At 49.2% G+C, this 56,252-nt stretch carries 56 protein-coding genes; 27 read left to right on the top strand and 29 right to left on the bottom strand.

The features are described 5' to 3' along the window. Nucleotides 1-163 (top strand): nicotinate-nucleotide--dimethylbenzimidazole phosphoribosyltransferase (locus PsW74_RS29880; RefSeq protein ID WP_244277880.1); only part of this gene is annotated, 163 nt, incomplete at its 5' end. A 167-nt stretch (nt 164-330) separates the two neighbouring features. Here PsW74_RS29880 and PsW74_RS29420 read toward each other — a convergent pair. The 3 genes from PsW74_RS29420 to PsW74_RS19285 all read right to left on the bottom strand — a co-directional run bounded on the left by PsW74_RS29420 (nt 331) and on the right by PsW74_RS19285 (nt 2,741). Continuing rightward, complete coding sequence (locus PsW74_RS29420; protein ID WP_208988071.1) at nt 331-687, bottom strand: GFA family protein; 357 nt, start codon at nt 685-687, stop codon at nt 331-333. A gap of 99 nt (nt 688-786) precedes the next feature. Further along, complete coding sequence (locus PsW74_RS29415) at nt 787-1,143, bottom strand: GFA family protein (RefSeq protein ID WP_208986612.1); 357 nt, start codon at nt 1,141-1,143, stop codon at nt 787-789. Nucleotides 1,144-1,190: 47 nt separating this feature from the next. Next, nucleotides 1,191-2,741 carry a HAMP domain-containing sensor histidine kinase gene (locus PsW74_RS19285; protein WP_275078087.1) on the bottom strand — a complete coding sequence of 517 codons (1,551 nt, stop codon included), beginning with the start codon at nt 2,739-2,741 and terminating at the stop codon, nt 1,191-1,193. A gap of 204 nt (nt 2,742-2,945) precedes the next feature. Here PsW74_RS19285 and PsW74_RS19280 point away from each other — a divergent pair, with 204 nt between their 5' ends. The 3 genes from PsW74_RS19280 to PsW74_RS19270 all read left to right on the top strand — a co-directional run bounded on the left by PsW74_RS19280 (nt 2,946) and on the right by PsW74_RS19270 (nt 4,930). Then, the gene (locus PsW74_RS19280) at nt 2,946-3,590 is read left to right on the top strand and encodes a glutathione S-transferase (RefSeq protein WP_082597167.1); all 645 of its coding nucleotides are present in this window, start codon (nt 2,946-2,948) and stop codon (nt 3,588-3,590) included. An 80-nt stretch (nt 3,591-3,670) separates the two neighbouring features. Next, nucleotides 3,671-4,204, top strand: coding sequence for a uracil-DNA glycosylase family protein (locus tag PsW74_RS19275; protein ID WP_082597181.1), 534 nt, complete (start codon nt 3,671-3,673; stop codon nt 4,202-4,204). Nucleotides 4,205-4,438: 234 nt separating this feature from the next. After that, on the top strand, nt 4,439-4,930 hold the full coding sequence (locus PsW74_RS19270) for an Lrp/AsnC family transcriptional regulator (protein WP_057465982.1): 492 nt from the start codon (nt 4,439-4,441) through the stop codon (nt 4,928-4,930). Between the two features lie 63 nt (nt 4,931-4,993). Here the strand turns inward: PsW74_RS19270 and PsW74_RS19265 are convergent, their stop codons facing one another. The 10 genes from PsW74_RS19265 to PsW74_RS19220 form a co-directional block, all read right to left on the bottom strand. After that, nucleotides 4,994-5,875, bottom strand: coding sequence for an NAD(P)-dependent oxidoreductase (locus tag PsW74_RS19265; protein ID WP_063305858.1), 882 nt, complete (start codon nt 5,873-5,875; stop codon nt 4,994-4,996). A gap of 247 nt (nt 5,876-6,122) precedes the next feature. Further along, on the bottom strand, nt 6,123-7,040 hold the full coding sequence (locus tag PsW74_RS19260) for an ABC transporter permease (protein ID WP_063288311.1): 918 nt from the start codon (nt 7,038-7,040) through the stop codon (nt 6,123-6,125). Continuing rightward, complete coding sequence (locus tag PsW74_RS19255; RefSeq protein ID WP_057465985.1) at nt 7,037-7,747, bottom strand: ABC transporter permease; 711 nt, start codon at nt 7,745-7,747, stop codon at nt 7,037-7,039. The genes PsW74_RS19260 and PsW74_RS19255 overlap by 4 nt, the downstream gene beginning before the upstream one ends. Nucleotides 7,748-7,824: 77 nt before the next feature. Beyond that, the gene (locus PsW74_RS19250; RefSeq protein ID WP_057465986.1) at nt 7,825-8,601 is read right to left on the bottom strand and encodes a transporter substrate-binding domain-containing protein; all 777 of its coding nucleotides are present in this window, start codon (nt 8,599-8,601) and stop codon (nt 7,825-7,827) included. 255 nt (nt 8,602-8,856) lie between these two features. Then, nucleotides 8,857-9,633 carry a transporter substrate-binding domain-containing protein gene (locus PsW74_RS19245; protein WP_063288399.1) on the bottom strand — a complete coding sequence of 259 codons (777 nt, stop codon included), beginning with the start codon at nt 9,631-9,633 and terminating at the stop codon, nt 8,857-8,859. Nucleotides 9,634-10,049: 416 nt separating this feature from the next. After that, nucleotides 10,050-10,826, bottom strand: coding sequence for a transporter substrate-binding domain-containing protein (locus PsW74_RS19240; RefSeq protein ID WP_057465987.1), 777 nt, complete (start codon nt 10,824-10,826; stop codon nt 10,050-10,052). Nucleotides 10,827-11,088: 262 nt separating this feature from the next. After that, complete coding sequence (glp, locus tag PsW74_RS19235; protein ID WP_063288312.1) at nt 11,089-12,327, bottom strand: gephyrin-like molybdotransferase Glp; 1,239 nt, start codon at nt 12,325-12,327, stop codon at nt 11,089-11,091. 105 nt (nt 12,328-12,432) lie between these two features. Further along, nucleotides 12,433-13,074 (bottom strand): molybdenum cofactor guanylyltransferase MobA, encoded by a 642-nt coding sequence (mobA, locus tag PsW74_RS19230; RefSeq protein ID WP_082830628.1) that lies wholly within the window; start codon nt 13,072-13,074, stop codon nt 12,433-12,435. A gap of 188 nt (nt 13,075-13,262) precedes the next feature. Next, nucleotides 13,263-13,721 carry a BLUF domain-containing protein gene (locus tag PsW74_RS19225; RefSeq protein WP_063288313.1) on the bottom strand — a complete coding sequence of 153 codons (459 nt, stop codon included), beginning with the start codon at nt 13,719-13,721 and terminating at the stop codon, nt 13,263-13,265. Nucleotides 13,722-13,935: 214 nt separating this feature from the next. Beyond that, entirely contained in the window at nt 13,936-15,870 is a 1,935-nt protein-coding gene (locus PsW74_RS19220; RefSeq protein ID WP_082830627.1) for a bifunctional 2',3'-cyclic-nucleotide 2'-phosphodiesterase/3'-nucleotidase, read from the bottom strand. Between the two features lie 652 nt (nt 15,871-16,522). Here PsW74_RS19220 and apbC point away from each other — a divergent pair. After that, nucleotides 16,523-17,656: an iron-sulfur cluster carrier protein ApbC gene (gene apbC, locus PsW74_RS19215; protein ID WP_063288401.1), complete on the top strand. Its 1,134-nt coding sequence runs from the start codon at nt 16,523-16,525 to the stop codon at nt 17,654-17,656. 105 nt (nt 17,657-17,761) lie between these two features. On the opposite strand, the gene gcvA is transcribed toward apbC, so the two are convergent. Then, nucleotides 17,762-18,670: a transcriptional regulator GcvA gene (gcvA, locus tag PsW74_RS19210; protein WP_063288315.1), complete on the bottom strand. Its 909-nt coding sequence runs from the start codon at nt 18,668-18,670 to the stop codon at nt 17,762-17,764. Between the two features lie 574 nt (nt 18,671-19,244). Here gcvA and PsW74_RS28450 point away from each other — a divergent pair. Further along, on the top strand, nt 19,245-19,412 hold the full coding sequence (locus tag PsW74_RS28450; RefSeq protein ID WP_082830625.1) for a Flp family type IVb pilin: 168 nt from the start codon (nt 19,245-19,247) through the stop codon (nt 19,410-19,412). Nucleotides 19,413-19,481: 69 nt separating this feature from the next. On the opposite strand, the gene moaA is transcribed toward PsW74_RS28450, so the two are convergent. Beyond that, the gene (moaA, locus tag PsW74_RS19205) at nt 19,482-20,516 is read right to left on the bottom strand and encodes a GTP 3',8-cyclase MoaA (protein ID WP_063288316.1); all 1,035 of its coding nucleotides are present in this window, start codon (nt 20,514-20,516) and stop codon (nt 19,482-19,484) included. Nucleotides 20,517-20,705: 189 nt separating this feature from the next. Between moaA and PsW74_RS19200 the strand changes: the two genes are divergently transcribed. Next, nucleotides 20,706-21,074, top strand: a complete 369-nt coding sequence (locus PsW74_RS19200) for a DUF971 domain-containing protein (protein WP_063288317.1) — start codon at nt 20,706-20,708, stop codon at nt 21,072-21,074. 28 nt (nt 21,075-21,102) lie between these two features. Here PsW74_RS19200 and PsW74_RS19195 read toward each other — a convergent pair whose 3' ends face one another. From PsW74_RS19195 to PsW74_RS19155, 8 genes are all read right to left on the bottom strand, one after another. Continuing rightward, nucleotides 21,103-21,699 (bottom strand): L,D-transpeptidase, encoded by a 597-nt coding sequence (locus PsW74_RS19195; RefSeq protein WP_057465994.1) that lies wholly within the window; start codon nt 21,697-21,699, stop codon nt 21,103-21,105. Between the two features lie 360 nt (nt 21,700-22,059). Then, on the bottom strand, nt 22,060-23,694 hold the full coding sequence (locus PsW74_RS19185; RefSeq protein WP_063288319.1) for a fumarate hydratase: 1,635 nt from the start codon (nt 23,692-23,694) through the stop codon (nt 22,060-22,062). Between the two features lie 183 nt (nt 23,695-23,877). Continuing rightward, the gene (locus PsW74_RS19180; protein WP_057465996.1) at nt 23,878-24,447 is read right to left on the bottom strand and encodes a YceI family protein; all 570 of its coding nucleotides are present in this window, start codon (nt 24,445-24,447) and stop codon (nt 23,878-23,880) included. A 21-nt stretch (nt 24,448-24,468) separates the two neighbouring features. Then, entirely contained in the window at nt 24,469-25,038 is a 570-nt protein-coding gene (locus PsW74_RS19175) for a cytochrome b (protein WP_057465997.1), read from the bottom strand. Between the two features lie 99 nt (nt 25,039-25,137). After that, nucleotides 25,138-25,716, bottom strand: a complete 579-nt coding sequence (locus PsW74_RS19170; RefSeq protein WP_057465998.1) for a YceI family protein — start codon at nt 25,714-25,716, stop codon at nt 25,138-25,140. A 318-nt stretch (nt 25,717-26,034) separates the two neighbouring features. Then, on the bottom strand, nt 26,035-26,538 hold the full coding sequence (locus tag PsW74_RS19165) for a class I SAM-dependent methyltransferase (RefSeq protein ID WP_057465999.1): 504 nt from the start codon (nt 26,536-26,538) through the stop codon (nt 26,035-26,037). A gap of 93 nt (nt 26,539-26,631) precedes the next feature. Then, the gene (locus PsW74_RS19160) at nt 26,632-27,180 is read right to left on the bottom strand and encodes a GNAT family N-acetyltransferase (RefSeq protein WP_063288320.1); all 549 of its coding nucleotides are present in this window, start codon (nt 27,178-27,180) and stop codon (nt 26,632-26,634) included. 70 nt (nt 27,181-27,250) lie between these two features. Next, the gene (locus tag PsW74_RS19155; protein WP_063288321.1) at nt 27,251-28,726 is read right to left on the bottom strand and encodes an NAD-dependent succinate-semialdehyde dehydrogenase; all 1,476 of its coding nucleotides are present in this window, start codon (nt 28,724-28,726) and stop codon (nt 27,251-27,253) included. A gap of 454 nt (nt 28,727-29,180) precedes the next feature. Here PsW74_RS19155 and PsW74_RS19150 point away from each other — a divergent pair, with 454 nt between their 5' ends. After that, nucleotides 29,181-30,197: an Ldh family oxidoreductase gene (locus tag PsW74_RS19150; protein WP_063288322.1), complete on the top strand. Its 1,017-nt coding sequence runs from the start codon at nt 29,181-29,183 to the stop codon at nt 30,195-30,197. Here the strand turns inward: PsW74_RS19150 and PsW74_RS19145 are convergent. From PsW74_RS19145 to PsW74_RS19135, 3 genes are all read right to left on the bottom strand, one after another. Beyond that, on the bottom strand, nt 30,194-34,600 hold the full coding sequence (locus PsW74_RS19145; RefSeq protein WP_063288323.1) for a translocation/assembly module TamB domain-containing protein: 4,407 nt from the start codon (nt 34,598-34,600) through the stop codon (nt 30,194-30,196). The genes PsW74_RS19150 and PsW74_RS19145 overlap by 4 nt on opposite strands. 52 nt (nt 34,601-34,652) lie before the next feature. Further along, nucleotides 34,653-36,635, bottom strand: coding sequence for an autotransporter assembly complex family protein (locus tag PsW74_RS19140; RefSeq protein ID WP_208988069.1), 1,983 nt, complete (start codon nt 36,633-36,635; stop codon nt 34,653-34,655). A gap of 232 nt (nt 36,636-36,867) precedes the next feature. Beyond that, nucleotides 36,868-38,184, bottom strand: coding sequence for a UDP-glucose/GDP-mannose dehydrogenase family protein (locus tag PsW74_RS19135; RefSeq protein WP_063288324.1), 1,317 nt, complete (start codon nt 38,182-38,184; stop codon nt 36,868-36,870). A gap of 755 nt (nt 38,185-38,939) precedes the next feature. On the opposite strand from PsW74_RS19135, the gene PsW74_RS19130 reads away from it, so the two are divergent. Beyond that, on the top strand, nt 38,940-39,614 hold the full coding sequence (locus PsW74_RS19130) for a response regulator transcription factor (protein WP_057466177.1): 675 nt from the start codon (nt 38,940-38,942) through the stop codon (nt 39,612-39,614). Between the two features lie 59 nt (nt 39,615-39,673). On the opposite strand, the gene fliI is transcribed toward PsW74_RS19130, so the two are convergent. The 3 genes from fliI to flgF are packed head-to-tail and all read right to left on the bottom strand — an operon-like array spanning nt 39,674 to nt 42,423. Continuing rightward, nucleotides 39,674-40,990, bottom strand: coding sequence for a flagellar protein export ATPase FliI (fliI, locus tag PsW74_RS19125; RefSeq protein WP_063288325.1), 1,317 nt, complete (start codon nt 40,988-40,990; stop codon nt 39,674-39,676). An 18-nt stretch (nt 40,991-41,008) separates the two neighbouring features. After that, nucleotides 41,009-41,698 carry a hypothetical protein gene (locus PsW74_RS19120; protein WP_063288326.1) on the bottom strand — a complete coding sequence of 230 codons (690 nt, stop codon included), beginning with the start codon at nt 41,696-41,698 and terminating at the stop codon, nt 41,009-41,011. Then, nucleotides 41,698-42,423, bottom strand: coding sequence for a flagellar basal-body rod protein FlgF (gene flgF / locus PsW74_RS19115; RefSeq protein ID WP_063288327.1), 726 nt, complete (start codon nt 42,421-42,423; stop codon nt 41,698-41,700). Before flgF ends, PsW74_RS19120 begins: the two co-directional genes overlap by 1 nt. A gap of 323 nt (nt 42,424-42,746) precedes the next feature. Here flgF and motA point away from each other — a divergent pair, with 323 nt between their 5' ends. The 18 genes from motA to PsW74_RS19025 all read left to right on the top strand — a co-directional run bounded on the left by motA (nt 42,747) and on the right by PsW74_RS19025 (nt 56,063). Beyond that, complete coding sequence (motA, locus tag PsW74_RS19110) at nt 42,747-43,634, top strand: flagellar motor stator protein MotA (RefSeq protein ID WP_057466178.1); 888 nt, start codon at nt 42,747-42,749, stop codon at nt 43,632-43,634. Next, nucleotides 43,634-44,599, top strand: coding sequence for a FliM/FliN family flagellar motor switch protein (locus PsW74_RS19105; protein ID WP_057466008.1), 966 nt, complete (start codon nt 43,634-43,636; stop codon nt 44,597-44,599). Before motA ends, PsW74_RS19105 begins: the two co-directional genes overlap by 1 nt. After that, entirely contained in the window at nt 44,580-45,230 is a 651-nt protein-coding gene (locus PsW74_RS19100; protein ID WP_057466009.1) for a hypothetical protein, read from the top strand. Before PsW74_RS19105 ends, PsW74_RS19100 begins: the two co-directional genes overlap by 20 nt. A gap of 134 nt (nt 45,231-45,364) precedes the next feature. After that, complete coding sequence (gene fliN, locus PsW74_RS19095; protein ID WP_244271751.1) at nt 45,365-45,643, top strand: flagellar motor switch protein FliN; 279 nt, start codon at nt 45,365-45,367, stop codon at nt 45,641-45,643. Nucleotides 45,644-45,694: 51 nt separating this feature from the next. Next, entirely contained in the window at nt 45,695-46,726 is a 1,032-nt protein-coding gene (locus tag PsW74_RS19090) for a flagellar motor switch protein FliG (protein WP_063288329.1), read from the top strand. Nucleotides 46,727-46,781: 55 nt separating this feature from the next. Continuing rightward, nucleotides 46,782-47,843, top strand: a complete 1,062-nt coding sequence (flhB, locus tag PsW74_RS19085) for a flagellar biosynthesis protein FlhB (protein ID WP_063288330.1) — start codon at nt 46,782-46,784, stop codon at nt 47,841-47,843. A 39-nt stretch (nt 47,844-47,882) separates the two neighbouring features. Then, nucleotides 47,883-48,332: a hypothetical protein gene (locus PsW74_RS19080; protein WP_208988068.1), complete on the top strand. Its 450-nt coding sequence runs from the start codon at nt 47,883-47,885 to the stop codon at nt 48,330-48,332. A gap of 74 nt (nt 48,333-48,406) precedes the next feature. After that, nucleotides 48,407-48,877: a flagellar basal body rod protein FlgB gene (gene flgB / locus PsW74_RS28445; protein WP_244271750.1), complete on the top strand. Its 471-nt coding sequence runs from the start codon at nt 48,407-48,409 to the stop codon at nt 48,875-48,877. Nucleotides 48,878-48,885: 8 nt separating this feature from the next. After that, nucleotides 48,886-49,302 carry a flagellar basal body rod protein FlgC gene (flgC, locus tag PsW74_RS19070; RefSeq protein WP_193757797.1) on the top strand — a complete coding sequence of 139 codons (417 nt, stop codon included), beginning with the start codon at nt 48,886-48,888 and terminating at the stop codon, nt 49,300-49,302. After that, on the top strand, nt 49,302-49,658 hold the full coding sequence (locus tag PsW74_RS19065) for a flagellar hook-basal body complex protein FliE (protein WP_057466014.1): 357 nt from the start codon (nt 49,302-49,304) through the stop codon (nt 49,656-49,658). Before flgC ends, PsW74_RS19065 begins: the two co-directional genes overlap by 1 nt. Before the next feature lie 23 nt (nt 49,659-49,681). Next, on the top strand, nt 49,682-50,470 hold the full coding sequence (gene flgG / locus PsW74_RS19060) for a flagellar basal-body rod protein FlgG (protein WP_057466015.1): 789 nt from the start codon (nt 49,682-49,684) through the stop codon (nt 50,468-50,470). A 9-nt stretch (nt 50,471-50,479) separates the two neighbouring features. After that, nucleotides 50,480-50,962, top strand: a complete 483-nt coding sequence (gene flgA, locus PsW74_RS19055) for a flagellar basal body P-ring formation chaperone FlgA (protein ID WP_208988067.1) — start codon at nt 50,480-50,482, stop codon at nt 50,960-50,962. A gap of 4 nt (nt 50,963-50,966) precedes the next feature. Next, nucleotides 50,967-52,091, top strand: coding sequence for a flagellar basal body P-ring protein FlgI (gene flgI / locus PsW74_RS19050; protein ID WP_063288331.1), 1,125 nt, complete (start codon nt 50,967-50,969; stop codon nt 52,089-52,091). Nucleotides 52,092-52,241: 150 nt separating this feature from the next. Continuing rightward, on the top strand, nt 52,242-52,721 hold the full coding sequence (locus PsW74_RS19045; protein WP_208980743.1) for an MgtE protein: 480 nt from the start codon (nt 52,242-52,244) through the stop codon (nt 52,719-52,721). Further along, a complete protein-coding gene (gene flgH / locus PsW74_RS19040; RefSeq protein WP_063288332.1) occupies nt 52,718-53,428 on the top strand; it encodes a flagellar basal body L-ring protein FlgH in 711 nt (236 codons plus the stop codon). The genes PsW74_RS19045 and flgH overlap by 4 nt, the downstream gene beginning before the upstream one ends. Before the next feature lie 11 nt (nt 53,429-53,439). Beyond that, nucleotides 53,440-53,949 (top strand): flagellar basal body-associated FliL family protein, encoded by a 510-nt coding sequence (locus PsW74_RS19035; RefSeq protein ID WP_057466019.1) that lies wholly within the window; start codon nt 53,440-53,442, stop codon nt 53,947-53,949. After that, a complete protein-coding gene (gene fliP / locus PsW74_RS19030) occupies nt 53,949-54,704 on the top strand; it encodes a flagellar type III secretion system pore protein FliP (protein WP_063288333.1) in 756 nt (251 codons plus the stop codon). The genes PsW74_RS19035 and fliP overlap by 1 nt, the downstream gene beginning before the upstream one ends. A 189-nt stretch (nt 54,705-54,893) precedes the next feature. After that, on the top strand, nt 54,894-56,063 hold the full coding sequence (locus tag PsW74_RS19025) for a flagellin (protein WP_063288334.1): 1,170 nt from the start codon (nt 54,894-54,896) through the stop codon (nt 56,061-56,063). The last annotated feature ends 189 nt before the right edge of the window (nt 56,064-56,252 follow it).

The following is a 56,252-nucleotide window of genomic DNA, read 5'->3' as shown; positions in this document are numbered from 1 at the left end:
CCGCGCCCTGACGCAGATGGGCGGCAAGCCTCTTCTGGATCTGGGCATGCGTTTGGGTGAAGGCTCCGGTGCAGCCATCGCAGCTGGCATCATCAAAGCAGCAGCAGCAACGCATGCAGGCATGGCGACCTTCGCTGATGCAGGCGTTGCAGCTCAGGACTAATTTGAGAATAGCCCCTCCGCCGAGGAGGGGAATAAATTGAAAAAAAAGGCCGCCTCACTCAGACGAGTTGAGGCGGCCTTTTTCAATTTCAGCAAATAACGCAGGAAAAACGCTTTCCTTTCAAACCAACGCACATAGCAACGCAAACGTGGGTTTGATGAGCTGCGCTAATCGACAAAGCGCCACGTATCCGCGCCATCAAAGTGGCGCACACGGATGTCTTTCACATCCTCAGCAGGCACCAGCCGTGTGTTCACCGCCATTTTATCCCCGTCAGGATCAACCGGCGCCCAGTGCGTGGTGTTCCCGCACGTTTTGCAGGTATGGAACTCAAGGCCCTTGTCGCCCCACAAATACGTAAAGGTCGCGTACGGCTCTTTCTCAATACTCACGTTCTTGGGTGAACCATGCGCCCAGATGGTGCCGTAGCGACGACAGGCAGAGCAATTACACTCCGTCAGCCACTCTGGTTTTTCACGAAATTCAAACTTAACTGCACCGCAATGGCATGAGCCACGTAACATGTGTTTCTCCCCGTAAATGAATAAGTAAATGAATAGAAGCGTCGATCCTTAAACCCAAAGCAAAGCAGGGTGCAGGATCACGATGAAAAGGGAATGGGTTTAATCCAGAAACTGCCCCGTATCAGCACTGTCAAAATGTCGGATAGGGATGTCTTTCACATCCTCAGCAGGCACCAGCCGTGTGTTGACTGCCATACGGTCATAATCCTCGTCCAGATCGGACCAGTGAGTGGTGTTTCCGCAGGTTTTACAGGTATGGAACGCGATCATCTTATCACCCCAAATATAGGTGAATGTCGCATCAGGAGCTTTTTCAATGCTCACATTCCTGGGTGATCCGTGCGCCCAAACAGTGCCGTAACGACGACAGGCAGAGCAATTGCACTCTGTCAGCCATTCTGGATTTTCACGAAATTCAAATTGAACTGCACCGCAATGGCATGAACCACGAAGCATACATCCCCCCAATATGCGCACCTAGAACAAATTAGGAACGTATACCCTTAGCCTGCACGAAGCAAGGGCTCTCTATCCTTGCGTGTACTCGGGTCTGGAGTGGGGATCGGGTCGATATGGCTCAGCACGCGCTTGGCTGGCAGCGAGATTGTCGCCTGCGTTCCTTCACGCAATTTGGAGGCCAGCTTGAACTCGCCCTCATGCATATGCGCCAGCGCTTGCACAATGGAAAGGCCAAGGCCGGTGCCTTGCTCCGCATCCTGAATGGCCTGCGTGCCCTGACCAAAAGCCTGCAGCACCACAGGGATCTCTTCCTCAGGAATACCAGTACCTGTATCGCTTACACTGATGTACTGACCGCCTGAATTGTCGATGCCCACATGAATTGAGATTTCTCCCTCAGGAGGCGTAAACTTCACGGCATTGGTCAAAAGGTTCAGCACCATTTGGCGCAGGGCTTTTTCATCGGCCCAGACTTTGCTCAGACCACTCTCGTAGATCTCATGAATCTCGATGTTCTTCGCCGCTGCCCGCATATGCATCATGTGCTTGCAGGCCGCTGCCACGTCACGCAGACAGACTGGTTCCTCCTGCAACTCATAGCGGCCTGCCTCAATGCGCGACAGGTCCAGAATCTCATTGATCAGATTGAGCAGATGCTCACCAGACTGATTGATATCCTTGGAGTAATCCAGATAGGTTTTATTATGCATCTGGCCAAGAACTTCGTCCTTCATCACCTCAGAGAACCCGAGAATCGCATTCAGAGGTGTGCGTAATTCGTGACTCATTGTCGCAAGAAAACGTGTTTTAGCCAGGTTCGCTTCCTCAGCACGCCGCCGCGCTTCCTGAGAAATTGCATTCACCTGTTCCATCTCGGAGATCAGATGGTCCTTCTCTGCACGGTATTCCAGCAAGGTCAAAGCAGAGTTATGCAACTGTTTGCTGAGGATATAAAAGAACAGCTGCGCCCCAATCGCCATCATCCCCATCGCATAATGAGGCATGCTGTCATACTGCCAGAAACTGAAGATCAGTGCGCCCGTAATCGGGGCCGTGGCAGCCAGCAAAGCGCCAGGGAGAGGGGACGACAACATGGTCGCCATGGCAATGACGATCAGCATGGTCGCAAACTGGAAAACGCCAAACCCGTAATCCGTGTTGAACTGCAGGTTTCCGATGAAAAAGATAGCCCAAACAATGCCATAGAGCATATCACCAGCGAAAAGTTCTCTGCGAATTGAGCGCAGATCACCTTCCTGAGCTAAGCTTTTTTCCATTCGTTTTGTAGAAAGAAGAATAAGGGAGTGAGCGATCAGCATGGCGGCTAGCCAGCCTCCGGCCACTTCCACAGGAAGCCATACACTTGAGATGGTCGCAGCCACAATGGCGATCATCGGCATGGCGTAGGCCACGGACAATCTGTTCTTCACGAACATCAAAATAAGATCAGCTTCAAAACTGGGTCTCACGCCCTCAACGGTGCCAAGACGTTCGCGAGCATCCGTTACGGTACGTGCAACCTCGCGCCGGCGATTTGCTCGGGCACGATTAATAGTTGTTTTGTCCTTACTATTCTGCGACGATCCGTTGTTCATGTATTCTCGGCCTCTGTGTGCCAATAGATTGACGGGATACTTGCTCTTTTGACCAGAATGAACATGATCTCTTAAGATTGCTCTGATTCATAAGGTTAATGTTGAGTTTACAGGGTCTAAAAAATGCTAGGTTTTTGCCCCATTTTGGGACAGATTCTCTTTTAGATTGTAGGGGCAACAGCTCGTGGTTGTTGGGAGGCACCGTTGAAACTTTATAGCCATAGGCAAGCACCTAACCCTTTTCGCGTCACTCTGTTCCTTGCTGAGAAGGGCGTTAAGGTTAACACTGCCTACGTAGATTTCATGCATGGCGAATTGAAGGCAGATGAGTTTAAAGCGATCAATCCGTTCCAGCGGTTGCCCGTGCTCGTGCTGGAGGATGGAACAGCGATATCTGAAAGCTGTGCCATCTGTCGCTACATAGAAGAAATGAACCCACTCAAGCCTTTGCTGGGCCAGACGGCCAAGGAAAGAGCGCTGATTGAGATGTGGAACCGGCGCGCTGATCTGAGGCTGTTAAACCAGATTTCTCAGGTATTCCGCCACACCAATCCGGCCATGGCTCCGCTGGAGCAGCCGCAGATCAAGGAATGGGGAGAGGCGAACAGACCTAAAGTTCTGGAGACACTGGCCATTTTTGATAGGCAACTGGCAGACAATCAGTTTGTTGCCGGTGACCGGTATTCAATCGCTGACATCACATTGTTCGCAGCAATCAACTTTGCTCGCGTAATTAAGCTGCAAGTCCCTGAGGAACTTGGTAATCTGCGCAGATGGTATGCAAAAATGACAGAGCGTCCGGGCGTGCAGGCAGCCCTTCAGGTGATGAAAGAGACCTCCAGCGCTTAAGAGAGCGCATTGCCGCGTGCAGGGTTTGTGTAGAGCAACCCATCCGCCAGCCATTGCCCCACGAGCCAAGGCCAGTTGTTGTGCTGTCCTCAACAGCACGTATCGCCATATGCGGTCAGGCACCGGGAACGCGCGTCCACGCCTCTGGCAAACCGTTTACAGACCCGTCAGGAGATCGCTTGCGTGACTGGATGGGTATAGGTGAAGAGGTCTTCTACGACCCCGCCAAACTTGCAATTATCCCCATGGGCCTGTGTTTTCCGGGATTGGACTCAAAAGGGGGCGACAAGCCGCCGAGGCCGGAATGTAGGAAGACCTGGCATCAAGAAATATTCAGCAATATGCCACAGATTGAAACACTGCTGGCAATAGGTGGCTACGCACAGGCCTACCACATGCCCGAGCTGACCAAAAAACGCCTCTGGGAAACAATTGCTGATTTTCGTTCAATCTGGGACAGGACAGTCGAGCGCCACGCCCAGGGCCTCGGCCCTCGCGTTCTTCCGCTCCCTCATCCTTCCTGGCGCAACAATGCACACATAAAAAAGCATCCCTGGTTCGAAAACGAGCTGCTTCCGCTCCTGAAAGAAGAAGTAAGCCGTCTTTTGAGCTGATTTGAGAGATTCTTTTTTTATGTGCCTATAATTATGAGAACGGTTTTCTTTGGCTCCCGCTAAAATTCATCTTGATGAAAATAAATTTCATGAATTTAATTATACGTAGAACGAAAACCTATATTCCTGCATAAATCTTGCTGTTTGAAGCTGGAATAACATTTCACATGACCTTATGCTTCCTGCAATGATTTTGCGCCAAACAATAATTCCGGTGGGAGATAGGGGTATAATATGATCGATAGGATCGACCGTCGCATTCTGTCCATTCTACAAGAAGACAGCACCATTCCCGTAGCTGAGATCGGTCGCCGCGTCGGCTTATCAACCACCCCATGCTGGCGCCGTATCCAGAAGATGGAAGAAGACGGCGTCATCACCCGCCGCGTCGCAGTGCTTGACCCAAAGAAGGTCAACGCCAAAGTCACCGCCTTCGTCGCCATCACCACCAACGAACACACCGACGACTGGCTCCGCAAATTTGCAGATGTCATCCGAGAGTTCCCAGAAGTGGTGGAATTCTACCGTATGGCCGGACAGGTAGACTACCTGCTGCGCGTTGCCGTGCCAGACATTGATGCCTACGACGATTTCTATAAGCGTCTGATTGCAAAGGTAAATATCGCAGACGTGTCCACGTCATTTGCGATGGAGCAGATCAAGTACACAACTGAACTGCCACTGTCCTACATCATCGCTGAAAAGCCAAAAGCGAACATGTCATAGGACTTGTTCGGCAAAGCTGAGAATTAAAAAGCCCCGGTCATCTGATCGGGGCTTTGTGTTTTCTTACTTCTTGTCGGCGTTGTTCAGCCGGGCAATCAGGCTGGAGGTATCCCAGCGATTACCGCCCATGCCTTGAACCTCTGAGTAGAACTGATCGACCAGTGCTGTCACCGGCAGGCGTGCACCAACCTCATCAGCTGCTTCAAGACAGATCTTCAGGTCCTTGCGCATCCAGTCCACCGCAAAGCCATGCTCGAACTCACCGTCACGCATGGTCTCCCAGCGGTTCTCCATCTGCCAGGACTGAGCCGCCCCGCCGCGCACTGCTGAAATAGCTTTCTCAACATCAAGGCCGGACTTCTGCGCAAAATGAATTGCCTCAGACAGACCCTGCACCAGACCAGCAATGCAAATCTGATTGACCATCTTGGTCTGCTGGCCAGCGCCAACAGGACCCATCAAACCGGCAAACTTTGCAGAGCAATCGATGAACGGTTTCGCGCGATTGAAGACGTCTTCCTCACCGCCAATCATAACGGTCAGAACGCCATTCTCAGCACCTGCCTGCCCACCTGAGACGGGCGCGTCAAGGAAGGAAAATCCCCCCGCACGCGCTGCCTCATCCAGCTCGCGAGCCACCTGAGCCGAAGCTGTGGTGTGGTCCACGAAGATAGCGCCAGCTTTCATGCCGTGAAAGGCGCCGTTCTCGCCGGTCGTGACGGAGCGCAGGTCGTTGTCGTTGCCAACACAAGCAAAAACAACGTCACAGCCCTCAACTGCCTTCTGAGGGGTCAGAGCGAAGGAGCCATCGTATTCTTTGGCCCATGCCTCTGCTTTGGCTGTTGTCCGGTTGTAAACGGTAACGTCATGCCCACCACGTGAGGCCAGAAAACCCGCCATTGGGTATCCCATAACACCCAAACCAATAAACGCGACCTTTGCCATCGGACTATCCTTATTATCTTGAATCAGAGCGCAGCAACACTACCAGTTTCACCAGCAGATACCACGTAAATTCACGAGCGCGCGTTCCGTTTTATTGTATTCAACCAAACAGCAGGAATTCGCTCCACCAAAGATGCCAGAGCGCGATGCGTGAGCGTTACTGAACGCAACGTGCTCTAGGTGTACCAATGAAAAAAGCGCAGGCTTTTGGACCCGCGCTTTCAAGTATTCGTCTCGGCCTATTGGCTTATCTTTTTAGGTGGCGCGTCAAGCGAGCCTCAATACGGTCCCATGCCCGGCGCAATGTCTCCACCATCACCAGATAGGCAATCGCTGCCCAAACATACGCCTGGAAGTCATAGGTCCGTGAGAACGCGCGACGCGTTTCACCCATCAGATCGTAGATGGTGATGATCGCTACAATCGCAGAGCCTTTGATCATCAGAATAATCTCGTTACCATAAGGGCGCAGAGAGACGATCAGAGCCTGCGGTAGAATAATTTTCCAGAAAGTCACCCACTTCGGAAGACCAAGCGCAGACGCAGCTTCCCACTGTCCTCTCGCAATGTTCTCAATGGAACCGCGCAGGATTTCGACCTGATAAGCGGCTGTGTTCAGCGTGAACGCTAGAACAGCACAGTTCCACGCATCACGGAAGAACCACCATAGATCAACGGATTCCAGTGGCTCACGGAACGTACCCGCGCCATAATAAATCAGGAACACCTGCGCCAGCAGCGGCGTGCCGCGGAAGAAATAGACGTAGCCATACGCAATGCCGCCCAGAACACGGTTCTTGCTCATCCGCATGAAGGTCATCGGTATGGAAAGCAGAACGCCCAGCAGCATGGAAACACCAACAAGCTTCAGCGTAATGATGAAGCCGGAAACAAATTTCTCACCATATTTGGTCAAGAACTTCGCATTGTGGGTGAGAGAAACAGGCAGCAGACCTTCGCCGCCAAACACCAATGCAACGCTGTTTGAATTCAGCAGGAACCATACAATGCCCAGTCCGCTGACAATCCAAAGTGTCAGCCAGGTGGTGCCGACAATACGCGTTGGCGTCCACGGACGGGATGTCGGAGACGGAGGAGGGGCTTTCGCCTGAATGGCCTGAGATTGAACGTAGCTTCCCGGAGCGCCGATAGATGCATCACTCATCTGGAGATCTCCCCGCGTTTCGCCCATGCATCAAGGCGGGAAATGCCACCGGAAGAGATTACAGCCAGAACGAGATAAATCACGCAAGCAACCGAAAAGAACAGGAACGGTTCTTTGGTGGTCCGCGCTGCCATATTGGAATAGCGAATAATGTCCGCCAGACCAATAATGGAGACCAGAGAAGTCTCTTTCAGCAAGATGAGCCACAGATTGCTCAGCGCAGGCAAGGACAGGCGGACGAGCTGCGGCAGGATAACCAGGCGCATGGTCTGCACGTATCCCAGACCGAGCGCATTCGCGCCTTCATACTGGCCTTTGTTGATTGCGCGGAAGGCAGAAAGGAAAGCTTCGGAAGCGTAGGAGGAAAACACAAGCGACAGGGCAATCATCCCTGCCAGAAATGCGTTCACCTCAAAATAGAATTCCCCGAACAGCGCAAGCACTTGTTGAATGAGGATCTGACCACCGTAATAGACAAGGAAAAGGGTTAGAAGCTCGGGAAGTCCCCGAAAAATTGTCGTGTAAATGTTGGCTGCAGCGCGGAGAGAAGGCTCTTCGGACTTCTTCGCAAGCGCCAGCAGAAACCCCAAAAGCAAGCCAATGGGAAGGCTTGCCAACGCAAGGGAGACGGTCATAACAACGCCAAGTGCTATCTCATCGCCCCAGCCCATGTCCCCAAAGGACAAGAGTGTGAAAATTTCATTCATTACGGGGATTGCCCCTATTCTTTTTAGAACGGCGGGAAACTGGTCCCGCCGTCAGAGTGTATTGCAGCTTGACGCCATCACTCTCCGTAGGCGTCAAAGTCGAAATATTTGTCGTTGATCTCTTTGTACTTTCCATTCTCACGTAAAGCAATAACCGCTTTGGAGAATAGGTCTGCCAAGTCTTGGTCGTTCTTACGAACGCCTACACCAACGCCTTCACCATGTATCTCTGGAATAGGTGACATGGTACCGAGCAGTTTACAGCAATTGCCTTCCTCTGACTTCAACCAGTCAGAAAGAACAACTACGTCATCAACTGCAGCGTCAAGTCTACCACTTTCCAAATCGAGTTTATATTCATCAGCAGTAGGGTACAGAGACACTTCTGATTTAGTCAAAATGTCTTCAGCAAACACTGCGTGTGTCGCGCCAACCTGCGCGCCGACAAGAGCACCAGACATTCCTTCAATGGATGCCTCAGTGATCTTGCTATCGTTTGGTACTGCCACTCCCGGAGGGGTCTGGTAGTACTTTTCAGAGAACTGAATGCGCTGCTTCCGTTCTGGTGTGATGGACATAGATGCCATGATCGTGTCGTACTTGCCTGCAACGAGGCCAGGGATCAATCCGTCCCAGTCAACCGGCATCCATTCACATTCAACCTTCAGTTCGGCGCAAAGCGCGTTGCCCAGTTCAATCTCAAAGCCAACCAGCTTGCCATCGGCAGTGGTGTAGGCAAATGGAGGGTACGAGGCTTCAGTACCAATTCGGACTTTGGTCCATTCTTTTGCCTGAACCTGAGTTGAAGCAAGAAGTGCGAGTGTTGCAACAGTGGCAAAGCGCATGAAGCCCATTTGTATTCCCCTTTGTAAATTCTTGGCAGGGGTCATCAAGATGGCTCCCTGCACAGCCGGGGCGCATATTTAAATGGAAGAAATAAGATTTCAACCTATTTGAGTAGGGGTGTCAGCAGAAAATAGCCAATTCATTCCATCTTGAGAGGAGTAAGTTTCCATTCTGATCAGTTTTGGGCATGGTTGTTCCACAAAACGGTGATGCATCACAGAAACTTTCCCCAGTTTCGAATCTTTATTGCTTCTTGCCAGCTGCTACTCGCCAAATGCATCCTGAGAGAAATACTTGTCATTGATCGTCTCATAGGTGCCGTTTTCACGAATTGCGAAAATAGCCTGAGAGAAGCGATCCGCCAGCTCTTCCTGACCTTTACGAACGCCAACACCAATGCCCTGACCGTGTAACTCGGGCTGGATTGGAAGAGAGCCGATGATTTTACAGCAAGAACCTGCTTCAGAATCCACCCAGCTCTGCAAAACACCCAGATCATCAATCACAGCATCCAGACGACCGTTTTCGATATCCAGCTTGTATTCTTCAGAGGTCGGGTACAGTGAGACATCAGCGTCGGAGTAAATCTCTTCCGCCACAACAGAGTGCGTGGTGCCGCCCTGTGCCCCAATCAACAGGCCTTCCAATGCTTCAGGAGTGATATCGGAAACGGGAGAATCCTTAGGCACTGCAATGGTTGATGGCGTGTTGTAATAGCTGCGAGAGAACGAAATGCGCTCAAGACGTTCTTCCGTGATGGACATGCTGGCGATGATCGCATCGTACTTGCCAGCAACCAGACCTGGGATCATGCCATCCCACTCCTGCGTGCCCCACTCACACTCAACCTTCATCTCAGCGCAAAGTGCATTGCCAATCTCAACATCAAAGCCAGTCAGAACACCATCTGATCCTGTGAAGTTGAATGGAGGGTAAGCACCTTCTGTCGCAATACGCAGTTTGGTGATCTCATCTGCCTGAAGGGCTGAAACTGCTGTGAAGCTCATAAGTGTGGCAAGCGCCATACGGGCAAAAGACATCCGTGTATCCTTGTTCTTTTTGGCAGAGTGCCATTTTGGTTGTGCTCTGCATTTGTTGCCAAGGACACTATAAAAAATGCGCAGGACTTCAACTGAAATAACGGAGATATCGGAAGAAAAATGCGCCATGTGCCGTTATTGTGAAGTGATATCCGTCAATTCGACGGGTTGTGTGGAAGAAATATTTCTCCCACTTTCTGAGTTAAGTGAGAAAACTATGTCCCTTCACACTCAGAAGAGCGGGTTTGAGCTTTCCCGGAATCAATTACAATTTGCCATTTTGAGAGACTAAATGAGCCATTCTGCCAAACTGGTGACTTTGACTGGTCAAATTGGCAAAATAAAACCCTCGGGGGAAAAGCACCCGAGGGTCTCAAAACCGTCAGCTGATAAATCAGCTGAGTGCCAAGTTACTCTTATTCGCCGTAAACGTCGAACTTGAAGTACTTGTCGTTGATTTCTTTGTATTTACCGTTTGCACGCAGAGCAGCGATGCCCTTGGTGAACAGAGCTGCAAGGTCTTCGTCGCCTTTACGAACGCCGATGCCTGCGCCTTTACCGTGGATCTCTTCAACGGACTGCATAGTGCCAAGGATCTTACAGCAAGAACCCTTGTCAGAGCTGATCCACTGTTCCAGAGCCATCACGTCGTCAACCACAGCGTCAACACGGCCATTTTCCAGATCCAGCTTGTACTCTTCAGAAGTTGGGTAAAGAGCAACGTCGGAGCCGTTCAGTATCTCTTCAGCGAACTGAGAGTGCGTGGTGCTGCCCTGTGCGCCAAGACGAACGCCTTTGAGGCCTTCTGGAGAGGCTTCGCTCAGCTCGGAATCTTTGCGTACTGCGATGCCTGGAGGAGTGTTGTAGTACTTCTCAGAGAAGGAGATCTTTTCCATACGCTCTGGAGTGATGGACATGGAAGCAAGGATGGTGTCGTACTTGCCAGCAACCAGACCAGGGATGATACCGTCCCAGTCCTGAGTAACCCATGTACACTCAAGCTTCAGCTCGTCACAAAGAGCATTGCCAATCTCAATGTCGAAGCCAGTCAGTGTTCCGTCAGCGGTGGTATAGTTGAATGGAGGATAGGCGCCCTCGGTGCCCATGCGAACCTTTGTCCATTCTTTTGCTTCCGCGCCAGAAACTGCTGCCAACGCAATTGCTGCTACTGCTGCCAAACGCATAATACGCATATTATGTCCCCGAATTAATTATCTTGGCAGGGTTTCTTTAGGTAGGCCCCTGCATAACCGGAGCTTATGTTTCACTAAAAGTATCCGTAGATCAACCTATATACTGGGCATATTAGGCTAATTAATAGCAAAATGACGATGCTTCGCGGTAATATCTTGCAATATTTCGCAGCTTTGAGGGCAAACTTGTTAAAATTGCAACCAGTGATCTAAGCGTGGAAAAATGGCTCGCACGCGATTCTGAAAATGCGAGCCTGCAGAGTTACCTAAGGCCAATTTCATCAAAGCTGATGAACGGAACAAGATCACCCTTGCGAACAGAAGTCATATCTTCTGTCAACTCAATGAAACCATCGCCGAAAGTGAGAGAAGATAACAAGGCCGATCCGTCACTGTGATACTTGGTCAGTTTAAGAGTGCCATCTTCAACCACACGGCGCCCGCGCAAAAACTCACGACGTCCGGCTTTGCGGCCAGAAATCTCAAAATCCGCAGCGATGTATTGGCGCGGCGCTTCAATGAAGTCAGCCCCAGCAAGTGCTTCAATCAACGGGCGCGCAAGGAATGCGAAGGCGACAGTGGCTGCCACAGGATTTCCCGGAAGGCCGATAAAGACGCAATCAGGCAGTTCGCCCACCATGAACGGGCGTCCCGGCTTAACAGCCAAGTGCCAGAAGGTGGTTTTGCCAAGCTTGGAGAGCGTTGCAGAGACAAAATCCTTATCACCACCACCAGCACCGCCAGAGGTCAGGATCACATCACATTCTTTGGAGGCTGCTTCTAACGCAGTTTCCACAACATCACGTTGATCTGCCAGAATGCCGAGATCAACCAGTTTAACCGGCAAATTGGCAAGCATACCGCGCAGCAGGAAGTGGTTCGTATCGAAAATTTGCCCATCCTGCCGCGTTGTTCCCGGACGGATCAGTTCATTGCCCGTTGAAAAAACACCAACCTTCAGCTGGCGGTATGTTTGCAGTTGGCCAATGCCGATGGAGGCAGCCGCGGCAATCTCCTGCGGGCGCAGCACAGTACCTGCCTTCACTATAGGTGCGCCTTTGGTCTGGTCTTCTCCTTTGCGACGGATATTACAGCCAGTCGGATAGCTCCGAGACAGCTGAACCAAACGTACTCCATCGCTTACACTCTCAGAGCAATCTTCTTGAGGAACAACAAAATCGGCTTCTTCAGGAACCGGTGCTCCCGTAAAAATTCGTGCAGCTTCTCCGGGTTTCAGCGCGGCTTCCGGCATGGAGCCAGCAAAGACTTCTATGACCACCGGAAAGGATGTCTGCTCGGACGCACTTTGAGCGATCGCGTAACCATCCATTGCAGAGTTATCAAGCGGCGGCAGGTCGCAGGTTGCAATGATGTCTTCGGCAAGAACACAGCCATACGCCTCATAAAGCGATGTTTCTTCTGCAGTGACTTTGCAGTAACCTAAACCTCGCAAATGAGAAAGGGCTTCGTCAAAGCTCAGACTGGGCGTTTTCGTGTTCATGTCTATTCCGGAAACTTGAGTGCGCGTGTTTCTTTATTTACCAGAGTCACGCCTTAGGATTTGGCAAAAATCAAAGATCTCACAGGCATCTGATCGTTTTGACGACTATTGCACCTGTAATTGAGCAAGATGCTCAAGTGCGACAGGAACATCTTCTGGCGTGTTGATGTTAAAGAAGGGATCAACCGCGTTCTGAAGTTCAAATTCTACGATGACTGGCGGATGGTTTTCAAAAAAGCCTTTGATGCTACGACCACCCTTCAAAAGGTACTCTTTCAAAGGGTCTGCTAAGGCCACAGGCCACAAGCCAAATGCAAAGTGGTCGCGCCCACCGCTGGAGCAAATGATTGGGGCGCCAGCATTCGCTTTTCTGCTGGCAGCAAGCGTCTCCACCAGGTCCGTTGGAAAAAACGGCGTATCAACTGCCACAGTCACAACATCGGATGCGTCAGGAGCGTTTTGTCTTACCCAGCTCAATGAACTGTGAACACCAGCCAATGGCCCTAGATGGCCTTCAAGCTCATCTGAAAGCATCGGCAGTCCCAGGCTTTCGTGAAGGTCACTTGGCTCATTCACGCTCAAAACACTCTGTGCGACTTGCCCATGCAAGTGGGAAGCAACATGTTCCAGCAAAGCCGTGCCATTCAGGTCTAGTAATGCTTTGTCAGAGCCGCCCATGCGTCGGGACTTCCCACCGCAGAGGATACAACCGATCACTTTGTTTCGCTTCTCTGTTTCAACAGACATACCTGATTTCCCACTTAGGCCTGACGCGCAAATCATCAGCGCTACTTGTGAAGCAGGATAGGGCAGGGTGCAAAGTGGCATCCAGTCGCAAACCACAAGAAAACGCTCCTAAAGGCAGTGGGAGGAGAGGTGCCTTTAAGAGCGTCTGGGAGCGGTGGTCATGCCACCTTGGGGAACAGGTACTGGGACTACATGAGTGCAAGTCGGCTGGTCAGCTGACTTTCGCTCATGTTCATTGAGAGCAGAAGCAGCAACTCCATCACTTCCTCGCTACAGGTGCGGTCAGGATGGGCAAGGAGATTGCCGAAAAACTTGGGATACTGACTATCTGCTTCCTCACGAAGATCGCAGAAATGCATCCAGCAGTTATGAAAGAGCCTGAAATCCTGCTCTTCATTGGAGAGAACGGTCAGATCAGAATGCCGCTTATCCTCAAGCACACACTCAAACGTCCGCTTCACTAAGGGCCAGGGGCCCTCCAAAAGCTGAAAAACATGATTGTCTGTCAGGATCAGAGCGCCGGTAACGCCTGCCATCGAGTTGATGCGTCGAATACGGGTCAACGACCGCTCGACTTCCTCATCGAGGCTATAGCGAAGCGCAGGCCAATGAATGCGGCTGCGATAACATAATTGCGTAACACTCATTGTCAGATCCTCCGGTTCATGAAAGCCTGACAGCAAATTCTTCTAAAACTGTAAAATACAGCGTTTAAAACACTGATACTTCTCGCTTTTTGCGAAAAAAGAAAAGGCGGAGCTTATGGCCCCGCCTTCCCAAAATCATGTAAGTCATTCAGACTTAGAGCGTATCGCTGCGAAGTGGTTCCGATTTTCGGATAACGATACGCCCCAGTCAAAATCAAAGCGTAATGCGGTACATGGCAAAACCGTCTTTGCCTTCACCCGCAGCCTCAATCTGAACGCCCTTCACACCTTTCATGTGCTTTTCAGCAGCAGGTCCGGTCTCAAACAGAACAGTCGTGTCAGCAACAGGCGTGAACTTCCAGTTCGCATCTGCAGACGGGTTAATCGTTCCCTGGTCCACAATGTAGCGAACAATCACATCGCGGTTTGTGTCCGGGCCAACAAAGATGATCACATCATCATTGATGCCAGGGAAATTACCACCACCACCAGCGCGATAGTTGTTGGTTGCAACAACAAACTTCTGATCCATATCGATTGGCTTACCTTCGAATTGAAGGTTCACGATACGGTTAGAATCTGGATGTGCAACATTGCCTTTACCGTCATACTTAGAAGGCTGTGTCAGGTCGATTTCGTAGGTAACACCGTCGATCACATCAAAGTTGTAAGAACGGAACTCAGCGTCCAGCAACACCTGGTCTTTCTTACCTGCTTCAATCTGGTTGAACATACCAGCAGAACGCTCAAGCCATTCCTTCACGTCTTTACCGGTGATCAGCACTGCACGTGTTGTGTTCGGGTAAAGGTAAAGGTCAGCAACGTTCTTAATTGCGATATCACCAGCAGCAACGTCAGTATAGTAATCCGCACCACCGCGACCACCTGCTTTGAACGGAGCAGCAGCAGAAAGTACTGGCAGGCCAGCCCACTCGGTGTCCTTAAGCATTTCCTTGGTGTACCAAGTTTGTGCCTTGGAAACGATCTGAACAGACGGATCATCAGCCACCAGTGCAAAGTAGGAATGCAGCGGAGCAGAGGATTTGCCCACAGCGCGGCGCACATAAGAAAGTGTCTTTTGGTGATCATCCTCAACCGCTGCCAGCACTTCTTCATCACTGGTAACAAGAGGAATACGCTTACGACCTTCTTTCTTATAGATAGATGGCACGTCTGTGGTGAAGTTTGCAATGCGCCAGCCGTTGTTGCCGTCACGCTCAATCATCAGATCGATGACACCGAGATGAGAACCCCAGAAACCACCCATAGCAGCTGGTTTGCCTTGCAGCGTGCCTTTGACAGCATCAACGCCAGGAATGCCTTCATAGCTAGGACCCGGGAAGACATCGTGCTGGTGACCCGTAAACAGAGCATCAATGCCTTCAACACCAGCGATGTGTAGTGCAGTGTTTGCAGCACCGTCTTCATGTTCGCCACCAGCGATACCACCATGGCACAACGCGATGATGAGGTCGCAGCCTTGTTCCTTCATTTCTGGAACCCATGCACGCGCAGCATCCACCATGTCACGAGTGTTCGCTTTGCCAACCAGGTGACGGGAGTCCCAGTTCATGATCATTGGAGGAACGAAGCCAACAAAGCCCACTTTAATCGTGTGCTCGATGCCAGCGCCGTCTTTGATCTTCTTCTCAACAATGGTGTACGGCTTCAGGAAGAGATCATCCTTACGGCCATTGGAAGCAAGGGTGGTGCCTTTGGACACGTTGGAGGAAACAACTGGGAAGTTTGCTCCGGAAAGAACCTTCATCATGAAGTCCAGACCGTAGTTGAACTCATGGTTTCCCAATGTACCAGCGTCGTAACCCAGCACGTTCATGCCTTTGATGACCGGGTGCACATCACCTTCGCGCATGCCACGCTCGTAAGCAATGTAATCCCCCATTGGGTTGCCCTGCAGAAAGTCACCATTGTCAACCAACATGGTGTTGGTTGCTTCAGAGCGCAGCTTTTTGATGATAGTTGCTGTGCGAGCAAGGCCAGCTGTGTCCATTGGGCGGTCAGCATAATAATCATATGGAGCGACGTGGACGTGGAGGTCGGTTGTTTCCATCAAACGCAAATGCGCTGTGTTCTCTTTTGCAAGAACAGAATATGGATGCACCATTGCAATGGCACCGGTAGCGGCCATGCCTCCCAGCACGCTACGACGATTCATCAAAATAGGATTAGACACGATTGCCTCCTAGCCCGTGGAAAATGCAGAACATAATTGTCAGCATGAATTTTGCCCGCCCCTCAAGCTTCTGGTCGCAGCAGCAAGAGGGTTCTTAGACCCTTAAATACCATGCATTCCCCTCAGTTTGTGGGCCTAATGTATCAGGAGCATGAAACGGGTTCTCCATTGCGTAAGGTAGATCCCCTAGGTGGTGTGCTAATCCTCAGAAGACGTTAGGTTTTATCTGCAACGAAAGATTTTGCGTTAACCGCAAATATCTGTGAATTTGTGTCGGTGAGCTCAACTTTGCGTGAACTTCGCTCAATTGATGGCACCCAAGTTTGGCAAAACGGGTTGCGAATGCGCAAAGGACAAATAACGTCTTTGATGAATTCTGTATTGCTCTATTCATCTTGAGACGTATACCAAGATATAAAAGAACCATAGGCAAAAGCTTGTACATTCAGTTTGCAAGCATATTTACCTTCAAGATCATATTATCCCTCTCTGCAATGCAGAGCTTCACAGGGTGTGCACAATGGACAACGACAAATCTAAAGGATTGTGGGGGCGCTTCAAAGGCGGGTTCACATCAGGCAAGAACCATAAGGATACTGAAGAGGCTATGGCTGGGTTGACGCAGGAGCGCGTTCTCGAAGTGCTCAAACAGGTTAAATCGCCTGATGGCAAGAGCAATATTGTTGATCAGGATCTGGTTGCAGACCTGTTTGTATCAGATGGTCGTGTCGTTTTTTCTATCAGAGTACCCGCAGAGCGAGCTTCAGAACTTGAAGGGCTTCGTCAGGCCGCCGAGAAGGTTGTGTCGGTGCTTCCTGGTGCTGAAACGGTCCTCGTTGCACTTACAGCAGAAAAACAACCTGGTTCTCCATCTACGCCACCACCTGCTGCACGCAAAGCCCCGCCGAAAGGTGCCCCAATGCCAGCAAAGCAGGAAGTGCCTGGCGTAAAACACATTATTGCTGTTGCATCAGGTAAAGGTGGGGTTGGTAAATCAACAACATCAGCCAATCTCGCACTTGCTCTTTCTGCAATGGGCTTGAAGGTTGGTTTGCTGGATGCTGATATCTACGGCCCATCCATTCCAAAGCTTATGGGAGCATCTGGGCAGCCGGAAGTTCTTGAAAATCGTATTATGAAGCCTCTAGAAGCCCATGGCATCAAGTTGATGTCTATTGGTTTTCTTGTAGAAGAAGAAACAGCCATGATCTGGCGCGGCCCAATGGTGGTGTCTGCCCTCAATCAGATGTTGCGCGAAGTTGACTGGGGTGAGCTGGATGCACTTATCGTTGACCTCCCGCCTGGAACGGGTGATGTGCAGTTGACTATGGCTCAAAAAGTACCTCTTACAGGTGCTCTGGTCGTTTCAACACCACAGGACCTTGCGCTTCTGGATGCACGTCGTGGTATTGCTATGTTTGAGAAAGTCGCGATCCCTGTATTGGGTATCGTAGAAAACATGAGTCACTTTGTCTGCCCAGACTGCGGTGGCACGCATGAGATCTTTGGTCATGGTGGTGCAAAAGCAGAAGCTGAGAAGATGAAAGTCCCGTTCTTAGGTGAAGTGCCTTTGACGATGGAAATCAGAGAGCAATCTGATACAGGCACCCCAATCACAGTGAGTAATCCAGATAGCCTAATCTCAAAGGCATACGGCATCATTGCTGCTGGCTTGTGGCAGGGCGTCCTTCAACCCACTGGAGATGCAGCAAGATCAGCACCCAAAATCGTTGTTGGTTGATCAGTATTAATCTGTTTCTTTGAAAAAGTTTCGCTTAGACGGCAGGTAGTCATTTCGTTGACATCTGCCGTTTCTGTTTGCAGTGCCCAGTTCTACCAAATGCAATTATGAAAGGCAGAGCTCGTCAAGTTCCGCCTTTATCCATTCAATGAATGCTTTGCACTTATGTTTTTGAAATGAATTTTCCAACCCAACCAGCATATAGTGAGCAGTAGCAGGAATTTCGAGTTCGAATGGGTTGGTCAACAGACCCAGCCGAGCGTCATGCGCGCATAAAACTTTTCGACCCAGAATAACACCAGCTCCCTCAATAGCAGCATCCTGAGCGTGATCAATTTGAGAAAAGTACATTCCTTTCTCTGCCCAGGAGGCTTTGGAAACTCCTGCAATCTTCAGCCATTCCTTCCATCCCGGTGCGTTCAAGAAGGTCGCCATGCTGTCTTCATGAAGCAAGGTAAAGTTCTTTAAGTCGGCGGGCTCACGCATCTCTTTCGCCAGCCGAGGTGCGCACATGGGCGTAAGAAAATCCTCAGTAAGAAAATCAATATGCAAACCCGGATATGGCCCTCGCCCGAAGCGAAGCCCGAGATCAACATCGTCCTTGTAAAAATCCACAAGCTTCAAATTAGCAGAGATGCGAAGTTCAATTTCAGGATAAGCCTCCATGAAACGATAAATCCGAGGTGCAATAACTTTGGATGCCGTTCCCGGTCCAGTAGATATAACGAGGATTTTATCCTGATCTAGTCCTTTAATGCGAGCGACAGCTTCGCTGAAGTTTTCTAACCCAGCTTCAACGCCTGGCAACAGCCGGTGTCCAGCTGAAGTAAGCTCAATCGCCCGGTTCAGGCGTGTAAACAACTGGGCCTGCAGCTGATCTTCAAGCATTTTGATCTGATAACTCAAGGCCGACTGCGTTAGCCCAAGCTCATTGGCCGCCTTAGCAAAGCTCATGTGACGCGACACGCATTCAAAGGCTTTGAATGAGTTGAGAGGAGGAAGAGAGTAACGCATTTCGCGTCAATAAAACTGATCTGATTGCTTGAAATCACTCGTTTGTCAGCATCTTCGACACAAGACTATTGTTCAACGAAATGCGGTAAGGAGCATAAGACAATGAGCTATCTGGCGAAAGAAGCCTTCCAAGATCAAAACGAAACAACTGAACTGCTAATGCATCGACTTTTAATGCAAGGCCGCTACGCACGATCACACGCATTTCACTTCTTCTGGCGAGATCTTTGGAAAGACTCGAAGTTGCAGAGAAAGGGGGATTAACGTTTTGAGTTGAAGAAATAAAACTATGCACTGCGAAAACTGGTAACTAATAGATAAAGTAAATAATCCGTTAGCGCATATATTCAAATTTTACTTAATGAAAAAATTATTTAAATCAATAAGTTAATGGAACTATGTGCGTGCGGAATTTGTAGTGTTAAACATGTACTGTTGATAATAGTGCTTATGCCCAACAAACTTAAATTGCTCCGCAAATTTGATTCATAAATTGGCAAGAAATGAAGGCCTAGGTTGCAGCTAGTCCCGATGAGGAGTGGGGCTTCTAGGGTTCAATACGGAGTATAAAACAATGTTCGCTAAGTTTCTCAAAGACGAGTCCGGCGCAACTGCAATCGAATATGGTATTCTTGCAGCCTTGATCGCTTTGGCAATTGTTACTGCAGTTACAGCACTTGGAACCGATCTGTCAGGCTTGTTTGGTCGTGTTTCAAGAGACTTGAAAACAGTAAATCCATAACCTACTCGATAAAACACCCCAATGACTTGAAAAATATTGGGGTGTTTTATTAACTGAAATCATTAGTACTCACCCACCCGTCATACTCATATGACGCGTTCCAGTTGCAGACTTGTTATCACGGTCGATAATAAAGTCATGCCCCTTTGGCTTTCGTGCAATCGCTGATTCAATCGCTTCCGAAAGCACTTCATTTCCTTCAGATGCTCGTAGTGCCGCGCGCAGGTCTTTTTGATCTTCTTGGCCAAGGCACATGAACAACTGCCCAGTACAGGTCACACGGACGCGATTACAGCTTTCACAGAAGTTGTGTGTCATTGGGGTGATGAAACCAAGACGACCACCAGTCTCTTCAATCTGCATGTAGCGGGCAGGGCCGCCGGTCTTATATGGAATATCTGTTAGTGTGTACTTGGCGGAGAGTGCCTTACGCACGTCGCTTAGCGGCAGATACTGCTCATTCCGGTCTCCATCAATCTCACCAAGCGGCATTGTCTCGATAAACGTCAGGTCATGCCCGCGCTCATGTGCCCATTCCAGCATCGGGATGAGCTCATCCTCGTTGAAATTCTTAAGTGCAACAGCATTCAGCTTGATCTGAAGACCGGCTTCCTGAGCGGCCTTGATGCCATCGAATACCTTTTGAATATCACCCCACCGAGTAACATCCTTGAACTTGTCTGCATTTAAGGTGTCGAGAGAGACGTTGATGCGCCGTACACCTGCTTCATACAGTTCTTGAGCGTAGCGTTCGAGCTGCGTACCGTTCGTGGTAATGGTGAGTTCATCAAGTGCGCCGCTATCCAGATGCCGCTTCAGGCCGCGGATGAAGCTCATGATATTCTTACGAACCAACGGCTCCCCACCAGTGAGGCGGATTTTGCGGACGCCTTTTTCAATGAAAACAGCGCAGAGGCGATCCAGCTCTTCCAGTGAAAGAACGTCTTTCTTGGGAAGGAAAGTCATGTGCTCGGACATGCAATAGACGCAGCGCAAATCACAACGATCAGTCACAGAGACGCGAAGATACGTCACGGCGCGGCCGAACGGGTCAATCAATGCTGGGTGGGCACCCTGCTGTTTGTCCTCGGCATATTGCCCCATGGAAACCTCCACTCACGTATCTCTTTAGACGACGAATTTAACAATTCTAATGTAGTACGCAATGAGTTAGCGTCAATCCATCAGTAAGGAGTTCCAGTGGATTTAACTAGAAATATATCTTAGAACCACAGGTATAATTCCTAAATCATCAATACTGAGTTCCATGAACTTGGGCAAGGATAAAAAAATATGTCGGATACACGCTGGCCTACGCAAATCCACCTAAAAAACCAAGGCAAAAATCTTGAAATTACTTTTGATGATGGCCTTGAAGTCTCGTTTACCTCGGAGTTTCTGCGAGTAATGTCCCCATCAGCAGAAGTGCAAGGGCATACTCCAGATCAACGAAAAGTGATTGCGGGGAAGCGGGATACAACGATTATCGGTGTAGATCCAGTTGGAAACTATGCAGTTAAACTGACATTTGATGACCTGCACGATACCGGAATTTTCACGTGGGCCTATTTTCAGGAAATGAACGATCAAAAAGATTTTTTATGGAATCGATATCTGAGTGAACTGCAAGAGCGTGGTTTGAGCAGAGAGCTCAGCAAGTAGGGCTGACACAAAGTCAGCCCTATGTGGTCTAGCGAAGCACGATCACCTTCGTGCCGACATTGACATTGTCATAGAGGTGAATGACGTCTTCATTTGCCATCCTGATACAGCCAGATGAGACAGCTGAACCAATCGTCCATGGTTCATTAGAACCGTGAATGCGATAGATGGTGCTACCGATATACATGGCGCGCGCTCCAAGTGGATTATTAGGGCCACCTTTCATGAAGCTAGGCAGATTACGACCTTTGCGGCGTTCACGCTCAATCATGACCTTTGGTGGTGTCCAGCTTGGCCACTCAGCCTTACGGGTAATTCGGTGAGTTCCAGACCACTGGAATCCCTGACGACCGACGCCAACACCGTATACCATCGCGGTGCCATTGCCGCGAATATGGTAGAGGCGTCGATCTTTTGTGCTGATCACAATAGTGTTCGGGCCGTATGACCCGTTATATCTGACTTGCTTACGTTTGATTGGAGATTTTCCATGGTGAGCAGAACCATAGGAAACCCATTTTTTGGATGCGTGATCAAAGAACTTGCCAGACGCTGCGGCATCTGCCTGAGTTCCGGTAAATAGTGCTGCGAAGCAAAGAGCAACACTCGCGATAAGTATGCGCATTGATACCCCCTGGGATATTGTTGTTTGTTTTATCTCGTTTGCATGAGGGAATTTATGCAGCGAGTAGGGAGACGCTCGCAGCTTAGAATGTCAAATCTATTAATTGTTGAAGTAATACAGACTACAACTGCTGCTATATACTTCTTATGGAAAAGGATTTTACTCATGATCCATTCGAAGCTGATTTACATTCGTCTCGAGCTTAATTTGCATCTAGCTAAAACGCTAATTAATATATTCAATGAAACATGAATGTGGCTAATTTGAATTGTGATTGAATGAAATTGTCATGAATGCAAGAAGTGAAAAAGGGCGCTCTAATGAACGCCCTTCAATCTCGGTATTATCTCACCAGAACAGTTAGCTCAGGTTCAGCTCTTTAAAGAAGTCATTACCTTTGTCGTCCACCACGATGAAGGCAGGGAAGTCTTCAACTTCGATCTTCCAAACGGCTTCCATACCCAGCTCTTCATATTCAACCACTTCAACACTCTTGATGCAGTCTTGAGCAATGCGGGCTGCAGGGCCACCGATAGAACCGAGGTAAAAACCACCGTGAGCCTGACACGCACGACGAACATCCGCTGAGCGGTTGCCCTTGGCAAGCATCACCATAGAGCCTCCAGCGGCCTGAAACTGGTCCACATAAGCATCCATACGGCCAGCAGTGGTTGGGCCAAATGAACCGGAAGGCATACCTTCTGGCGTCTTGGCTGGACCTGCATAATAAACCGGATGGTTCTTGATGTAGTCAGGAAGCGGCTCGCCGGCCTCGAGACGATCACGGAGCTTGGAGTGCGCCAGATCACGGGCCACAATCAACGGACCGCTCAACGAAAGCCGTGTTTTGGTTGGATGCTTGGTCAATTCGCCAAGGATCTCGCTCATTGGGCGTGTGAGGTCGACCTTTACAACATCATCAGAAAGATCGGTGTCGGTAACTTCCGGCATGTAGACTTCAGGATTCCGCTCCAGGTCCTCCAGGAAGATGCCTTCCTTAGTGATCTTACCAGTTGCCTGACGGTCTGCTGAACAAGAGACACCAATGCCGATTGGCAATGATGCGCCATGGCGCGGCAGACGGATCACGCGCACGTCGTGGCAGAAGTATTTGCCACCAAACTGTGCGCCAACACCGCTGGACTGTGTCAGCTTGTGAATTTCAGCTTCCATTTCTAGATCACGGAATGCGTGACCGCCTTCAGAACCTTCTGTTGGCAGCTCATCCAGATAACGGGCAGAAGCCATTTTTACTGATTTCAGATTCAACTCTGCAGACGTGCCGCCGATGACGATTGCGAGGTGATATGGCGGGCATGCTGCAGTACCAAGAGTGAGAATTTTCTCCTTCAGGAACTCAATCATGCGATCTTTGGTCAGCAGGCTCGGAGTACCTTGGAACAAGAAGGTCTTATTTGCAGACCCACCACCTTTTGCCATGAACAAGAACTTGTACGCGTCATCACCTTCAGCATAAAGCTCGATCTGAGCCGGCATATTGTTCTTGGTGTTCTTTTCTTCGAACATGGAAATCGGCGCCAGCTGGGAGTAGCGCAGGTTCTTTTTGAAGTAAGCATCACGTGCACCTTCACCAAGTGCTGCTTCGTCATGCCCGTTAGTCCAGACTTTGCGACCTTTTTTACCCATCACAATTGCAGTGCCAGTGTCCTGACACATTGGCAATACACCAGCAGCTGAAATATTCGCGTTCTTCATCAGGTCAAAAGCAACGAATTTATCGTTTGCAGTTGCTTCAGGGTCGTCGAGAATTTTACGGAGCTGCTCCAGATGGGAAGGACGCAGGAAATGGTTGATGTCTTTAAACGCTTCTTCGGCAAGTAAGCGAAGACCCTCTTGCTCCACCTTCAAGATTTTCTCACCGTCAAACTCAACTTCGCTCACATACTCGGAGGTCAGTTTGCGATAAGGAGTTTTGTCTTTACCCAATGGAAAAAGAGAGGTGTGAACGTACTCGGGAGCAAGTGTTTCGGACATCTTGGCACTCTCTGGCTATTTTGGTGTACCGCTGTACACTGTTGAATTTGCTGAGCGCCGTTTTATAGAGAAAAAGCCGAGGGGCAAAGCCCCTCAGCCTTCAAAACTTGTCAAATTTGCTAGATTACGCCGAATTGACGAGAGACTTGGTGGAAAATGCAAGCCTCTCTTTGCTGCAATCCATCAACGAGTGGCGTATAGGTCCAGTTTCACAGTCACCTTATTGCTGACAGTGCTGTCTGGCACGCCATCACCAATCTTGAAGTCACTGCGAGATAACGTTGCTTCACCAACCGCGTGGGCAGTTTTACCTTCAATGGTCAAAGTGAAGGGCAAGAAAATAGCAATCTTTGCACCTTTGAGCTCCAGCGTACCGGCAGCCTCATAGAGATCACCACCAGCAGGAACCACGTTATCTACGCGAAACACAGCATCAGGGAAGCTGGAGATATCCAACCACTGTGGGGTTGTGATTGCACCTGCTGCTTGCGCATCTTCTGTTTTTACGCTTCCAGTGATGATTGTTGCCTGAATCTGGGCTTTGTCGAGTTCTTCTTTGTCGAAGATGATCTTAGCATTCCAGGTGGCAAAAGTGCCCGTAACGGTGTTTCCGTTATTGATGACCTCAAAGCCAAGCGTGCTCTTATTGCGATCCACTGACCATTCATTTGCAAAGGCAGATGAAGCTGCTCCTACCAAGATGAAGGTCAGAAATACGCCGGCTTTAAAGAACATATCGGTCAATCGTTTCATGGTTTTCTCCAGATCCTCAAATTAGGCTTTTGAGGACAACATACGCTGTAAGACTTTATCCTTGGATATGAAGTAGTGCTTAAGGGCAGCTCCAACATGTGCAAGGATCACTGCGATAAACGCATACGCAGCCCAGCCATGCACTGCGGTGAAGAACGCAGATACATCTGCTTTTTGCCCCAAAAACTCAGGCGTTGGTAGATGCGGAATCTGAAAGAGGTTAAAGAAAACTGTCGGCAGTCCAAGCGGGCTGGACGAAACCAGCAACCATCCTGTCAGCGGCATCAGCAACATCAGAGCATATAAGCTGATGTGACCCAAATGCGCAGCAAGCTTTTCCCAAACCGGCATTTCGGCAGGTAAATCAGGTGTGATACCAGTGATTTTCCAAAGGATGCGCAATGAGACCAATGCCAAGACAACAAAACCAATGGACTTGTGAAGCTGATAAAGAGAGTAAGTGGCAGGCTCGAAAATCGGCAGCGTGACCATATAAAGGCCAAATCCCAACATACCAATGATAAGCGTTGCTATGGTCCAGTGTAGTGCAATTGCCACGATGCCATAGGCTGATCGAGTGTTCCTGATCATGGAAAAGGCCTTTTGATCGAGGGAAGGGACATTGCTGCCCCTTCTCAAAGTTCGACCAGACCCGTCAGTGCATTCTCAGCATCCGACAGGCCGGAAACATTACTTAACAGTCGCTTCGAAGCTGATGTTGATGTTCACTTCGTCTGACACGTAAGGAACAGCCATCGCCATGCCAAAGTCAGAACGTTTGATCGTGGTAGTCGCATCCAGACCAACAGCTTGTTTCTTCGCCATTGGGTGCTCACCAAGCTGATTTACAACAACTTCAAGGACAGTTGGCTTGGTGATGCCACGGATGGTCAGATCACCAGTCACTTCCAGCTTCTTCTCACCAACCTGTTCAACCTTGGTGGACTTGAATGTTGCTGATGGGAACTTAGCAACATCAAACAAGTCAGCGCTCTTCAAGTGTGTGTCACGAGCTTCCCAGAATGTGTTGAGAGAGTTGACGTCAATTTCAACGTCCACCTTAGAATTCGCTGGGTTTGCTTCGTCAATGATCAGAGTAGGGGACCAAGTAGCAAAACGGCCATCAGTGGTGGAATAACCGAGGTGGTTGTAGTCAAAAGCGAGATTTGCGTGGGACATATCAACGTCGTAAGCAACAGGTTCAGCAACCGCTGCTGTAGCGAGGAAAGAAGCTGCGACTGCGAGCATTCCAAAGCGAACTGATTTCATTGTAATCTCCAATTATGTTGAACTGTGAATTTCAATCTTGGGCATACAATTGGCAGATGTTCTGGGAATTGCAATTAAACGCATTGTTCATCCCAGGTGCACAATCACGACGAAGTCAGCAATATCGCCAATTTTTGCAAACATTGTTGCGGAAATGAGTTGTCACTGTGGCAATATAATGGAGATTGTAAAACCAGCTGATACAACTGCAAAAATATAAGGGTTTTACATCACACTTTCGTGTGTGATCTGTCAGTTAGAAACTCTAGTAATAAAAATGGGGAAGGGAGGCACACGTATGCGCCTCCGATCAGGTGCCTATGGCTTGTAAGTAAAGAGGATGCCGTTTTTATCGCGTAGGAACTCAAACTTTTCCTTCTTCAGAGTGTCGCGCAGGTTCGGCAGAACGCTCTTTTCATCAGCGATAAGCATATAGCCACCAACGCGAAGGTGACTGAGCATACGCTGCAGAAGTTTGACGCGCACATTGTTCGGCAACTCGTGGAAGAAACGGTCAGCAACAATTGCATCAAGATCTTGCGGGGGCGTGTAACCAAGTGCATCCACGTGAACAACCTCAATCGGCAGATTCTCCGTGTCTACTCGTTCCTGCAATTGGTCCAGACCTACTTTGGAGCTGTCGACAGCAATTACATTATAACCGCGCTTAGCAAGAAAGATCGCGTCGCGTCCTTGTCCTGCACCCAGATCGAGAATTGTGCCGCTGTCAAAGTCGAGGTTTGAGAACAGTGTTGTAAACTGCTTGGAGGTATGGCCGAAGTAACTTTCGTCCTTGGCGTAAATCTTATCGTATTTCTGCATAACTCAGCCTGAATGGATTATTAGCTAAAGGATATACAGGAACGCAGAAAATGAACAAGCCCAACCCGGCGGATACAGGTTGGGCTTATCGGCTTAAGTAAAGCTTTGCTTCATGAAAAGAGTCGGTTGTCCGAGGTAAGTCCCATCCGTGTACTTCTCAAAGCCAACACGCTTAGCAAGGCTGACACTGGCTGTGTTCTCTGGGGCAATAATGCAATGAACCTCAGGAAACAGTCTGGAACTGCGCAGCCAGGATAGGCTCAGCTCAACAGCCTCCCGGGCATAACCTTTGCCATGAAACTTAGGCGAGATCACCCAGCCAGCTTCTGCAAATCCATCAAGGCTCGGAGTGATGTCTCGTTTAAAGTCAGAAAAACCAACGTCGCCAATAAGCTCTCCGCTGTTTTTCTCAATCACAGCCCAATACCCAAAACCGGAGAGGCTCCAGTGCCCGGCATATTTGAGGATGCGCCCCCACGTATCCGTTGGGCTGGAAGGCTTCCCCGAAATATAGCGAACCACATCAGGATCCGCCCACAAGGCGCAGCATGCCTCAAAATCTGAAGTTTGGTGAGCCCGCATGATAATGCGCTCGCCGTTAAGTGTTGGAGCAGCCGTACAGCGTTCTTCTTCGATAATCACGAAAGCAGTCCTCAAAAAGAAAGAGCCGAAGCGATGAACACTCCGGCTCCCACAAAATTAATATTGAGCGTTAAAGGCCAAGCCCGCCAATGCAAGAGTACTTGATATTGATGTAGTCATCCACGCCGTATTTGGAGCCCTCGTTCCCCATTCCGCTTTCTTTATAACCGCCAAACGGAGCATATTCGGTCGTGATCACACCTTCATTCACGCCAACAAGACCATATTCCAATGCTTCCATAACACGGAAGGTCTGGCCCAAATCTTGAGTGTAAAAGTAACAAGCGAGGCCATACTCTGTATCATTCGCCATTCTGACCACATCATCTTCGCTCTCAAACTTGAAGACAGGGGCAAATGGACCAAACGTCTCTTCCTTGGCAACCTTCATGTCTGGGGTCGCATTAAGCAGAAGTGTCGGTTCGAAGAACGTGCCACCCTGAGCATCTGGCTTGCCGCCTGTCACCACTGTACCGCCTTTAGAAACGGCATCAGCGATCAATTCTTCGACTTTCGCAACAGCATGCTCATCAATAAGAGGGCCTTGGTTGGTACCCGACTTCAGACCATCGCCAACGCGCAGCTGATCTTCAATGGCAGCCTTCAGCTTTGCTGAGAACTCGTCGTAAATTCCAGCCTGAGCATAAATGCGGTTTGCGCAGACACAAGTCTGGCCGGAGTTCCTGAACTTGGATGCAATGGCACCTTCGACAGCCTTATCGAGATCAGCTGAATCAAACACGATAAACGGCGCATTGCCGCCAAGCTCCATAGAGACCTTTTTCATGTTGGCCAATGCTTTGGAGGCAAGCTGCTTACCCACTGGAGTAGATCCGGTAAAGGTGATCTTGCGGACCTTGTCGTTCTCACAAAGTTCATCAGCAATCTGAGCAGCAGAGCCGGTGATGATATTGATCACACCAGTTGGAATTCCAGCCTTCTCCGCAAGTTCACCCAGGATCAAAGCGGAATAAGGCGTTTGGCTTGCTGGTTTTGCCACAACAGTACAGCCAGAACCCAGAGCTGCAGCCAGTTTACGACCAAGCATGGAACTTGGGAAATTCCAAGGGGTAATGGCACCAACAACGCCGATGGGCTCCTTGGTCACCATAATACGGCGGTCTTTCCAAGGGGACGGGATTACATCGCCATAAACCCGCTTACCTTCCTCAGCGAAGAAACGAATGTAGTTGGCTGTGATAGCAACCTCACCGGTAGATTCAGCCAGCGGCTTACCCATTTCAACAGTGAGCAGCTCTGCAAGGTCCTTCTGGTTCTCAATGATCAGGTCTGCCCACCGCAGCATCAGGTTGCAGCGATGGGCAGCCGTCATTTTTGACCAGACGGCAAAAGCTGTATGAGCTGCATCGATTGCATCCGCAGTCTCAGGGCGGCCAAAACGCGGAACACGCCCGATAATCTCGCCTGTAGCTGGATTGTTTACGAGGATGGAATTGCTTTCATCACCGCTGACCCATTTTCCTCCTATGAGACAAGCTTCACGTAGGAGCGGAATTTCTTTGATTGCTGAGAGTGTCGTACTCATGAGTATCTCCTGATGAAGTCATATCTCGCCAGGCAATGAGGAGAGATAGAAAAACAAGACCTAACAATGGCTTTATCTGACCTACACATATAAGTGGTAGATCTAGGAAAAACACCTAGTCCCCATAGGATTTACAAAGATTGATCCATTCTGCAATGGAAATTAGGGGCCGTAACGATTGTCTCTTTCTCAATGGAATACGCATAGAACCAAAACTCATGCAGTTATAAGCCGTTACAGGGATGAGATAGAGATGAGCTGGGCGGAAAAATATGGAATAATGTCATTCCTGCAAACTTGCGGGTGCCTGTCCTGTTGAAATGTCATCTGCTTCGCTCAAATGAGCAAACCCAATCCGCATTTATGTCTTTGCAAGAAACGCGTGCAATTGTGCGTATCCGCAAAATGTGTCAGGAGCGACGTGCTTAAGAACTCAAATAGCTAAGGGTGTTCCATGTCAGATACGGTCAATCTCTCATTAAAAGAAGCACGCACACTTACTGAGGATGCTTTGTCTGCCAACAAAACAGATCCTGCAATTGCGAAGATCGTTGCAAAGGCTCTGGTGAACGCAGAGGCAGATGGCCAGGCAGGGCATGGCCTTTCCAGAATTCCGTCCTACACCGCTCAAACCAGAACCGGCAAAGTAGACGGCTTTGCCAAACCAGAAGCAGAGTTGGTTACTCCGGTTGTGCAGCGGATTGATGCCAAATACGGATTTGCTTATTCCGCAATTGAAGTTGCACTGCCATTTCTGAAAGACGCCTCCTCGCAAAATGGACTGGCTTTGAGCGCGATCCGTCACTCTCACCACTTTGGGCAAGCAGGGGCACACTGTGAGCGATTGGCGCGAGATGGAATGGTTGCCTTCATTTTTGGCAATGGCCCGAAGGCAATTGCAGCCTATGGCGGTAAGAACCCCATGTTCGGAACCAACCCAATTGCATTTGCAGCTCCTAATGGAGACGGAGAGCCACTTGTCATCGATCTGGCACTCTCTCGTGTTGCGCGCGGAAAGATCATGGCAGCGCAGCGAACGGGAAAATCTATCCCGGAAGGTTGGTCACTTGATAAAGATGGACAGCCAACCACCGATCCAGAGGCGGCGCTTGCTGGGACCATGATCCCCATTGGAGAGGCCAAAGGAGCGGCGTTGGCCATGATGATTGAGATCATGGCAGCTGGCCTGTGCGGAGCTGCATTTGGTTTTGAAGCGTCCAGTCTGTTCTCAGGAGAGGGCAACGCCCCTGATCTTGGTCAGGTTATTCTGGCAATTAACGCTGATCTTGTCTCTGGCGGTTTGTTCGCTGAGCGCATGCAAACACTTGTTGCTGCGATTGAGGCAGAGCAGGGCGCTCGCTTACCAGGAACATCTCGTCTTGCTGCGCGTGAAAAAGCAGAGCAATACGGCATCAACCTGCCAAAGCCAATTTACGATGAGGCCGTCCGCCTCGCCGGGCCGTCGACTTAGTCGTACTCACGCTCATAGTAGAAGCCGGCTTTTGCATCTCCGTCGGAGCCGGCTTCACCACGAAGCTTCAGGAACTTCGTGACATCAATATCAACAGTTGCTGCATTGTCACCTGTTGTCGGCTCCTGTGTCACGCCCAGATAAATCCGCTCACTTATATAGCCACCAACGGCCAGTTCTGGATTTCCTGCTGCATCAAATTTGATATCGATGTCGCTGACACCCAGTAGATTGCGGAGTGTGCCCAATGGTCCTTCCACGCCAGTGCCTCCGGTTAGCGTTGCGATCGCGCTTGCAAGGCTTGCCAGCTGAATTGGCGAAAGATCGTTGACAGACTCGCCAAACAACAGTTGCGCAAGGACCTCATCCTTTGGCAGGCTTGGGACTGAAGTGAAATCAATCACCGGCATATCAGCAGGTCCACTCACCAGAACAGTCACTTCCGTTGAGCCAGATGTTGTCGTTGCCGCAAAATCGAGTGTTGGTACAAGAGAACCACTAAACGTCACATTACCGCGGCTGAGTGTCAGGCGTTTTGACAGAATATCGATACGGCCACGCACCAGAGAGAAAGCGCCCACGGTTTTCACATTGTCGAGCTGGCCGCCAATGTTAAGTGATCCGCCAGCTTCAGCGTTGACGCCGCGCCCACGGATGAAGATTTTGCCTGGTGCTTCCACGTCAACATTCAAACTGGCTTTCGAGATCGGGCTGGGTTGCTCGTTTTTCTTGGCGTTTTCCCGCCCTTCATCTTGAGCAAGGATCTTTGCTTGTTTGAGGATAGGCTTGGGCGCATTCAAATGCCGGACGATCACAGGATTGATACTGGAGTTAAAGGAGCTCGGTATTTCAATATCTGCCTGGTTAATGGTGACTTTGCCCGAAATTGCAGGAGGGGCGCCTGCATCGGCAAGAGAGCCCTGTAGTGCAAGATTGGCATCAATCAATGCACTAACAAATGTCCCGTCAACATAGCGGCCACCATCAATCGTGAGTTCTATTTGAGCAGGTAGGCCTGAACCCAGCCCAAGTTTGCCATCAAGTACCAACGTGCCACCATTGCTGAACTTGGCAGCAAATTTATTGATCGCAATCTCTTGCCGTGTGACCTTAATGTCACCTGAGTAGTCTGTCAGCGTCATGCCAGTTGAGAGCTGTGTGGTCTCAAGGTTCACAGGTTGGATATCAATGGCGATCTGAGGATCCTTGAGGGAGCCGGAAACTGACCCGCTGAGACGGAAGCCACCACTGCCACCCAAATTCTGCTCGATCAATTTAGCTCCCACCACATCAAGTGGAATGTTGCCTGATGTAGTCAAAGACACTTCTTGACCATCTGCAAGCCCGATTGCCCCGGAAGCCTCAACGTTCAGGCCTGAACTGTTGGTGATGGTGGTTTTCTGGTCAATTTTGTTGTCAGCAAATGAGCCAGTGCTCTCAATCTGAAGTGGGAGGATGCGGTTATCCTGAAGCGGCTTTGCTGAAAATTGGCTCAACGCAAGCCGCCAGCTGACTTGAGGTGCGTCGTTCTCTCCAAAGGCGCGAACGGTCCCGTTGAGAGCACCATCCAAGGAAAGGCTTGGAACAAAGGCATTCGCTATGGAAAGTGGCAGCTGCTTCAGTTCGGCGTTGATGTCGAGCTGATTGCTGTTGCTCCCGTAAACATTTAAAGAGCCACTGCCAAGAGCCAGCTCAAAGGAGGACACAGTCCGTTTGTCTTCAAGTAGCGAAATCACTGCTGGTTGCTTGAGGTTTGTCTGGATCCCCTTGTAGCGGCCATTAAGAGAGTTCAGCGTAAGAATGATCCCTTCGGGAACAGCTTGCACCAGCCCTGTGCTTTGAACTTGGTCGTTGTTTTCAGCGAATTCGGCATTAATGGAAAAGCCAGTTGCAACCTCTGCACTTGTCTTGCCTTCAACAGGTGTCGCATTTAATGTCAACGATCTCAGGTTTACCCCTTCCACTTCAACACCATCGAGCGCAATGTTCGCATTTGCAGCTGGGCGTGTGAAAGGTTTGTCTATCCAGCCTTTTGCGACAAAGGACATGATGGAACTTTGCGCAAACCGAAGGTTTTCGCTGTTAAGATCAAATGAGATCTTGGCATCTCCGTTGTCCTGCTCAATATCGATTTGTCCATGAGCCTGACCTTCCATCTCGGTCAAGGCCAGTGATGACAAAGTGCTCAGATCATTGGCTTCAATGGTGAACTGCCCAACCAAACCTTGTGGTAGAAGCGCAAGATCAGCAGCATGTGCATTGCCACTGAGTTTGTTTCCGCCCAAATCAAAATCCAGCGTTGGAACAGACAGTTTGCCAGCCTCACTCAGCAGCTTGAACTTGCCAACAAGCTCTTCCCCTTTAAATCTGCCTGTGAGATTGATGTCCGCATTGGGGGCCGTTTCAGAAAGCGTCCCATCTGCAACAAGCTGCAACTTCTCTAAGGGAGTGCCATCCATCTCAATCCGGTCAGAGTGTATTTCAAGTGTCACTTCAGGTGCAGAAGCATTACCTGAAACCTTCCCGCTGGCAGTGAGGGCCCCACTTACACGGGGCTCCAGCAGATCGAGTTGATGCACTTGGGCAGAAAATGCACCATCCAGCTGACGATCTTGCAAACTGCCATGAGCTTCAAATTGTCCAAACATGTTCTCAAAGGAAAGGACTTCCAGTCGGCCATATGAAGCGAGCAGGTCGGTGCTATCAAGGGTTGCTGCAAGCTTGGCAGAAAACCTACCCGGGGAAGTGAGAATTCGGTCAACGCGCTCATTTTGCAGACTCACACGGCTGCTGGTTCCCTTGAGATTGATCTCTCCAGATTGTTTTTGGAAATCCGCCAGTAAAGATAATTGAGCCTCAACAGAGCCGCTTACGTTTTGCTGCACAAATCTTGACAGAAGGCTAAGGTCAGATACAGAAAGATTGCCCTGTGCCTGTCCGTTGCTCGGCGAGAGTTCTACCAGATTAAACCGTGCAGCCGCTGCATCACTCTCCAAATGTAAGTCGCTTAGCTTTAGTTTCTCCTGATTTGGAAACACTGTACCTTTGAGCGAAACACTTATATTCTTGATGTTTTGGTCTTGTGAAGCTCCAGCAAGATGGACACCACTAACTTGGAGAAGCGCTTCAAGCGGGATGGACATCATCTGCGCGGAAATGTGTGCACCATCACCTTTTGCAGAAAGGCTAAGCGCCCCCAGATCCGCTTCTTGTGTTTGAATCTTATCTGCCTGAACAGAGAGCTCCCAATTCAGGCTCTCAAGCGGTCCCGAAGCCGATGCAGTCACAGACAAAGTATCCAGTTGAACAGCCTGCTCGCCAGTCTTGATGAGAAGTGGTTTAGTGTTGCTCTCAAGTGTCTGGATTTGGATCTTCGCTATCAAAGAGTTCTTGTCAGTTGCGTATGTGTTCTCCAAATGCGCTAAGATCGCACCGGTTGAAAGCTTTCCGGTTGCTGAAAGCGGCAGATAATCTTCATTGAGTGTCGCGTTTGCAAACCACGTAGTCTGCCCCGCAAATAGGCTGGAGATAGAAGAGGGAAGAAACTGCTCGAGTTCCCCCGATAAATGTGTAGTTAGTGACTTCTGCGTTCCATTTTGCGCAAGAGTAATCTCACCATCAATGGCTCGAACCCTATTCAGATCTACTTGTAATGAAGACGACCAGTTTGTCAGCGGGCCGCCACCTTCCATAACTAGCGCAAAACTCGGTGCATCCGGAAGGTCAAGAAGATTGGCAGTCAGCCCATTGGCTGCTTCATAGACCATGCCACGGAAATTGACTACGCCATCTGCCGGATCAAAATCGACGTTAATGCTTGCTGTGCCCTGAACGTCGCCAGTGCGTGAAATGTTGAGCTTGCCGGCAATTTTGTCAGGAGAACTCGCATAAGTCGCAGTGCCCGTGATCTCGAACTGAGCAGACATCCCGGCAATAGAAGCGGGGAGGGCAAGTTCTTTGACGTTGAGGCTTTGGAGATCAATGGTGTTGAAAGGTAGGGTAATGCCTGTTTCTTCAGTAGGGATAGGTTCAGAAACCGGATTTTCCGTAGCTTCTGGCAATCGTGCTAATGCAATCCGTTGTGCTGCGACTTCGTGAATATCAAGTGCGCCGAAAAGAATCGAAAGCGGTGACCATCGAACTGAAGCACTGTGAATTTCAAGCCATGTGCCCTTCGCATCGGAAAGATAGACCCCATCTGCAAACAGATTGCCGGAAGCGGTCAGGCGAGGTTGATCAATCCTCACATCTGGCAAAAAAGAGCTCAAAGTTGATCCGAGGAATTGGCGACCTGCCTGGAAACTAGTTGTCACCACAAGTCCGGCATAAACCACAAGTACCAGCGCGAGAAGAAGGGCTAGTATTTTGCCAAGGGTCATTGTGATACGTCGGACCAGTTGCATTCGCTCTTTGATCTTTCTCTTGTTAACGCTTGCCTTCTGTAGGCGGTGCTGATTAGAAGGACTGGCTTAAACCAATATAGACTGCAAACGGCGGATCATTGCGCTCAGGTTCAAGTGGGACACCAACATCAAGCCGCAAAGGGCCAACAGGTGTGAAATAGCGCACCCCTCCGCCAACACCTACGCTGAAGGGCTCATCGAAGTTTGGAAACTGGGTCAAATATGCAGCACCTGCATCTACAAATCCGACAAGACCAATGTTTTCAGTAATTCTTGTTCTGACTTCACCATTAAACAGCATGAAGCTGCGCCCACCCGTAACTTCGTCATCCAGGCGCGGCCCCACGTTTTTGTAAGCATACCCTCGGATTGATCCACCACCTCCAAGGAAGAACCTCCGTGCAGCGGGGACATCCTGAACTGACGGGGCGATAATTGCACCGGCTGATACGCGGCCAGCTAAAACAACACGGTCCGTACCTACAATCGGCAGGTAACTGGCAATCGAGCCTTGAGAATACAGGTTTTCGGTATCACCAAGCACGTCATAGGCTGGTTCAAAGAATAATTTGGCTTCAATACCATTGGTCGGGTTCAAAGCGTCATTGCGTGTGTCGTAAGTCAGGTCTGCAGGAATTCCCAATAGGAAGTAATCATTCTGGCCGAAAACGTCCCGTTCATTGGCAAAATAGACTTCTGCACCAATTCGGCCGCTCAAAGCCTCTGTAAAATCGCGGGATAGATAAGCATCGTATGTAAATGACGTGCTGCGATAGTTATCTGGGTTTTCCTGAACGGCAGCAACGCTGGTTGAAAAAGCGGTCAACGGCCCAATCGCACCAGGTTTTTCAAAGGTGACGCGGGCGGCATACTCAATCTGCTCGTTATTTACGGCAAGAAGCTGGCCGACTGCGCCGGTTACTGAAAGTCGCTCCGCTTTTCCAAACAGATTGCGGTGTCGCCAGTATCCATCAAAACCAACGCCTTCATTACTGGAGTAATTGGCACCAATTCCAAAAACTTTCCGTGGGCGTTCTGCCACAACAATTGTCAGAGGCAGTTCACCGTTCGCATCAAGCTGGTCATCAGGTTCAAAGCGAATGCTGGAAAAGACTTCCAGATCCCTCAATCTGCTCTGTGCGTGAGAGATGACTTTGGCATCCCACTGTGCACCGCGAGGAAGGTTTGCGTAACTGCGAACAAACTCAGGATCCATCTTGACTGTGCCGGAAACAGAAACCGGACCAAACCGCGCATATGGTCCACTGACAACATCCAGTTTAACTTTGAGCGTCTGACTGGCGTGATTGGCCAGTAATTGACGGTTCCCCACCTTTGCAAATGGATATCCTTCATCCTTAAGGAACTTAATGGCCAGCTTTTCTGCTTCCAGCACCCTAGCTGAAAGTGCTGGCATTCCTTCTACAAGGCCGAGTGACTGCGCGTTGGGCAGGTCAAGTCCATTCTCTGTTGCCGAGCCTTTATAATTTACATCTGCGTTGCCAAAGTGAAACTGAACACCTCTGTTAATCTCCACGAGAATAGGAATAGGGCGCTCTGTAATTTTCTCAGGATGAAGGATGGCTTGATTAAGTGGTGATCCTGCTACGGTGATTTGAACCAGAGCACCATAATATCCATCTTCATAAAGCTTACCGATCAGGCGTTCAAAGTCCTGAGTTGCGCGGGCGAGAACGCCACTGGCGCCAGACGGAAGCTTCTTGACGTCCTGAACCAAAAGACTGACGGACTGTAGCTCTTCCTCAAGTTCACTAGGCTGGTCTGCATGTTCCCCAACAACACGGAACTCAACGGTGTAAGGTGTCGGGTCTGGCACACCAGCTAAGCTATCTTCATCACTTTCGGTTTTTTCACCCCAGAGATGGTATCCGAAAAGTTCAAAGGCATAGGCTTGCGAAAAGGTGCTGAATGAAAGGCACAAGCAAACAAGCAAAGCAACAGCGCGAGGAATTTTGACGTTCCATGGCCAACCAGAGGCTATACGCTCTCGTCTGTTTTTATGCTTGTAAAGCAACTAGGATAGGCTCCAACAATCTTCCAAAATGCAGATTGTTCTCAGCTCATAAAGCTCTTGGGATTAGCCCTGAGAGAATCTGCTCACGCGATAATTAAAATTCGCATGATTGGTGTGTTGAAAGCAAACCGCAATTGTCACCTCTTTGGTAACAGCACTTAAAAATTGGGCATGGATTGTGGGAGGCGAGAAAAGTCCCGGCAAAACGCATAATTCGCCGGGACCTTATTGTTTAGATTTCTTCGTCAGGACGTCCAATACAGGTGTAAGAGAAGCCGTGTTTTGCAACTTCGTCTTTGCCGTAGATGTTTCTGAGATCCACGAGCACTGGAGTCGCCATCTCATTTTTAAGGCGGCTGAAGTCGAGAACGCGGAACGCATCCCACTCGGTCACAATAACCAGAGCATGTGCACCCTTTGCAATCTCGTAGGCATTACTTCCGAAAGTAACATCCTCTAAAAGCTCTACAGCTGAATCCATACCTTCAGGATCATAGGCGTGAATGTCAGCACCTTTGTCTTGAAGCGCCTGAATAATGGAAAGGGCAGGGCTGTCGCGCATATCGTCTGTGTTTGGCTTGAAGGTCAGGCCAAGCACTGCGATTTTCTTGCCGCGAACATCCCCACCAATAGCCGCTGCTACTTTCTTGGACATAGAACGTTTGCGCTGATCGTTGATTGAACATGTGGTCTCAATTAGGCGAACAGGGCTGGAGTGGTCCTGCGCAGTCTTAACAAGCGCAAGTGTATCTTTCGGGAAGCAGGAACCGCCATAACCGGGACCAGCATTCAGGAACTTGCCACCAATGCGGTTATCAAGACCGATGCCTCGGGCAACATCCTGAACGTCTGCTCCAACTGCTTCACTTAGATCAGCAAGTTCGTTGATGAACGTGATCTTCATGGCAAGGAAGGCATTGCCGGCATACTTGATCAGCTCAGAGGTGCGACGGCTCGTGAACAGGATTGGAGAGTGGTTGAGATACAAAGGACGGTAGACTTCAGTCATGACCGACTTCGCACGCTCATGAGAAAGGCCAACAACAATACGATCAGGACGTTTGAAGTCATTAATCGCTGCACCTTCGCGCAAGAACTCTGGGTTCGAAACAACCTCAAAATCCGCATTTGGATTTGCTTCGTGAATAATGCGCTCGACTTCATCTCCCGTACCAACCGGAACAGTCGATTTAGTGACAACGACTGTAAAGCCATTAAGGGACGTTGCGATCTCTTCAGCCGCTGCATAAACGTAGCTAAGGTCGGCGTGCCCGTCTCCGCGGCGGGAAGGGGTGCCGACTGCGATGAAGATGACGTCGGCTTTACGAACTGCGTCAGGTAGCTCGGTTGTAAAGCTCAAACGGCCGGCTTTCACATTGCTGGCAACCAATTCTTCCAGGCCCGGCTCGTAAATTGGGATCTGTCCGTTCTTTAGCTTTTCAATCTTGTCTTCTGCTTTATCAACACAGATGACCTCATGACCAAAATCAGCAAAACACGTGCCTGAAACCAACCCGACGTAGCCGCTGCCTATTACTGTAATTAACATTGTGTCTCCTGCACGAGCCGATCTTTTCTGGATGTGCAAATAGGTTTGTTTAAGTTGAAACGCAATAGTACATAACCTGAGATGAAACACATCCCACAGTTAGGTATATCCCCCTGATAACGTGGTATCCTTGCCTGAAAAAAGACACGCATTGTGGTAAAATTGTAGTCGAATTGTGACGAGTATTTGAGAGTATAGCTCTGTTATTTATCTAAAGTTCTAGGAGAATACATTTCTTTTCTAAGTAGGAAAATGCTGCCTACTAAGAATTGGATGGTTAATGTGCTAATTTAGATAAAATTACATGAGATATACAATTGTAAGAATAAGTAGAAGTACGCCCGTTTTTCTCCGGCTTTAATGCTTCTTTTTGATTCTACTCCTTGTGCCAATAGTAGCTAACTTAAAATTGCTAATAGTTTATCCCAAGGATTTTTCCCGTATGACGCGAACTCAAATATGGAGAGGATGTGGCAAAAATATGCCTTTGAATTTTTGTCCTACAAAAAATAAGGGTATGAGAAATAAAGATTGAAATTCGAAAGATTCCGAAAAATGGCAGAAACCGGCACCTATGTTTTGTATTAAGTTAAAATTGTAAGTAAAGTTTATTCTTATTTTCTATTATAATTACTATAGTTTCTTGTGAGGTTTTACTTGGTGCTGAAGGTAAAAATTCTTCAAGAGAAATTGACAGAATGTGTTTCACTGATTTACCAGCGATATATTCATTTGGGAATGAATGGGTTGGGGTTATGTATTTAATTGTTGATGAACAACAGCTTGTGACCGATGGGTATGCATCTGGATTTGAGCGAGAAGGTATTTCGACAAGTGGCTTTAGTCCGGATGACTTTCGGGATTGGTTAAATACTGCACCTGATACCGAGTTCGAGGCCGTCGAAGCTATTTTGATTGGTGAGATAGGGGAGCGTGAAAAGTTCCCGCAGATTATCCGCCGTAGGTGCTCTCAAAAACCGGTATTGGTTCTGAATAGCAGTCCGGTTTTGGAACAGACACTGAAGTTGTTTGCTGCTGGTGTAGATGACGTTGTCCGTAAACCGGTGCATCCGCAAGAGATACTTGCGCGTGTCAACGCAATCAAGCGCCGGACAACGAACCAAAGCATTAATGTCGAGCTAGGTGATCTTACCGTATACTTTGATGGACGGGATCCTGAAATCAAAGGGAAGACACTGGCATTACCACGCCGAGAGCGTCGTATTCTTGAGTATCTTGCTCAGAATAACGGACGGCGACTGACGAAAACTCAGATTTACAACTTTGTCTATGGCATCTTTGAAAGTGAAGTAGACGAAAATGTAATCGAAAGTCACATCAGTAAGCTAAGAAAGAAACTACGCACACAGATGGGGTATGATCCCATCGATTCAAAGCGTTATCTCGGCTATATAATTAATTCTCTATAACAACAAAAAAGGCTGCTTGAGCAGCCTTTTTTGTTGTTTAGATCGCGTGTCTTTTTCTTTCACAGAAGCTGAGCCAGCTCAGTAAAGGCGTCCTGGCTAGAGGGGGCGTCCAAGCCCTGCACAAGCGCATTGTAGACCTTCGGGGCAACCTCAATGGCTTGGTCAAGCAAGGGGTCTACACCCTCTTTGTAGCCACCCATCATGCGTAGATCTTTGGTATCTTCAAACTTCGCAATCATTGCCTTTAGTTTCAGGATGAGCTCACGTTCTTGAGGGGACCAGCAGCTCTGTGCAAGTCGCGAGATGGAGCCAAGGACGTTGACGGCAGGATACCGGCCTTCCTCAGCAATATGCCGATCCAGAACGACATGCCCATCCAGTAGACCTCTGATGTTGTCTGCGACAGGGTCATTATGGTCATCACCATCAACCAGCACGGAAAAGATGGCGGTCATCATGCCGCTTCCTTCGATGCCAGGACCTGCACGTTCTAGCAGGAGGGGGAGTTCCGAGAATACGCTCGGTGGATAGCCGCGAGAAAGAGCAGGCTCTCCAGCCGCCAATGCAACGTCACGTAGAGCATGTGCGTAGCGAGTGACGCTATCAACGATCAATAAAACTGATTGTCCTTGATCTCTGAAATGCTCGGCCACTGTCATTGCTGTTTTAGGAGCAAGCCGCCGCATCATGGGGCTTTCATCGCCTGTAGCAACCACCACCACTGATTTCGAGAGTTGATCTCCAAGTGTTTCTTCGACGAACTCACGAACTTCACGGCCACGTTCGCCAATAAGCCCGATAACGACAGTGTCGAAAGAGTTACTTCGTGCGATCATGGAGAGCAGTGTTGATTTACCTACGCCAGACCCGGCAAAGATGCCTAGGCGCTGACCGTGGCAAATCGGTGTAAAGAGGTCGAGCACCCGTACCCCAGTCAAGGCAGCGTCTTTAACACGCGCACGGTGAACTGGCGGAGGGGGGAGGGTATTAAACGACGCAAGAGATGGTCCTTCAGTCATCGGACCTAGGCCATCGATCGGCTGTCCAAACGCATTGATAATGCGCCCGCGCCAGTTGTTGTCCGGATAAAAGCTAAGTTCGCCGCAACGCTTTACCTTGATCCCAAGACCGAGGTCAGATCTGGATGCATAGGGCTTCACAAGCACACTGTCAGGTTCAATTCGGATGACTTCTCCAAATTCTTCACCGTTGTTGCTCATGTAGGAGACCTGGTCTCCCAAGTTAACGCCACCTGAAAGGCCCTTAACTCTAAGATGATTAGGGGTAACCTCACAGAGGGTTCCACTTATCTCAATGTTCCATGAGCTTGATGGAATTTGAGCGGTAAGTTCCTGAATGCGCGCAAGGGCGGTCATAAACAACCTTTTGAAGTATTAGCTTTGTGCAATTGTATTGCGATGCCGCTCTTGTAGCTGCTTGAGCAAATCATCTGGCAGCAAGTTCCGAGCATCCTGTGACAGCTTATCAACTGTTGGAAGTGTTGATGTTTCCAAGTCAGAAGAAGTTTTTTCCTCGTTCTTCGAGCTACCAGCCAGAGCTTCAATCAGCTTGTCCTCATTTCCCATAGAAATGGCTTCGGCAGAAGCGATATTGCCGAAAAGTGGTGGGATTTCTTTGGACTGGACAGGTAGGATTGGCGTTCCTCTTTGCAGTGAGGACACCATATCTGAAGCGGGTGCAGGTACGGGTGAACTTGCCTGTATTTTTTTCTCAATGGTGCTGAGAGCTGTTGCCTTGTCTGTGGCCGCGTTCTCCGCGTCCAGCACACCAGAAATCTTCATTTCTGCAAGGTTTCCAGCGACAAGGCCCGCCATTCCCAGAGGGCCAGCAATCATCCCATACAATGAGCTACCTGCAACGCGAGAGCGAACAGAAGCCTCATCACCAGTAATCTCTCGATAGAGGGTATTTACACCGGGGATGTGCTGCAATGGATTGATGATATCAAGCAACTCACCCAAACTAAATGGTTTGGGTGATGAGGTCTTAGTATTATTGGAGGTGCTACCGGCACGAGCATCTTCCGAAGTGCCAGAAATTGATTGAACCGGATTAACAGCCATCAGCTCTCTCCAAGTTTTCGTATTGTCTGCTGTCGAATACTTTCCACACTCTGCATCATTGAATTTGTACTTTCAAACGCACGGGTAATGGTGATGAGCTTGGTGATCTCAGAGATTGGATTAATGTTCGAGCCTTCCACGAAGCCCTGGGCGAATCCATTCTCTGTAAAATCCTGAACTGGTTCTGCGAGCGCGTCAGGTATAACAGCAGAATTTCCTGCGCGGCTCAGCTTGGCATCCTGAGGAATGGAGAAAAGGCCGAGTACGCCAACCTGACGGCCTTCCTGATAGATGGAGCCATCCTTAGCAATCTCTGGAGCTCCGCCGAGTGGGTCCAGGATAATTGGTGCATTACCGCTATCAAGAATTGGATTGCCTTCGATGCTCCTGAGGATGCCATCAACACCGATCTGAAAACGGCCATCTCGAGTATAAGCAACACCGTTGCCGGTTTGAATACCCAGCCAGCCGTTGCCATCAATCGCGACATCAAGAGAATTACCAGTTTGCTTGATCGCGCCAGCCTGCGTCGAGATATAGTTCTCTCCAGTAGACGCAAAGGAGACTGGGTCTTTGCCTGGGCTCTTAACGAGACTATCGAATTTGACTTCTGTAGACCGATAGCCAGCAGTTTCCATGTTAGCTACATTTCGAGCAACTGTCTCAAGTCGGCGCTCAAGGGCCATTTGCCCGGAAAGGGAGACATAAAGAGAAGGGACGACCATAAATTTAGACTCCAAATCCGATCAAGCTACTATTGCTGATATTTCCTGCAGGTTTGCGTGGTTCGCGGCCTTCTATGGTGTTCATAGTTGCGCCTCCCAATGCAGTATCCATGCTCCAAGTCAGAAGCGCATATCGCGTTAATGTGCTGATCATAGCAAACCTATCTACACTCAAATGCTTCGAGAGAATGCTCTTTAGGGCTTGTCTGAAGCTGTACGGGTGTTTGTTAGGAATTTAGCGTCTTTACGCCAGCTTCGGACAAGTAAGTCTCGCTACCACAAAATAAGAAAAGTGCTTGTCCGGTAAGTGTGTGGAGCGCAAATTGAATATTCTAGTTGGCCTCGTGATCGTTATTGGATCCATAATTGGTGGTTATGTTGCAATGGGTGGCTATATGAAGGTGCTATGGCAACCTTTTGAGCTGCTGATTGTTGGGGGAGCCGCCTTCGGTACCTTCGTGGTAGCGAATACGTTTAAGACGATTAAGGATACCGGGCGCGGTATTCATGAAGCTTTGGTGAATGCAAAGCCAAAAAAGCGTGACCATCTGGATACGCTAAGTGTGCTCTACGGTCTTATGAGAACCCTTCGTGCAAAGGGGCGTAATGATGTTGAGCAGATCATTGATAATCCTGATGATTCTGAGTTGTTTCAGCGTTTCCCGCGGGTTCTCGCGAACATATCTCTGACAAGTTTTATCTGTGATTACTTTCGTCTCATTATCATCGGTAATGTTCGTCCTCATGAAATTGAATCCTTGATGGATGAAGAGTTGCACACCCTTGGTCGTGAAGAGATGAAGCCGTATCAAGCGCTTAGTATTGTTGCTGAGACTTTGCCTGCACTCGGTATTGTGGCTGCTGTGCTTGGTATCGTGAAGGCGATGGGGGCTATTGATCAGGAACCGGAAATTCTTGGTAGTCTGATTGGTGCTGCGCTCGTTGGCACGTTCCTTGGCATCTTCTTATCTTACGGAATTGTCAGCCCGGTCGCAGTGAAGATTAAATCCATCCGTGAGCAACGTTATCGTCTCTATATTGAGGTGAAGCAGACATTGCTTGCGTTTATGAATGGTGCAGCACCTCAGATTGCGTTGGAGCACGGTCGTAAAACCATCGGTGCAGACGACCGTCCTACAATTGATGAAGTTGAGGCGGAAACTATGAATGCTGGTCCGGTGGTGTCTGCTGCAGCTGGGAGTGAAGCCTGATGGAGCCTCAAGAGCTGGAAATGAGTGATGAGGTGATCAGTGCTCAGAATGCAAAGGTGGATTTGCCTTCTCGTTTGTTGGATGCTGCGGGCCTTGGTGTCGATCGTCTCCCAATGCTGCATGTGGTCTTTGACCGTATGGCGCGCCAGTACATCGATACACTTCGGCAGATGGCGGCAACTGCACCTTACTTAGCAGTTCAATCAGTTTCGAATGAGCGTATCGGTGATGCTCTTGAGCAATATGAGGATCGTGCAGTCGTTGCGGTTCTTCATGCTCAGGAGTGGGATGCGCGCATTTTGCTCGGGTTTGATCGAACTTTCATCTTCTCCATGGTTGAAGTTCTGCTTGGCGGAGATGGTGAAGAAGAAGCGTTTCTTGAAGATCGCGCTTTGACCAATGTCGAGCAGCGACTTGCCTATAGGATGTTCCAGGAAGCGGCTACAGCGCTCGAAACGGCGTTTGAGGCGATAGCTGATACTTCGTTGAAGGTTGAACGTCTCGAAAACCGTATGGAATTTGCGCAAACGGGTCGGAAAAGCAATCCGTGCGTACTTGCCAAAATGACTGCTGAAATCATCGGTCGTGAAGGTGAGATCTTCATCATTATCCCTCAGTCGGTTCTGAACCCGTTGCGCGAAAATCTGACACAGGTGTTGTCTGGTGAGGTTGCCGGTCGCGATACCCGTTGGACTAAACAGTTCCAGCAGGAAGTTCAGCGTACCGAGGTCAAGCTTACGGCAATTCTTGAAGAGCAGCGCATGACTCTTGAAGAGGTTGCGCAGTTCGAGGTTGGTCTTGTTCTTGAGTTGAATGCTACTCCAAAAACTGCCGTTCAGCTCGAATGTAACAGTCAGCCATTGTTTAACTGTCGCCTGGGTCAGGTTGCAGGGTCTTACACAGTACGCGTTGAAGAATTGATCGAGCAGGAAGGGGAACTTCTCGATGATATCTTATCTAATTGACGGATTTTTACTTTTTGCTCTTTTGGTTACGACTTGGCGCGTTGTGGTCATGTACCGACAGCTAAAGCGGCTCTCCGGCTATCACGAGGAGTATCAAAGGATTTTTGATCAGACCTCGGAAGCAATGGACAACATTGGTTTGTCCTTGCAGGAGATACGGGTTCGCGGTGAGGAGATCCTGAGTAATCTTGGGCAACGGATTGATGAGGCTCGTGAAGCTACGGTCGATATCTCTGGTGTGATCCTTCAAGCGCAAACAGAAATGAAAGCGCTTCAGGAGCATATCGAGTGGTTGAGCAAGAAGAGTGATGAAGTCGGCATCAGTATGAATGATGCCCCGCCAAGGCCTGGTGGAGATCGCGGGCGACGTTCCGGTCGTGCTGCAAAGCCTGCTGCAACAAAGGCAAAGCAAAAGCCCGTTACGAGTGCAGCGTCCAATACCGCCGCGTTGTTGCTGGCTGGTGGAATGGGTAAGCCTGCACCGGCAGGCAACCAAGAAAATACTGCTGTATCTGCAATAGATAACCAGAATGTCAGAGTTAGAAAAGTTTCTTTCGGCCAGAGCGCCACATTCAGATCTGTAAATGTAAAGGACGACGAAAGTCCTGAGAAGGAGAATGATCCGCAATGAGCAGCTCAAATGAAATGAGTGATGAAGCCCTCGCGTTGCAATGGGAAGCTGCTGCTTCTGAAGCCGAGATGGATATGGATATGGGTGCGCCTTCTGCTGCAGCCCAACCAGCTGCTTCCGCGCCTGAAAAGGGTATGAGCGACGAGAACGTTGACCGTAATCTGGAAGCAGTTCTAGGTATTCCGGTTGATATGCAGGTTGTTCTTGGATCTGCAACCATGCCTGTGGCTAGTTTGCTTAAGCTTGGTCGTGGTGCGGTTATACCTCTGGATCACCGCGTTGGTGAGCCTGTCGACATTGTCGTAAATGGCCGCACTGTAGCGCGTGGCGAAATCGTAGTTGTTGAAGACGATAACTCGCGGTTTGGTGTGTCGCTGACTGAGATTGTAGGCGCAAAAGGCAGCTACAACTAGCCGCACAAGAGCTGTGCTTGATTTTATATGTGTATCCGAGGCGCGTAGAGAATGAACAGTGTTGTTCCAGCTGAAATGGGAAGCGTCATTTCCAGAAAAAATGGCCATCAGAAGGCAGCAGCTTTGCTGTTGGCTATGGGGAGTGATAAGGCAACCCGCGTTCTGAAGCATTTCGATAACGACGAAATGCGGATGATCATTCGGGCAGCTGCAGATCTGGGCACGGTTCCTGCTAGTGAACTCGATGAGCTAATTGAAGAGTTCATCGAGCTTTTCTCAGGTGGTGTAAACCTGTTCGGTACAGCCGAAGGGGCCGAGAGTCTTCTGAAAGGTATTCTTCCAGAAGATCAGGTCGCGGAAATTATGTCGGACGTGATGGGCTACTCCAAGCGTTCGATCTGGGACAAGGTTTCACAAATCTCGGAGCATGTTCTTTCTACATATTTGCAGAAAGAGCATCCGCAAACTGCAGCAGTGATCTTGTCAAAGATTTCCGCAAGTGGTGCTGCGCGTGTGATTTCCCAGATCCCGCGTAGAAAACGTAATCAGATTGTCCGCCGTATGTTGACACTCAAGCCTATCGTTGAGGACATTATGGAGGAAGTGCAGAAGACACTGCATGAAGACTTCATGGTGAACTTTGCAAGAACTGTGGGTACAGATTCCCATGTTCGTATGGCAGATATTCTCAACAAAATGGAACGTGACGATCTTGAAGATACGCTGGGTAATCTGCGTGAAGCTCTGCCAAAATCTGCAGAGCAGCTCGATGCCTTGCTCTTCACCTTTGATGATATCCAGAACCTGGATCTTCGCACCAGAACAGCAATCTTTGATGATGTTACCAGTGAAGTTATCACTGCAGCTCTTAAAGGAACGAATCCAGAGTTCCGTCAGTCAATCCTCGCAAGTATGGCGTCTCGTGCCCGTAGGATCGTTGAGAACGATCTGGCTTCCGGTGAACCTATGACGCAGCGTGAAGTGATGGATGCGCGTAGGGCGATTACTGATCTTGCCCTTGAAAAGGCAAATTCAGGTGAGATCGACCTTGAGATTGGGCGTGGTGAAGAAGTCTACGTCTAACGCTTCCCTATGACTTTTTAAGTTTGTCAAACCATCTTGAGAAGCGGCAGGTTTCATGTCTGAAGACCAGGATCCCGACAGTAAAACCCAAGAACCCACGGAGAAGAAGGTTCGTGATGCCTTGGAGAAAGGGAATATCCCAGTCTCCAAGGAAGCGTCTGTGCTTGCTTCAATGCTAGCGCTTCTTCTTGTGCTTTCCTTCATCGCTGTCGATAAGGCGCAGGGCCTGGTGTATTTTCTGAAGTGGTTCTTGGATAATCCGGGTGAAATCCAGTTCGTGAGCGCAGCGGAGCCTTTGCAGTTGATGTCTGCTGTGGCTTTCCAGCTTGTCTGGTTTCTTGGCCCTATCGTTTCTGTCTTGATTTTCTTTGGCTTGGCTTCCTCTTTCATGCAAAATACGCCACGTTTGGTGTTGGACCGAATTGAGCCGAAGCTCAGCAAGATTTCCTTGAAAAAGGGATTAGGCAGGCTTTTTAGCGTCAATGGCGCTATGGAGTTTGTGAAGTCTCTCTTCAAACTGGTAACTGTGATCGTCGTTGCTGCGCTTGTATTGAAATCGCAGCAAGCGGTTGCGTTGACAGCGATGTACAGCGACCCAAGTCAGGTGCCTCAGCTTATTTTGTCTGTTGCAATGACTTTGCTTTCCGGTATCTGCGTCGCAACCATCTTCCTTGTTGGTTTTGATTTGGTTCTGGCGCGTTTCCAGTGGCGCAAGAACTTGCGCATGTCTCACCAGGAGCTGAAGGACGAATTTAAGCAGGCAGAGGGCGATCCGCTTATCAAGGCGCGCTTACGCTCTCTTGCTCGTGACAGGGCTCGCAAGCGCATGATGTCATCTGTTCAGGATGCGACTGTTGTTGTTGCGAACCCCACCCACTTTGCCGTTGCGCTGTATTATGAGCGTGAGGGCGAACAAGCGCCGCGTGTTGTTGCAAAAGGGCAGGACCTGATTGCACTGAAAATCAAAGAACTGGCATATATTCATGATGTTCCAGTTGTAGAAGATCGACAACTCGCGCGTTCACTTTATGCCGCCGTAGAGATAGATCAGAGTATTCCAGAGGAATATTATCGAGCGGTAGCAGAAATTATTTCATATGTTTATTTAAAGCGCTAAAGACTTTGTCGAAGAGCGTTTCTGCCTTAAGAGGGTATTTTGTCTACAAAGACCGCATTGAAGAAAAACGACCTGCCTGCAAAATCTGAAGATGTTTTGCGCGAGGCATTGATTGCAAACGCTATGAAGCCCATCGCAGCCGAGTTACGGTTATGTGATCTGTCTTCTTTAGCTCGCCATATTCTCTCAAACGAAGCAGCCAATCTCACAGATTTGCTGGAATCTTCGTCGGAACTTTATTTTAGGCCCGACACGCTCACCTATGCTGGAACGTCGTCAATCGATTTGAACTGGAATGGCGATGTTACAGTTTGCTTGCATATGAAGTTTGTAAATGACGGTGTGAGTGTCATGTTTCATTTGTTTTTGCTTGCATTAAACTCGGCAGTTGATGTCAAGTTCATCGCATTTGAGCAGCCTTCTGAAGACCCGCAGGAAAATACAAAGAGGCTGGAAACTGCGCTCGCGGACGCATCTGTTAATTCTTAAGCAATATATTAATTAGTTATTTACCTAAAATTTTAAGATAAAAAGATATACTTGACTAACCAAGTATATCTTTTTTGCTTTTTCCGGAAATATTGATTCCGCCAGCTACGGACAAGATTGCACTGCTATCCACTTTTAGCAGTTTTTGTAGCGGAGTGGATTTTTTGGAGCCCGTATATCTTTTTAGTTTGGTTTCGCGGCAAAATTCTTGGTTGTCAGTGCGGCAATCAACAATTTCCGAAAATATTGCGAACGTTGATACTCCTGGTTTTGCAAGTAAGGATGTCGAGCCTTTTAAGGACATTCTGGATAAAACCAGCATTCAGATGGCTGCTACCCAGTCAGGTCATATCAGCGAAGATGGAACGAATGCCCGTCGTGTGCGGGTGAATGACGGTGAGGCGTGGCAAGTTACCGTCTCAGATAATTCCGTTTCCCTAGAGCAAGAGTTGATTAAGTCAGGTGAGGTTGCTCGTCAGCACTCACTCAATACTCAGCTTGTTGGGTCCTTCTATGGCTTGATGAAGAGCAGCTTAGGAAGATAAAGATTATGATTGATCCACTTGTCGCTTCATTAAAGATTTCCTCCTCAGGTCTGAGGGTTCAGTCACAGCGTATGCGTGTGGTCTCTGAGAACCTGGCCAACGTTCAGTCGACAGGCGATACTCCTGGGGCAAATCCTTATCAGCGTAAAACGATTACCTTCAAAAGTGAGGTTGATCGCGCGCTTGGTGCCAATCTCGTTGAGGTTAAGGATATCGGTACGGATAAAGGTGATTACCGTATTGAATTTGATCCGTCGCATCCAGCGGCAGATGAGAATGGCAATGTAAAATATCCAAACGTAAACACTCTGATTGAGTTGGCGGACATGCGAGAGGCTTCGCGTTCTTATGAAGCTGGTCTGCAGATGATGGTCAAATCCAGAGAAATGATTACCCGTACAATCGATTTGTTGAGGAGTAGGTGATGGCGGATCTTTCGGCGTTGAGTTCAGTGTCGCGTGTTTCAACGTTTACCAGTGGGGTAAACGATGTTTCGTCTACTGCTCGTACTCGTCAGTACTTGGTAGGTGGAGCGCAGAATGCGCAGGCGACCCAAGAGGTTCAGGGCAGCTTTGCTGATACTATGGCTGATGTGGTTCGTGAAACTGCAGGCGATTTGAAAACGGCTGAAGCGACATCTGTTGCGGCAGTACGTGGTGAGGTTTCGGCTCAAAAAGTGGTCGAGGCTGTGATGAAGGCAGAACTTTCCTTGAAGAGCGCAGTAGCTGTGCGTGACAAGGTTGTTGAGGCCTATCAAGAATTCTCTCGTATGAGTATTTAATTGTTTGAAAAAAGGTTTTTCCTATGAAGGCTCTTGCTATCGCTGCGACGGGTATGTCTGCTCAGCAGAAAAATCTCGAAGTTATTTCCAATAACATCGCGAACATGAATACGACTGCCTTTAAGGCATCTCGCGCTGAGTTCTCCGATTTGCTTTATCAAACTGATCGTGCAGCTGGCGTGTCCAATCGTGGTGGTGCTGCACCTGTTCCTGAGGGAATTCAGCAAGGTCTTGGTGTGAAAACCGCAGCGGTTCGTAAGTTGCATTCTCAAGGTGCGCTGCAGCAAACCAATAACGCATTTGATCTGGCGATCGATGGACAAGGTTGGTTTGAAATTATCGGCCCTGAAGGTGAAGCGCTCTTTACCCGGTCCGGTGCATTCAACGTAAACGGCGAGGGGGCACTTGTAACCCTTGATGGTTACGAGGTTCAGCCTGGTATCACTGTTCCGCTCGAGGCTGTTAAAGTCACTGTCAATGAAAGTGGCGAAGTGTTTGCTACTTATGCCGACGGAAATCCGGCCACTAGTATCGGTCAGTTGAACCTGACCAATTTTGTGAACGATGCTGGCCTGAAGGCGATCGGTGGCAATCTTTTCCGCGAAACTATTGCATCTGGCGCGCCTAATACTGGTATTGCTGGCGAAGGTTCGCTTGGAGTTATTCGTCAAGGGTATCTTGAAGGTGCCAACGTCGATCCCGTTAAAGAGATCACAAGCTTGATCAGCGCGCAGCGTGGGTACGAGATGAATTCAAAAGTGATTCAGGCAGCAGATGATATGGCTGGAACTGTGTCCAAGGGCATTCGCTAGGGCGCGGTGATGAGTGCTTCCAAGCGCCTGCATAGCCTGGCATTGCTAGTGTGTTGCGTGCCGTTGTTCTTAACAGCGGCATCAGCAGCGGGCCGACGCGAAGTTGTAAAGCTTCCAGTGCCGGCCATGATGATTTATCCGGGTGATAAGATCGAAGAAGGTATGCTTCGTGAACACGGGTTCTTCAAGAAGTCGGTTGCGCAGCTTTCGATTGTAGGTCGAATGCAAGACGTAGTTGGGCTGGAAGCGCGCCGTACCCTTTTTCCAGGAAAACCAATTCCAAAAAACGCGGTTCAAGATCCTGTTGTAGTGCAACGCGGTTCTTCTGTTCTGTTAGTTTTTAAAGAAGAAGGCTTGGAAATCCGCGCCATTGTTGAGGCGCAGGAATCTGGGGCAATTGGTGCAAATATCAGGGCTAAGAACCCTGATACAGGTTTAAGTGTTTTAGGCAAAGTGCAAGAAAACGGATCTTTGCTGGCTGAAGGGGAATAACACCGTGCGTTCTGTAAGCCGTTCTCTGGGGGCAATTTATCTTGCTTTTCTTGCTTTGCTTTTATCGTTTGACAGTGCGTCTGCACTCGTCCGTATCAAGGATATAGCTGATCTGCGCGGCATGCGTTCTAATCAGCTTGTCGGCTATGGTATTGTGATTGGTCTGAATGGATCAGGCGATACCATGAGGAATTCTCCGTTCACTGAGCAGTCTTTGCAATCCATGCTTGAGCGCATGGGGGTGAACGTTCGAGAGTCTAACTTAAGATCAAGAAATGTAGCGGCGGTTGTTGTAACTGCCGAGTTGCCTCCCTTTATTGGGAATGGCGCCCGTATTGATGTTTCTGTCGGATCGCTCGGCGATGCGGCATCGTTGCAAGGCGGAACGCTTCTTGTGACGCCGTTGATGGGGGCTGATGGAAACGTCTATGCGGTTGCTCAGGGTTCTGTTTCTGTATCTGGCTTTGCGGCCACGGGTGATGCTGGTAGTTTGACACAAGGTGTTCCAACTGCCGGAAGTGTTTCAAATGGCGCGCTAATTGAGAAAACGCTACCTGATTATTTCTCTTCGCTACCACAGTTGGTGTTGGAACTTAAAAATCCAGACTTTAAGACCGCTGTACGAGTGACGGATGCGATCAATGCATTTTCACTGAACCGCTATGGTTTGAAGCTTGCGAGTGAGCTTGATTATAGATCCGTTCAGGTTCAACGCCCTGCAGGTATCAGCTCAGTCCGTTTCATTTCTCAGATTGAAGGCCTGATGGTTCAGCCAGACACGCCAGCAAGAGTGGTCGTGGATGAGCGAACTGGAACCGTCGTTATCGGACAGAATGTGCGGATTTCAACCGTTGCCGTGACGCACGGCAATCTGACGGTTCGTGTTTCTGAACGGCCTGAAGTCTCACAGCCGTCACCGTTCGCACAGCAAGGCGAAACGACTGTTGTGCCGCGCACGGATATTGATGTGGTTCAGGAAGACGGTCAGTTGCAGTTGATTGGTGGAACTGATTTGCAAACTCTGGTCAGAGGATTGAACCGTATTGGTCTGAAGCCAAGTGGCATCATTGCAATCCTTCAGGCAATTAAGCAGGCAGGGGCTCTCCAGGCAACTCTCGTGGTCAAATAAGACTGCACGGCAATTGGATAAGCCACGGGCAAGCTTGTGGCTTCACTGTACCGCTAAACCTATTGGAACTGAGTTGTAATGCCTCTCTTAAAGCTCTCTAAGAAGAAATTCTTTCCCCTTAAGTGTGCAGCGGTATCTCTCGGTTTGTGCATGTCGCTTGTAAGCGCAAGTGCTCAGACGAACGAAGCCGAGACAGAAGAACTGAGTGCCGCAATTGAGCAGGCCAAGAACTACTGCGAAGCGATTGCTGATCAGGCAAAAGATGCTCGGATTGCTTGGCAAATGCGTGCTCTGTTTGATGTTGAGCATCAGATGAAAGCCAAGATCACGGAACTCGACGCTAAGATTGCTGAGTTGCGCATGTGGGTGAAACGTCGTGATGAAATCCTGCAGAGAGCTGAAGGGCATGTCGTTAACATTTATGCCAACATGCGTCCGGATGCAGCTGCGCTGCAGTTGACGTCTCTGGATGATGAAACAGCAGTTTCAATTCTTCTTCAGATGAAGGCGCGGAAAGCCAGTTCAGTGCTTGCTGAGTTGGCCTCAGAGCGCGCAGCGTATCTGACTGATCTGATGGCAGAACTTACAGCTCGAAAGGCCGCCAAGCAAAGTATGGGAGTTTCACAGTGAAGCGCACTTTGGTATGCATTCTCGCCGCAATTACGCTCACTGGCTGTAATGCTATGAAAAACGTTGGCAAGGAGCCGCATCTAACCCCGCTGGGGCAGGGGCTTCAGCCAAATGTTGCAAACTTGCCGGCAACCCCAGCGAAAAGTGGCGGCCGTTCAAATCGCGCTTATCACGGGCTTTGGGCCGACGGTGAACAGGATTTCTTCCGCGATCCGCGTGCAAAGCAAATTGGCGATGTTCTTACAGTTGCGATCAAAATCAACGATAAGGCTAAGTTAGACAACTCCAGCGAGAGAAAACGTGACTCCTCCCGGTCTACCGGGTTGAAAGGTGCATTCTCCTGGGCAGGTGTTGATTCAGGAGAAGCCGACGCAAGCATTTCTGGGACTGGTGCGACCAGCAGCAAAGGTGAGGGCGCTATTGACCGCAGTGAAGAGATCAAACTTTCCATTGCAGCAGTCGTTACCAAAGTGCTTGCCAACGGCAACCTGATTATTTCCGGGCAACAGGAAGTTCGTGTGAACTATGAGGTTCGTGTTCTATCGGTTGCTGGCATCGTGCGTCCTGAAGACATCACAGGCCGGAACACTATTGAGTATGACAAGATCGCTGAAGCGCGTGTTTCCTACGGTGGTCGTGGCCGCGTGACGGAAATGCAGCAGCCAAGCGTTGGTCAGCAAATCATTGATATCATTAGCCCGCTCTAAAGGAGGCTTCTATGGCTCTTAAACCACAGTTGCCAAAGCCACAGTTGCCAGCCTCCGAGAATTCTTGGGTGGGCGTCGCAGTCGCGGCCATTGTCGTGACTGCCGTTGCAAGTGCTGGTGGAATGGGGATCGGCTCTACGCTGGTCGATCAGGTGCACGGCAAATATTTGGAAGAGCAAAAAGCCAACAGCGGCGCTCTGATCAATCCGGAATATACAGAAAGCAGTCAGATTGTCTCATTGAAGCCAATCGTGACCAACCTGTTGTCTTCCTCTAAGAACTGGATTCGTATTGAAGCCTCAGTTGTTTTGATGCAGCGCGGTATAGAAGAGCAAGATCACTCCTTGCTGGTCAAACAGGTTGAGCAGGATCTGTTGCTCTACGCCCGGACCCTGGGGCCACGCCAGCTCGAGGGCACTCGTGGTTTGCTGCGTTTGCGTGATGATCTCAATGAACGCGCCAAGATGCGCGGTGGCAAATTTGTCAAGGAACTCGTCCTTGAATCTGTGGTGATTCAGTAATGCGTTATTTTGCGTTTCTTACGAGTTTTTTGAGTTTATTTGCGTTGTTTTGGGTTGCTCCGGCCTCCGCTCAGGATATCAACCTGAGTGACTTGCTTCCAGCAGGGCAGGCGTCTGCAAGTGGCCGGATTATCCAATACGTCATGATCCTGACGGTGCTCTCATTGGCGCCAGGGATCCTGATCATGGTAACAAGCTTTACGCGCTTCGTTGTTGCTTTGTCATTCTTGCGTTCCGGTATCGGCCTTCAAACAACACCAGCCAACATTATCCTCATTTCCCTCGCATTGTTCATGACCTTCTATGTCATGGCACCAACGTTCGATACCGCGTGGAAAAATGGTCTTCAGCCACTGATCAAAGAGCAAATCACAGAAGAAGTCGCCTACGAGGAAATGACAAAGCCGTTCCGGAGGTTCATGTTGGATAACGTCCGTGAAAAAGATCTGGTTCTCTTCGATGATCTGGCAGTGAGCGCATTCAACTACGAAAAAGATGCGCCCATCGAGGAGCTCGACCTCCGCGTCCTCATTCCAGCCTTCATGATCTCAGAATTACGACGCGGCTTCGAAATTGGCTTCCTCATCGCACTGCCCTTTGTTGTCATTGATATGATTGTTGCAACAATCACAATGTCCATGGGCATGATGATGCTCCCCCCAACAGTCATCTCACTGCCCTTCAAGGTGCTGTTCTTCGTCTTAATTGATGGATGGTACCTGTTAACGGGCGGTCTGATAAGATCATTTACCTAAACTTAACCACAAAAAGCCCCGTTTCGGGGCTTTTTTCTGCTCAGGTAATTGAGTCAGTTTGGCGTAAGGCTAGTGAGTCATCGTTAGCTTCTGTTACAGGCTTTGACCTTCAAAGTGCATGATGCAACTCTGTAACTCCGGCAATTTGATCCGGAATGTCCCAATTCTTCTTATTAAGGGACAAACAATATGTCTTCTCTTTTGACCAATTCCTCCGCAATGGTAGCGTTGACCACTCTTCGTGGTATCAACGACAGCATGGCAACCACTCAGAACCGTATTTCTACCGGTATGCGTGTTGCTGATGCCTCTGACAATGCGGCTTACTGGTCCATCGCAACAACCATGAAGTCTGATAACTCAGCTCTCTCAGCTGTGAAGGATTCCTTGGGTCTTGGTGCTGCGACTGTTGACGTAGCGTTCACTGCTATGGATCAGACAGTTGAGATCGTTAGTCAGATTAAAGACAAGCTGACTGCAGCGACGAACGGTACTGTTGATCGTGAAAAGATCCAGGCGGACGTTGAGCAGCTTCAAAAGCAGCTTGAAACCATTGCATCTTCTGCGACATTCTCCGGTGAAAACTGGCTGCAGCAGGACATGGCTACAGACGCTCTCAACAAAGAGATCGCTGGTTCCTTTACACGTGATGCAGCTGGCAACACACAGATTGAGAACATCGTTGTTGATACTCGTACGACTGTTTTGGTTGATACGCGTGCAGCTGCGGCTGATAACACTGGTATCCTGACCGAAAACTTAGCAGGCGGTGTTGCAACTGTTGCTCATACTACTCCTGGTGATATGAGCACACTTACCGTTACTGCTGCAGGCGGTGATGATGGTATCATTAGTAAGGCTACCGAAGCTGCAATCTTGAAGTACTACGAAGGGCTTTCTGACGCAGACAAATTGACTTTCGATGCGACTGCTGCTCTTGCTTCTGGTGACACTATCGCTGAGGAAGTAACTGCTAAGCTTGAAACTCTTTCTGGTGCAGCAGTTGGTGCCGGCGTTGATCCAATTTCCTTCTTGGACTTGGATATTTCTACGCTTGGTAACAATGCAGTAGATAACGGTATCTTGGCTGCTTACATCGACGTTGTTGATGGTCAGCTGTCTGCGATCACAGACGCTGCAACTGAGCTTGGTTCTGCAAAATCACGTGTTGACATGCAGAAAGAGTTTGCAAGCAACCTGTCTGATGCGATTGATCGTGGTATCGGTCAGCTCGTTGATGCGGACATGAATGCTGAATCCACTCGCCTGCAGGCTCTTCAAACCCAGCAGCAGCTCGGTATTCAGGCTCTGTCTATCGCTAACTCTGGTTCCCAGAACATCCTCAGCTTGTTCCGTTAAGTCGGAAAACTCTGAGAACCTTGGAAGCTTTAAGGCCCCGGTTAGTCGCTGGGGCCTTTATTTGTTTTATGTATATATCATGTTTATGCATGTAATCTTCAGATCGAGTTAGATTTTCTTAACTGCGCTGATTTGTGCTCGCTTGAGGCTGGGTGGTCTGATAATCGTTATAATTCTGCTTGGATTTTA

Source organism: Pseudovibrio sp. W74, from assembly GCF_001623085.1.
In the GTDB taxonomy this organism is placed as follows: domain Bacteria; phylum Pseudomonadota; class Alphaproteobacteria; order Rhizobiales; family Stappiaceae; genus Pseudovibrio.
The sequence above is the reverse complement of the archived record's forward strand: the minus strand, read 5'-3'. Positions and strand labels throughout refer to the sequence as shown.

What these genes read in the sequence shown, in the direction of transcription:
- PsW74_RS29420 (WP_208988071.1), bottom strand. Translation starts at nt 687, where the DNA reads ATGTTACGTGGCTCATGCCATTGCGGTGCAGTTAAGTTTGAATTTCGT.
- PsW74_RS29415 (WP_208986612.1), bottom strand. Translation starts at nt 1,143, where the DNA reads ATGCTTCGTGGTTCATGCCATTGCGGTGCAGTTCAATTTGAATTTCGT.
- PsW74_RS19285 (WP_275078087.1), bottom strand. Translation starts at nt 2,741, where the DNA reads ATGAACAACGGATCGTCGCAGAATAGTAAGGACAAAACAACTATTAAT.
- PsW74_RS19270 (WP_057465982.1), top strand. Translation starts at nt 4,439, where the DNA reads ATGATCGATAGGATCGACCGTCGCATTCTGTCCATTCTACAAGAAGAC.
- PsW74_RS19265 (WP_063305858.1), bottom strand. Translation starts at nt 5,875, where the DNA reads ATGGCAAAGGTCGCGTTTATTGGTTTGGGTGTTATGGGATACCCAATG.
- PsW74_RS19260 (WP_063288311.1), bottom strand. Translation starts at nt 7,040, where the DNA reads ATGAGTGATGCATCTATCGGCGCTCCGGGAAGCTACGTTCAATCTCAG.
- PsW74_RS19255 (WP_057465985.1), bottom strand. Translation starts at nt 7,747, where the DNA reads ATGAATGAAATTTTCACACTCTTGTCCTTTGGGGACATGGGCTGGGGC.
- PsW74_RS19250 (WP_057465986.1), bottom strand. Translation starts at nt 8,601, where the DNA reads ATGGGCTTCATGCGCTTTGCCACTGTTGCAACACTCGCACTTCTTGCT.
- PsW74_RS19245 (WP_063288399.1), bottom strand. Translation starts at nt 9,633, where the DNA reads ATGTCTTTTGCCCGTATGGCGCTTGCCACACTTATGAGCTTCACAGCA.
- PsW74_RS19240 (WP_057465987.1), bottom strand. Translation starts at nt 10,826, where the DNA reads ATGCGTATTATGCGTTTGGCAGCAGTAGCAGCAATTGCGTTGGCAGCA.
- glp (WP_063288312.1), bottom strand. Translation starts at nt 12,327, where the DNA reads ATGAACACGAAAACGCCCAGTCTGAGCTTTGACGAAGCCCTTTCTCAT.
- mobA (WP_082830628.1), bottom strand. Translation starts at nt 13,074, where the DNA reads ATGTCTGTTGAAACAGAGAAGCGAAACAAAGTGATCGGTTGTATCCTC.
- PsW74_RS19225 (WP_063288313.1), bottom strand. Translation starts at nt 13,721, where the DNA reads ATGAGTGTTACGCAATTATGTTATCGCAGCCGCATTCATTGGCCTGCG.
- PsW74_RS19220 (WP_082830627.1), bottom strand. Translation starts at nt 15,870, where the DNA reads ATGGCCGCTACCGGTGCCATTGCAATGGTGCATCCATATTCTGTTCTT.
- apbC (WP_063288401.1), top strand. Translation starts at nt 16,523, where the DNA reads ATGGCTGGGTTGACGCAGGAGCGCGTTCTCGAAGTGCTCAAACAGGTT.
- gcvA (WP_063288315.1), bottom strand. Translation starts at nt 18,670, where the DNA reads ATGCGTTACTCTCTTCCTCCTCTCAACTCATTCAAAGCCTTTGAATGC.
- PsW74_RS28450 (WP_082830625.1), top strand. Translation starts at nt 19,245, where the DNA reads ATGTTCGCTAAGTTTCTCAAAGACGAGTCCGGCGCAACTGCAATCGAA.
- moaA (WP_063288316.1), bottom strand. Translation starts at nt 20,516, where the DNA reads ATGGGGCAATATGCCGAGGACAAACAGCAGGGTGCCCACCCAGCATTG.
- PsW74_RS19200 (WP_063288317.1), top strand. Translation starts at nt 20,706, where the DNA reads ATGTCGGATACACGCTGGCCTACGCAAATCCACCTAAAAAACCAAGGC.
- PsW74_RS19195 (WP_057465994.1), bottom strand. Translation starts at nt 21,699, where the DNA reads ATGCGCATACTTATCGCGAGTGTTGCTCTTTGCTTCGCAGCACTATTT.
- PsW74_RS19185 (WP_063288319.1), bottom strand. Translation starts at nt 23,694, where the DNA reads ATGTCCGAAACACTTGCTCCCGAGTACGTTCACACCTCTCTTTTTCCA.
- PsW74_RS19180 (WP_057465996.1), bottom strand. Translation starts at nt 24,447, where the DNA reads ATGAAACGATTGACCGATATGTTCTTTAAAGCCGGCGTATTTCTGACC.
- PsW74_RS19175 (WP_057465997.1), bottom strand. Translation starts at nt 25,038, where the DNA reads ATGATCAGGAACACTCGATCAGCCTATGGCATCGTGGCAATTGCACTA.
- PsW74_RS19170 (WP_057465998.1), bottom strand. Translation starts at nt 25,716, where the DNA reads ATGAAATCAGTTCGCTTTGGAATGCTCGCAGTCGCAGCTTCTTTCCTC.
- PsW74_RS19165 (WP_057465999.1), bottom strand. Translation starts at nt 26,538, where the DNA reads ATGCAGAAATACGATAAGATTTACGCCAAGGACGAAAGTTACTTCGGC.
- PsW74_RS19155 (WP_063288321.1), bottom strand. Translation starts at nt 28,726, where the DNA reads ATGAGTACGACACTCTCAGCAATCAAAGAAATTCCGCTCCTACGTGAA.
- PsW74_RS19150 (WP_063288322.1), top strand. Translation starts at nt 29,181, where the DNA reads ATGTCAGATACGGTCAATCTCTCATTAAAAGAAGCACGCACACTTACT.
- PsW74_RS19145 (WP_063288323.1), bottom strand. Translation starts at nt 34,600, where the DNA reads ATGCAACTGGTCCGACGTATCACAATGACCCTTGGCAAAATACTAGCC.
- PsW74_RS19135 (WP_063288324.1), bottom strand. Translation starts at nt 38,184, where the DNA reads ATGTTAATTACAGTAATAGGCAGCGGCTACGTCGGGTTGGTTTCAGGC.
- PsW74_RS19130 (WP_057466177.1), top strand. Translation starts at nt 38,940, where the DNA reads ATGTATTTAATTGTTGATGAACAACAGCTTGTGACCGATGGGTATGCA.
- fliI (WP_063288325.1), bottom strand. Translation starts at nt 40,990, where the DNA reads ATGACCGCCCTTGCGCGCATTCAGGAACTTACCGCTCAAATTCCATCA.
- PsW74_RS19120 (WP_063288326.1), bottom strand. Translation starts at nt 41,698, where the DNA reads ATGGCTGTTAATCCGGTTCAATCAATTTCTGGCACTTCGGAAGATGCT.
- flgF (WP_063288327.1), bottom strand. Translation starts at nt 42,423, where the DNA reads ATGGTCGTCCCTTCTCTTTATGTCTCCCTTTCCGGGCAAATGGCCCTT.
- PsW74_RS19105 (WP_057466008.1), top strand. Translation starts at nt 43,634, where the DNA reads ATGGAGCCTCAAGAGCTGGAAATGAGTGATGAGGTGATCAGTGCTCAG.
- PsW74_RS19100 (WP_057466009.1), top strand. Translation starts at nt 44,580, where the DNA reads ATGATATCTTATCTAATTGACGGATTTTTACTTTTTGCTCTTTTGGTT.
- fliN (WP_244271751.1), top strand. Translation starts at nt 45,365, where the DNA reads ATGAGCGACGAGAACGTTGACCGTAATCTGGAAGCAGTTCTAGGTATT.
- PsW74_RS19090 (WP_063288329.1), top strand. Translation starts at nt 45,695, where the DNA reads ATGAACAGTGTTGTTCCAGCTGAAATGGGAAGCGTCATTTCCAGAAAA.
- flhB (WP_063288330.1), top strand. Translation starts at nt 46,782, where the DNA reads ATGTCTGAAGACCAGGATCCCGACAGTAAAACCCAAGAACCCACGGAG.
- PsW74_RS19065 (WP_057466014.1), top strand. Translation starts at nt 49,302, where the DNA reads ATGGCGGATCTTTCGGCGTTGAGTTCAGTGTCGCGTGTTTCAACGTTT.
- flgG (WP_057466015.1), top strand. Translation starts at nt 49,682, where the DNA reads ATGAAGGCTCTTGCTATCGCTGCGACGGGTATGTCTGCTCAGCAGAAA.
- flgA (WP_208988067.1), top strand. Translation starts at nt 50,480, where the DNA reads ATGAGTGCTTCCAAGCGCCTGCATAGCCTGGCATTGCTAGTGTGTTGC.
- PsW74_RS19045 (WP_208980743.1), top strand. Translation starts at nt 52,242, where the DNA reads ATGTCGCTTGTAAGCGCAAGTGCTCAGACGAACGAAGCCGAGACAGAA.
- PsW74_RS19035 (WP_057466019.1), top strand. Translation starts at nt 53,440, where the DNA reads ATGGCTCTTAAACCACAGTTGCCAAAGCCACAGTTGCCAGCCTCCGAG.
- fliP (WP_063288333.1), top strand. Translation starts at nt 53,949, where the DNA reads ATGCGTTATTTTGCGTTTCTTACGAGTTTTTTGAGTTTATTTGCGTTG.
- PsW74_RS19025 (WP_063288334.1), top strand. Translation starts at nt 54,894, where the DNA reads ATGTCTTCTCTTTTGACCAATTCCTCCGCAATGGTAGCGTTGACCACT.